Below are 57,671 nucleotides of genomic sequence, written 5' to 3' on the forward strand. Positions count from 1 at the left end.
CAATGATTGGAATTTCATCAATTAATCTGGGTATTAATTCACCGCCAACTTCACAGTTTTTTAATGAACTGCTTTTGACCAATATATCGCCCTGAGGCTCTTCATCATCATTTGTAAGGGTAACACTAAAATCAGCATCCATTTCTCTTAAAACGTCAATGATACCCGTTCTGGTTTCATTTAATCCGACATCTTTCAGAATCAGGCTGCTATTGGAAGTAATTGCTGCTGCTGTAAGAAAAAAAGCAGCTGAAGAAATGTCACCTGGCACACGGACATCCTTTGCTTTGAATGGCTGGTTTCCGCGAACTTTGATACTTGTTCCTTCCCTGACAATTTCTCCGCCGAAATGTCTGATCATCTTCTCAGTGTGATCTCTTGTTTTTTCTGGTTCAACAATGACTGTTTCTTCTTCAGACTGCAGGCCTGCCAGAATAAGTGCAGATTTTAACTGGGCGCTTGCAACAGGCAGGGTATAGTGAAAAGATTTCAGTTTCCCGCCTCTGACTGATAATGGTGTCAGATTACCATCATCTCTGCCATCAATTGTTGCACCCATTTCTTTCAGTGGAACTGTTACACGGTTCATCGGGCGTTTAGCAATCGATTCGTCACCCGTAATAACCGAGTGAAATGGCTGTCCCGCTAGAACGCCCAGGAGAAGTCTGGTGGTTGTGCCTGAATTACCCGTGTCTAAAATCTCCCGGGGTTCTTTTAGACCCTTGAATCCTCTTCCTTCGATGAGAATCTCATCATCTTTTTCTGTAATGGTTACGCCCATTTTTCTGAAGCAGTCAATTGTACTGAGACAGTCATCACCTTTAAGAAATCCTGTCACTTTTGTAACGCCTTCAGAGATTGCACCGAACATAATAGACCTGTGTGAGATTGATTTATCTCCGGGCACTTTTATTTCTCCCTGAATAGAAGGGTTTTCAAATTGAAGCATCTTCATCATAAAAACTCCTCTTTATGTTTTTAGACTGTAAACACATCATAGTCTGTCACAGAAGAAATACAGTTAGCACCCCGCTTACGATCTTCTTCAGTCTGAAAACTGATCGTCAGGACCCCGTATATATCTTCTCTTGTTTCCATAATTCTTAAGTTCACGATACTGATCTCTTCTTTAGCGAGAAGACCTGTAATTTCTGAGATGACCCCCGGATAGTCAGGTACATCCACAAACAGATCATAAAAAGACGGAATTGCACCCTTTTGAAGGATCGGCATCGCATCCCTGAATTTTTTGGCCTCAGAAAAATAATGATAAATATCATCAGCATTGTTGGCTTCTAGCATATTAATCACGCGGTCCATTTCCTGCTGCCATTCTATTAACAAATCTTTTAAAGTATCGATGTTATGGAGTGTAATATCTCTCCACATTGACGGATTAGAAGAAGCGATCCTTGAAATATCCCTGAATCCGCCAGCTGCCAGACTGGAAACCAGCGGCTGCTTTTCATAATTCTGCTTCACCTGATGTACGAGTGAGGATGCAATAATATGAGGGAAATGGCTGACCATTCCGGTAATATGATCATGCTCTTCAGGTTTAACTTCAAGAAATTTCGCCTTGCTCCCTCTAAGCCAGTTTTTTAATGTCTCAACTGACTTTTCGTCGGCAGAATCACCTGGTGTTAAAAGATAAAATGCATTCTCAAATAAAAATGCTTTTGCAGCAGACACGCCACTTTTATGTGAGCCCGCCATCGGATGTCCACCGATAAATGTGATTCCTTTTTCAGTTAGAATCCTGCTGGCTGACATAATATTTTTTTTGGTGCTGCCAACATCTGTAACAATTACATCTGGTTTCAGGTTAAAAGCAGCGATTGATTTCATCAGATTTTCAGTTTCATTAACCGGTGTACAGATGATAATCAGATCAGCCTGCTCAGCATCCTCTCTCAATGACGAAGAAGTACGATTAACGGCATTCAGTGCTTTAGCGAGTTTAACTTCTTCAGCTTTAAGGTCGTAGCCTGTCACCTTTGCCTCAGGGTATTCTTTAAGAATCGACAGTCCAATCGATCCACCGATCAGTCCGAGACCGATAATAAATACATTTCCATTCATAGCTTCACAACCTTTATTGCGAAATGATCTCCTCAATTGCTTTAAGGGTTTTATCTACCTGCTCTTCAGTTCCAATTGTAATCCTTAAGCTCTGAGGATATCCGAGTGCATGTCCGCTTCTGGCAATAATTCCTTTATTCATTAAGGCCTCAAACATCTCATTGGCATCTTTATTAAAATGAACAAGAATAAAGTTCCCCTGCGTCGGAAAATAGTTAAGTTTATGTTCACTACAGAAGCGTTCAAATTTTTCAATTCCAATTCTGTTTTGTTCTTTACAGTATTGAATGAATTCCTGATCTTTCATTGCTGCTGCTGCTGCGAGTTGAGCCAGTGAATTCGTATTAAATGGCTCCCTGACCGGTTCAAGCGCCTGGATTAATTCAGGCTGTGCAATTCCATAGCCTACTCTTAATCCTGCAAGCCCATATGCTTTGGAAAAGGTTCTCGTCACAATGAGATTCGGGTACTGCTTAATTAACTCAAGTGCATCATAATAATCAGCAGCAGTGACATATTCAAAATATGCCTCGTCAAGTACAATGACCACATCAGCCGGGATTCTATCTAAAAATCCTCTGAGTTTCTGGTCACTGATACTTATCCCGGTCGGATTATTTGGACTGCACACCCATATAACTGCTGTGTCACTGTTAACTGCCTGAGCCATTTTCTCAAGGTCATGTATGCCATCAACAAGTGGTACTTCAGTGACTTCAGCGCCTTCAATGACTGCATTATGCCTATATTGCGGGAAAGTCGGTACAGCCATCACAGTGTTTTTCGAAGCGTCAAGCATCGCTCTTGATATAATCTGGATGATCTCATCTGATCCATTTCCTAACATAAAATGATCACCCGGAAGCTGATAAAATTCTGTCAGTGCTTGTCTCAGTATCGAACCTCCGCCATCTGGATAAATCGCATAATTCATCGCATGCGCTGTAAGCTCTTCTCCTACCTTGGCTGAACATCCAAAAGGGTTTTCATTAGAAGCCAGTTTGATAATCTCATTCAGACCGAGTTCTTTTTTCACTTCATCTACCGTTTTACCCGGTTTATATGGCGTTAGTTTTTTCACTTGATCTTTAATGTACATTATGAATCCGCCTTTCTTTGCGCGCCCACCAGATCTGGTCGCAGCTTTACAGCTTCATGGTGGTAAATATGCTGTATGTCTTTTTGTTTCTTTTGGGTATTTACATGGACCATTACTCTGATGCAATAAGGCAGCGCATCTTTTACAGGGATTTCTCTCATACACATAACCGGTACGTATTCCCATCCGTCAATTTTTCTTAAAGCTTTTGCAGGAAATACCGAACTGATATCTTCTGTTGCAGAGATAAACACTGAAGCAGTTTCTTCAGGATCAATACTATTTTTTTCAATCATATCTTTTAAAAGCATAAGCGTCGCCTCTACAATTGCATCCTGTTGATCTCGATCAACCGTCGTTGCGCCTCTAATACCACGGATCACTGTATTTCCTCCTTTCGCTTTAGTAACTGATGAATGTATTCAAGTTCTGAAGATTCAATATTCACTAATTCCGGTTGTCCAACCGCCTTAAGTAATACAAACCGGATATTACGATTAAGGTTTTTCTTATCTTTTTTCATAAGATGGTGCAGTTCTTCAAATGGGGCATTTATAGAAATTTCATACCCTAAAGATTTAACCCACTTAATAAACTGTTCAATCGGAAAATCGAGTCCTGTTTTCTCTATACTTAATAAAGAAGCATAAATCATCCCGATCATTACGCATTCACCGTGAAGCTTTTCACCAAAACCGGACCAGGCCTCAACAGCATGTCCATACGTATGCCCAAAGTTGAGAAATGCTCTGATATTCTGCTCACGCTCATCCCGGCTCACAATTTCGCCTTTAATCTGAATCCCTTTTTTTAATGCATATTGCAAAAAGGATGGCTCAAGTTTTTCCAGGCTTGATACACCAGTCAACAGTTCTTCCAGGAATTCAGGATCTGCAATTAACGCATGCTTGATGACTTCTGCAAAACCGGACCTGATTTCTCTTAAAGGTAAGGTCTTAAGAAACAGACTGTCATAAATAACCGCTGAGGGCTGATGAAATGCTCCGGTCATATTTTTACCCAGTGGATGGTTAATCGCTGTTTTACCCCCAACTGCACTGTCATGAGCAAGAATTGTAGTAGGTACCTGAATATACCTGATACCTCTCATATATGTTGCTGCAGTGAACCCTGCAAGGTCTCCTGTTGCGCCGCCGCCACAGGCAATAATAAGCGAGTGTCTGTCAAGACCCGCCTCAAGAGCCTCTCCCATCGCCTGTTCATAAACTGAAAACGTTTTTGCTTTCTCACCCTGCGGGAGAATAAACAGTGAATCATACTGAATGTGCTGTTTAATTGTCTGTTGATGCAGCTGATAAACTTTTTCGTCAATTAATAGTAAAACAGAAGTGACTGCAGGCTTTAGTTCTCTCACAGTCTGTGAGATCTCAGATAAAGCCTTTTCTCCAATTATGACCGGATATGACGCTCCTGCATGAATCGTTAAATATTCCATCTCAATAGTCCTTTGTGTAGGCTCTATGTTCTTCAACAGACTTCTTCAGATGGTCAAATCGATCACTGTCAAATTGCTCACAGATCGCTTTTGCAACCTCCCATGCCACAACAGCCTCTGCTACAACTGCTGCTGCAGGAACGGCACAGCTATCTGAACGTTCGATGCTGGCGCTGAAAGCTTCTTTCGTGTCAATATCTACACTCTCAAGCGGTTTATATAACGTAGGGATCGGTTTCATTACCCCTTTGACGACAATCGGCATACCTGTAGTCATTCCGCCTTCAAAACCACCGAGACGATTTGATTTTCTGTAATAGCCTTTATCCTCAGACCAGACGATTTCATCATGTACCTGACTACCAGGAAGTCTGGCCATATCAAATCCAAGCCCAAATTCAACACCTTTAAATGCATTGATACTCATGACAGCTGCTGCAATTTTTGAATCCAGCTTTTTATCATAGTGAACGTAACTGCCTAAACCGGCAGGCACATTTTCAATCACAACTTCTACGACGCCTCCGATTGAGTCACCATTTTTTTTCGCCTGATCTATTGCAGCTTTCATTTCTTCTGATGCTTCAGGATCAATACATCTAACTTCACTCAGCTCGGATCTTTCTCTTATTTCTGAAGCTGAAAGCGGCTGCTCTTTTGCTATTACCCCACCAATTTCCTTCACATGGCAGGCAACATTAATACCTAGGTCTTTCAATAATTTTTGTGCAAGTGCACCTGCTGCAACCCTGACAGTGGTCTCTCTGGCAGAAGACCGTTCAAGCACATTACGCATATCTCTGTGGCCATATTTAATTCCACCGTTCAAGTCTGCGTGACCAGGTCTTGGTCTGGTGATTTTACGTCGTACTTCTTTTTCTTCATCATCTGTAATAGGCTCTGCACCCATAATTTTAGTCCAGTGTGTCCAGTCTTTATTTTCAACTGCCAGAGCGATTGGAGAACCAAGTGTCTTACCGTGCCTTACACCGCTTAAGATCTGTGCACGGTCCGTTTCTATCTGCATTCTTCTCCCGCGGCCATACCCTTTTTGTCTTCTTGCAAGATGCTCATTTATATCAGATGCTTCCAGATTAAGCCCTGCCGGAAGACCTTCAATGATTGTTGTCAGCTGCGGGCCATGTGATTCACCCGCCGTTAAGTATCTCATCATAACGCTTTCCCCCTTCAACTCGCTAAAGTGATATTTGTACAGTCTAACATATTTTTTATCGTGTATGTAGTGAAATTATCCGGCAAATTCAAATTTTCCGGTAAAAAAACGTATCAGCTGATTCAAAACCATATTTGCCTGGATTGAATATCTGTTCAGTACTCCCGACAAACAGAACACCCCCCGGTCTTAAGGCTTTACTGAATTTATGATAAAGCTCTTCTTTAGCTTCTTCCGTAAAATAAATCATGACATTCCGGCAGACGATTAAGTCAAAGCCGCCATCAAAACGATCATTGAGAAGATTTTGCTGTTTGAATTGCACCAGTTCTTTAATATGATCTGTTACCTGATAGTAGACACCCTGTTTGGTAAAGTGTTTATGTTTAACTTCAAGTGGCACTTCTGCAAGTGCTCTTTCAGTGTATAATCCGATTTTTGCTTTTTCTAACGCAATTCTATCGAGGTCAGTAGCCAGTATTTTTGCGTAACTCCCCTTAGGAAAAGTATTTAACACCATTGCAAGTGAGTAAGGCTCTTCCCCGGTTGAACAGGCAGCGCTCCACACTTTAAGCGGCTGATGATTTTTAAGAAGTACAGGCAGTATTTTTTCCTCCAACACGGCCCAGCGCTTTTGATTTCTGTAAAATTCCGATACGTTAATCGTCATTCGGTCAAGAAATTCATCGAGTAATGTCTTTTCAGATGTCAGGGCTGATGAAAAATCGAGAAATGATTTGTACCCCTTTTTTTCGTAAAGAGACGTAAGCCTTCTTTTCATTTGCGCTTCTTTGTAAAGACTGAGATCAATCCCCGTTTTACCTTTAATATAAGTTATAAATCCTGCATAATCATTTGACATCAGATACACCTCATTTAGTTAAAGCTATTATAAGCTAATATAGTAAAACATCAAAAAAAATGCTATAAAAAAAAGCACCCGCTAAGGCGCTTTTTGTTTTTAATATACCCACTCATCACTTGATTTCTTATATTCAAGTGCCGCACTTTCACCGAAGAAAAGGTTCATTTCCCGTTCTGCACTTTCCAATGAGTCAGAACCATGAATGATATTCTTTCCAACAGTCAGACCAAAATCGCCGCGGATTGTTCCAAGATCAGCTTCACTTGGTTTTGTTGCACCCATCATGTGGCGGGCAGTTTTCACAACGTCTTCCCCTTCCCAAATCATTGCAAAAACCGGACCGGAAGTAATGAAATCTACCAGTTCACCAAAGAAAGGCTTGTCGGCATGCTCGCCGTAATGTTTCTTCGCTAGGTCATCTGAAATAACCATCAGTTTACCAGCTGCTAATTTAAAACCTTTTCTTTCAAATCGGCTGATCACTTCACCAATTAACCCTCTTTGTACACCGTCTGGCTTAACCATTAAAAATGTCTTTTCCATTCTCTATTCCCCCAACTATGTATGTCGGTCTAAAGAAGACCCTATCAAAGATTATCACTCATTTCATTTTTTGGCAACGTTTTCATTACATATTAATACTTTCTTTTACCAATAAAAATCGCAATATCTCTCAGGGATTTTTTAGCTTTGGAAGCCGGAAGTGCATCAAGCTGCTCGAGTGCTTTGACAAGATAGCGCTGGCTGATAACAGTGGATCTTTTTATCGCATCCGTTTTCAGAATGCTGTCTATAATTACTTGGAGATCCTCTTTTGGCATGTCCTCATGGATCTTTCTGATTCGATGTCCAAGTTCCTGATCTTCCATTGCGAAAAACACAGGAAGTGTAATATTCCCCTGAAGCAGATCACCGCCAGCAGGCTTCCCGAGTTCTTTCTCTGTCCCGGTAAAGTCAAGAATATCATCAGTAATCTGATAAGCCATCCCTACATAATAACCAAACCGGTATAACCTTCTCTGTGCTTCGGGACTGGCTTCTCCCGCTACAGCACCAAGCTGGCAGCTGACTGCAATTAAAAGAGCAGTTTTTCTTTTAATTCTTCTGAAGTAATCTTTTAAGCTCTGATTAAATCTGTATTTATCCTCAATCTGAGCAATTTCGCCAAGGCAAAGCTCTACGATTGCATCGGAAAGAATCCGGTGTGCAGTAGTATCCTCAATCACTGTCATATAATTTAAAGCTCTGGCAAACATATAATCCCCTGTATACATCGCCACCTGATTATTCCATTCAGCCTGAATCGTTGTTCTGCCTCTGCGCATTTCAGAGTTATCAATGACATCATCATGAACTAATGAGGCCATGTGAATCAGCTCAAGCGCTACTGCAGCATTTTTAACTCTGTGAATATCATAATGTCCTGTCTTGGCGGATAACAGTACAAAAACAGGTCGGATACGCTTTCCTCCGGCCTGAAGTAGATGAAGTGATGCATTTTTTAATAATGCAGTTTCTGAATTAATTGCTTTGCCAAGCTCTTTTTCTATTTCTTCGATATCCGCTTTTAGAAACGAATACAGCATTGTTAATTTCATTTAACTTCCACCTAATCTACATGTTGAGCTTTTTTATAGCCGATATGCATGGCAGCCGCTCCACCACTGAAAGGTTTGTAATGTACGCTGGTAAAACCGGCTTCTTCAAACATTCCTGCTAATTCTTTTGCACCGGGAAAATCCTTTGCGGATTCCTGCAGCCATGAATATTCATTATAGCTCTTAGCAAGAAGCTTTCCGAATACCGGCATCACATATTTGAAATACACGTAAAAAATCTGTCTGAATCCAGGAAGTGTGGGCTGTGATGTTTCAAGACAAACAGCCATTCCACCCGGCTTCAGGACGCGATTCATTTCTTTTAATACCTGTAAATAATCAGGTACATTCCTGAGACCAAATCCAATCGTGACGTAATCAAATGAATGATCCTCATAAGGCAGAGACATCGCATTCCCGTGAACGAGTTGAATCTGAGGAAAGTCTTTTACTTTTTCATGACCGGTCTTTAGCATGTTTTTACTGAAGTCAAGTCCAATTACCTCTCCTTCAGTCCCTGTTGCCTCAGCTAATGCAATAGTCCAGTCAGCAGTACCACAGCATACATCGAGCGCTTTAGCTCCGGGTGCCACCTGCATTTTATCCATTGTGTATTTTCTCCAGCGCACGTGCTGCTGAAAGCTGATGATTGAGTTCATTTGATCATAGCGGCCATGAATTTTTTCAAACACGCCGTGGACTTTCTGTTCTTTTTCCGTCTGCATAATTACCCTTCCTCTGCATACATAATCAATCTTTCATAAAAAGAGCTGAAGATCGACAGGTTCTTTGCTGATGTAGGAAGGTTCAGTTCCTTCACCTGAAATTCAATCTCTTCAGAAATCTTTTTAACAATACTTTTATATGCCCGTGTATAATCTGATGTTTTAATGTGATGTTTACCATGTTTGAAAAAATAAAATAAACTTGAAAAATGTCCTTCTGAAAAGGCTGTTTTTTCTCTTTTCAGACGCTGAATCAGCAGTAATTTTTCTGCAAGCGGGACCATTTCATGAAAGCCCAAATGCTTAAAGAGTCCGGTAATAATCGATGATTCAATTTTTGTAAGGCTATGCAGGAACTCACTTTCCGTTAATGAATGCCCAGAAGAAATCTCGATTTTATGCTCGTTAATCTCCTCGATTGCATGTGCAATTTTTCTGATCAGCTCGATATCAGGAATATCTGAGAGGATTTTATAGTAAAGCCCGCTATAGTAATCCCCAGCGAGAACTGTCAACTGTTTGATTCGATGGGATTCATTGTTTGACGACACTTTTTCATGAGTATCCAGTGCCTGTTGAATTAGTATCGCTGTAGCCACATAGGACTGGTCAAGCTTTGTATATTTATTTTTCAGGTAAAAGGGGAGTAAAAGCAGTGACAACCTTTCCAGGTCAATCTCAGGCTGTCCGATTGCTGCATGAAGATAGGGATGATGAATTTGGTCGGATATGTGTTGCACTGTATCATTCATCCAGCGCTCAGATTGTTTAAAGCTCATCGTTTTCTCCCCATTTCATTAGTTCATATGTAAAAAGACTTATCCAATAGTGAATATGATATTCAGTGTTGGATGCGGATCATTTAAATTGAGCCAAATCTATAAATCCCTACCATTATAGCATACCAATTGCAGGAGTTGTGAAGTCAAAAGAAGCCAGCACTTGCTGGCTTCAGTCATTTACATTATTTTTTCGTTTTTTCATCACTCAGCACTTCACCGTGCGCAGTCAATATAGAGGCTTTTCCGCGTACTTTAACGGCTGATGTATGTTCAGTAAACTGAGCGATCATGACTTCACCTTTGTCCAGCTTTTCAGAGTGATGGAACTTTGTATCCGTGCCGCGCGTCAATCCAATTACATTCACGCCATCTTCCAGCGCTTTAATACTGATAAAATTACTCTGGTCACTCAAAGAAATTCACTCCTTTATTAATCCATCTTAAGAAGAGTCATTACTTCATTTCTTAGTACAGCATCTTCTTCGTATATACCACGTGCAGCAGTTGTAACTGTTTTCGCACCAGGTTTTTTAACACCGCGCATTGTCATGCACATATGCTCAGCTTCAACAATTACATATGCTCCATGTGGTGCAAGCATTTCCATAATCGCATCAGCTACTGTAGATGTAATTCTCTCCTGAAGCTGAGGTCTTCTTGCAGTTGTCTCAACTGCTCTTGCTAATTTACTCAGCCCTGTAACTTTACCATTCTTAGGAAGGTAAGCGACATGCACTTTCCCATAGAACGGCACCAGGTGATGTTCACACATTGAATGAAAAGGAATATCTTTTACAAACACCAATTCTTCATGGTCTTCGTTAAATACTGTTTTAAAATACTCTTTAGGGTCACTATGAAGACCTGAGAACATTTCTTCATACATTTTCGCAACTCTTTTCGGTGTGTCAAGAAGGCCTTCTCTTGAAGGATCTTCACCTACTGCTTCTAATAGCATCGTAATTGCTTTTTGTATTTTCTCCCGGTCTACCCGGCCATTATTCTCTTCTGTTAAAGTTGTCAACTGTTCAGTTGTATGGTCCATTGTCCAATCCTCCTACACTGCTATATTTCACTTCATATTAGCATAATGGACGAAAAAGGCGCAAAGCCAACTGCTCAGATAATGTGCGATCATTTTTACGTCATATAAAAAACCGCACGAAATGTGCGGTTTTCTCGCTAAAGATATGTATTATTTAACAGCATCTTTTAGCGCTTTACCTGGTTTGAAAGCAGGCACCTTGCTTGCTGAGATTTCGATTTCTTCTCCAGTCTGCGGGTTACGGCCTTTACGGGCAGCACGTTCGCGTACTTCGAAGTTACCAAAACCAATCAGTTGTACCTTATCACCTTTAGCAAGTGCATCTTGTACTGTATCGAATACTGCATCAACTGCTTTAGTTGCGTCTTTCTTAGAAAGCTCAGCAGACTCAGCAACTGCATTAATTAGTTCAGTCTTGTTCACGTCATTCACCTCCTCCCAAAAAGTATGGGCAAGTCTCTGTTACATTGTGAACATTGAAAAGCATCTTCCCGATTTTAAATAATCGTTAAAAAGCCTATAGAATCAATGTTTTAGATCAATTCTGTTAAAAGATTATCACATTAAAAATACATTAGCAAGAATAATACGATAATTATTGGCAATCTCTTCTTATTATCTCCTTTTATAGGAGAAATAAACCTCTTTTCGCGACTAAATCGCATTATATAAAGGGTTGTAGCACTGCAATCAAATAAAAAATGACGATTGATTCATTTTCATTGAATATGCATCATAGCATACTAATCCATGTTTGACTAATTACAGCACAAAAAGCAGCCTTTAAAGCAGGCTGCCTGGAGTAAGTACTTTTAAAGGATAATAGCAATCATTCCACCCGATCCTTCGTTGATCACTCTTTCAAGCGTTTCTTTAAGTTTATATCTGGCGTTCTCAGGCATGATCGCAAGCTTTGCCTGAATACCTTCTCTGACAATTGAACTCAGACTCCTGCCGAATATATCGGAGCTCCAGATTGATAACGGGTCATCCTCAAAGTCCTGCATTAAGTAATGGACCAGCTCTTCACTCTGTTTCTCAGTACCAATAATTGGGGAGAATTCCGATTCAACATCAACCTTAATCATATGGATTGATGGAGCCACTGCTTTTAATCTGACGCCATACCTTGCACCCTGGCGGATAATTTCCGGCTCATCAAGGCTCATATCTGACAATACAGGTGCAGCAATCCCATACCCTGTCTGCCTCACCATTTTCAGGGCATCAGAGAACTGATCATATTCTTTTTTAGCTTCTGTATATTCTTTAATTAATGATAAAAAATGATCTTTACCAGTAACCCTTTGACCGATCAGTTCTTCGATTACCTGGTCATATAATTCTTCTGGTGCATGAAGATCAATATTGGCAACACCCCCGCCCATATCCATTCCAGCAAGCTGAGCAGCGTCAACATGATCAAACTCTTCAAATTGTCTGACCACTCTGTCAACATCACGTATTCTGCGGATATCATGAATTACATCACCTATAGCTGTTTCAAAATGAGATCTGAGCCAATGATCCTGATCCAGTACCATGACCCATCCAGGCAGCTGTACATTAACCTCAAGGACAGGAAATTCGTATAACGCTTCTTTCAATACCATCATGACGTCTGCTTCCCGCATGCTTTCAACACTCATCGCAACAACAGGCACATCGTATTTAAGCTGTAATTCTTTTCTTAACGTTTCAGTCTGCTCCTGATGCGGTCTCGCACTGTTAAGAACCATAATAAATGGCTTTCCAACTTCCTTTAACTCTGCAATAATTTTTTCTTCAGTTTCTTCATAGCTTTCCCTTGGTATTTCACCAATCGTACCATCAGTTGATATCATTACACCGATCGTTGAGTGATCCTGTATGACTTTCCTTGTCCCAGCCTCTGCAGCTTCATCAAACGGGATTGGTTCATCATACCATGGTGTGTGAACCATTCTGGGACCATATTCATCTTCATGCCCTTTTGCTCCCGGTATCGTATAACCTACACAATCAACCATTCTGACATTCACTTCAAGGCCTTCTGACACAGTAATTTTTACTGCCTGATTAGGTATGAACTTAGGTTCTGTCGTCATAATCGTCCGGCCGGCTGCACTTTGAGGAAGTTCGTCCTGGGCACGTTCTTTTTCTGCAGGATTTTTCATATGGGGTATGACAGCAAGCTCCATCATTTTTTTTATAAAAGTTGACTTTCCGGTTCTGACCGGACCAACTACACCAATGTAAATATCCCCTCCCGTTCTCTCTGCAATATGTTCGAATACGTTTTGTTTTTCCATCTGCAAGCCCCCCTGTTTCAGCATCACGCAATTATATTCTATGAGGACATGCTGCAAAAAGAACAAAAAAAACCGGCTCTTTTAATAACTGATATGCTCCCTTCAAAGTAGACAGAGAAATAATAAAAATTCTCTACTACTATGAAGGGGGCATTTTTATGTCTAAACGAGTAACTAATCATATGTTAGATGAAAGATTGAAAGTGGTGTTATGTGTCTTAGATGAGAAGAAGCCGACGAATGTGGTCTCTAAGGAATTCAGTGTTGCCCAGACGACCATCCGAGAGTGGGTCCGTAGATATCAATCTGATGGAATCGACGGATTAAAGGAATCGAAGACCTGGAAAGAGTACTCCCAAGAATTGAAACGACAGGCAGTGGACTATTATCTGGCGGGTCACGGTAGCCTCAGTGAGACCTGTGCTCGTTTCAACATCTCAACCTCCTCTGTTTTACGAAGGTGGATAAAGCGTTACACTAGTGGAAAAGATATAAAATCCACTAGTAAAGGAAGTAGAGAGATGAACAGAGGACGAAAGACGACATTTGAGGAACGGATAGAGATCGTCCAATTCGCAATCGCCCACGACCTTGACTATCACGGGGCTGCGGAGAGATATCAGGTTTCGTATCAACAGGTCTATGGATGGGTACGGAAATATCAGGCTGACGGAGAGACGGCACTTCACGATCGCCGCGGGAAATCCCTGGAGTCTAAGCCGGACCTGACAGAAGTAGAGAAACTGAAGCTCCGCATCAAAGAACTGGACCATCGCAATCAATACCTTGAGGCGGAGAACGGCCTCTTAAAAAAGCTGAAGGAGATCGAAAGGAGGGACAGAATGCGCGAATAGGCAGTCATCTACATCGGTTCCAGGCGATCCATGATTACCATGAGGAGACGAAGACACCGATTCAACTGCTTTGCCAGCTGGTCGGCGTGTCGCGATCCGGTTACTACAAATGGCTGAACCATACACCGACTGACCAAGAGGAAGAAAATGAATGGCTACTCGGGGAGATCAAGAAGATGTTCAACAAACATCAAGGGATCCTAGGCTACCGACGGATCACCTTGTTCATCAACCGTCAGTTCAAGAAGCAGTACAATCGCAAACGGATCCGTCGTCTGATGATCAAGCTCGACCTGAAATCCTTTATCCGCCGGTCGAACGGCTACTGTACGAAGACCAGCTACGTCAACATCGAGGACAACATCTTGAATCGCGCGTTCACAGCGAGCCAGCCCAATCAGAAATGGGTGACGGACATCACACACCTCCATTACGGTCTTGGGCACAAGGCTTATTTAAGTGTGATCAAGGACTTGTACGACGGGTCTGTCGTAGCCTATAAGATCGGTCACTTCAACAACAACCCTTTGGTGATGGATACGCTGAAGGCGGCCATCGAAGCGAACCCAGACGCAATGCCTCTACTCCATAGTGACCGAGGGTCGCAGTATACATCGAAAGAATATCGCTACATCACGACAGAGGCAGGGATCACGCGGAGTATGTCCCGTGTCGGGAAGTGTATCGACAACGCGCCGATAGAGAGCTTCTTCGGTCACTTCAAATGCGAGAAATATGCATTGAAACCGTACAAGAGCTATGAAGAATTAGTCAACGACATCGATCAATATATGCGATTTTACAACGAGGGACGTTATCAAGAAAAATTAAACAACCTGGCACCGATGGAGTATCGATACCAGGCCGTAGCGTAGTTCTAACCTTTTTTCTTTTTTACTGTCTACTTGACAGGGCGCAGTTCAAACCGGTTTCTTCTCTTCCGTATTTAATTTCCCCATCTTCCCCTACAAAATATGGAACGCTGTATGCAGGTACTACTCTCGAATCCTCGAGCAAAATCGAACGGAGATCCTCTTCATTTTGAAAAGCAGAAAGGTCCTGGTCCTGTGTAAGCTGATATAGATCAGTCATATAGTCCAGATATATCGTCCCATCACCACCTGCCACAAACGGCAGCTCGTTTCCTGTATATGGACTGACAGCAGTCGGATCTTCATCAAATCCAAGCTTAGAGTAATCAATTGAATACATATTATCTCCAACCTGTTCCTTAAACGGAATACCTCTGTTAGCCTGAACTCTGATCTGGATTGTTCTAATCGTTTCTGCTACTCTCAGGTCAAATACATATACAGTCGGATCTTCTTCCACATTTAACAGCGTATATTGAAAGACTCCGCCGTTTTCGAACGCATTTCCCGGGAGCTCAGCCATAAATCTTGGCTTCAGCATTGAAAAGTCGATCTGATACTTTCTGTAAATTGGTGTATCATTGTCAACTGTCTTTATCGGGAGCAGTCCACCAGTACTTTCCTGGTATTGGTCCACAGCAGACTGCACACTCTCAATCTGCTCTTTATAAGCAATTTCATTTCCTGCTCTTTCCTGAGAAGGAAACATACATCCACTCAGGATAACTGACAGTACTGCAGCTAGAACAATCAGGCGTTTATTCATATAACTCTCCCCCTGATCAGGCTTCCATCGTCGGACCGCTTAAAACGACCCAAAGCATAATTAAACCTGCTAATATCATGAAAATATAGGCTGCAAAAGCAGTGATAAACTTTAAAACCTTGTTTGATATTTTATATCGGCTGAAATAAATAATAATAATTGCTAAAAACATAAACCCCATTGAACCAAATGAAATCCACATCTTCGTTAATGCATCCACTAAAGCTCACCCTTTCACAAAACGTGCCGTTATATTATAGCATATTAAGTAGATAAACTTGATTTATGGTCTGGAAGAGTCAGAAAAAGTTCATTCTTTCTGTCAGAATGATTTTTCCGCATTGAAAAAACCGGGATTAATTCCCGGTTTTATCGTCCTGATCTTCAAGTATGTTAACCAGATCTTCCATTTCATGCGTTTTTACACGTGCCATCAGCTGGTCAACCGCTTCTTTAGGGTGAACACCTTCAAACAATACATGATAAAGAGCAGTTGTGATCGGCATTGAGACCTCATATTTATCAGCAAGCTGGAAAGCCGCCTTTGTCGTTCTGACGCCTTCTACAACCATTTCCATACTATCAAGCACTTCATCAAGCTTATGTCCCTTGCCGAGCATATTACCTGCTCTCCAGTTTCTTGAATGGACGCTTGTACAGGTTACAATCAGGTCGCCTACTCCGGTCAGGCCTGAAAATGTGAGTGGATTAGCACCCATTTTCGTACCCAGTCTCGCAATTTCAGCTAGCCCCCGGGTAATCAGAGCAGCTTTGGCATTATCTCCGTAACCAAGTCCATCTGTTATACCTGCAGCCAGTGCAATAATATTTTTTAGTGCACCGCCGACCTCAACACCTTTCACATCATTGTTTGTATAGACCCTGAAATGCTGATTCATAAATGCATCCTGAACTTTTTCAGCTGCTTCGATCTGATGTGATGCTGCTGTAACAGTTGTAGGGTGCCTTTTGACAACTTCTTCAGCATGACTAGGCCCGGATAGAACAACAAGATTTGACATCGTTTCAGGACTGAGTGTCTCTTCCAGTATTTCAGATATTCTCATATGTGAATCTGGTTCGATCCCTTTACTGACGTGTACCACAATTGCAGGCTTATCAGCTACACGGTTCACTTTTTCAGCTACTTCACGTGTAGCTTTTGCAGGAACCGCAAAAACTATCATATCTGCAGATGAAACAGCTTCCTTAACATCAGAATAAGCTCTGATCAGTTCCGGCAATTCAGTGTCAGGAAGATACTTATCATTCATGTGCGTCTGATTGATTTTTTCGGCCTGGGCTTCTGTATGAGTCCAGAGATTTACCTGATGGTTATTATCAGCTAATACTAGTGCCAGAGCGGTTCCCCAGCTACCGGCTCCAAGTACTGCGATTTGAAGATTTGCCAACTAAAACCCTCCTTTGTCTTACTTTCTCGCTCTTGCAATCAGTCTGATCGGCGTGCCTTCGAAACCGAATGCCTCTCTGATACGATTTTCAAGAAATCTTTCATATGAGAAGTGCATCAGTTCAGGCTCATTAACAAATATCACAAAAGTTGGCGGTTTAACAGCTACCTGTGTCGCATAGAAAATCTTCAATCTTCTGCCGTTTTCAGTCGGCGTAGGATTCATGGCGACTGCATCCATCACAACTTCATTCAGAATACTGGACTGTACTCTCATTGAATGGTTTTCACTAGCCATATTAATAACCGGAAGCAGTGTATGGATCCGCTTCTTCGTTAATGCTGAAACGAAAACAACCGGTGCGTAATCAAGAAATTGGAAATGTGCTCTGATCGTTTTCTCAAACTTTTCCATTGTTTTTTCATCTTTTTCTACAGCATCCCACTTATTCACAACAATAATGACAGCTCTGCCTGCCTGGTGTGCGTAACCTGCAATTTTTTTATCCTGATCGATGATACCTTCTTCTCCATCAATCAGAACAAGCACAACGTCTGAACGCTCGATTGCACGCAGTGCACGAAGAACACTGTATTTTTCAGTGGACTCATAGACTTTTCCTTTTTTACGCATACCAGCAGTATCAATAATGACATATTCCTGACCGTCATATTTATAAGGGGTATCAACAGCGTCTCTGGTTGTTCCGGCTACATTACTGACAATTACCCGTTCTTCTCCAAGAAGTGCATTAACCAGTGATGATTTCCCTACGTTTGGTCTGCCGATTAAAGAGAATTTTACAACCTCTTCTCCATAATCTGCTATTTCACGCTTATCAAAATGTTCAGCAGCAGCATCAAGAAGATCACCAAGTCCCAGTCCATGTGATCCTGAGATCGGATAAGGTTCCCCAAAACCGAGTGAATAGAAATCATAAATCTGATCTCTCATTTCAGGGTTGTCCACTTTATTGACTGCAAGAACTACAGGTTTATTTGATTTATATAAAATTTTTGCAACATGTTCATCAGCTGAAGTGACACCTTCACGACCATTTGTCATAAAAATAATAACATCAGCTTCATCAATGGCAATTTCAGCCTGTTGTCTGATCTGTTCTAAAAATGGCTCATCACCGATATCAATACCGCCTGTATCAATAATATTAAAATCATGGTTCAGCCATTCAGCTGAACTGTAAATACGATCTCTTGTTACACCAGGAGTATCTTCCACAATTGATACTCTTTCTCCTACAACTCTGTTAAAAATAGTAGATTTCCCTACATTTGGGCGACCAACTATCGCAACGACCGGCTTTGCTTTTGCCATGACGTTCACCCTTTCTACACACTTCATTTAAAGTGTACTATCAATTTATTCGTTCTATACAGCCAAATCATTGTATCAGTAATTAATTTAATGCACAATGACTGACCATACAAGTAAAAGCTGATTTCTTTTTAAGGAAATCAGCTTTTATTGTAAAGAGCAGAAGAATAACAATTCAGGATCTCCTGCTCATCAGTTCCGGAGAAAAGCCTCTGACGCTCAGCCAGTGGTATAAGTCACCTTTTAAAATCACAGGTACATGATGAAGATCTGCAATGTTTTTACAACCGAGTGCAGTCATCATCATGACCAGATCATCCTGAAAATATTTTATTTCTTCGATTAACTGACCTTCACCCTGTTCAGTTAATATTCTTAAAAAAGATCCTGCAATGCCAGCAGCAGATGCACCCAGAATCAGGCTTTTTAGCAAATCTGAACTTTTATGTATGCCTCCAGAAGCCAGTACATCCTTTGAAGTGGCATGGACAGTCTCAACAATTGACGCGGCAGTTGGAATTCCCCACTCATTAAAAAAAAGTTTCTTTCTTTCCTGCCTGTTATTTTCAATGCTGGAGAAATTAGTTCCGCCATATCCCCCTGCGTCAATTGCAGCAATGGACGTCTGATCAAGCTTCACTGCAGCTTCCCTGCTGATTCCAAAACCTGTTTCTTTTACAATGACCGGAATTGTTAAGTCATCAGCAATTCGGGCAATCCTCTCAAGAGCACCGTTAAACGCACGATCACCTTCAGGCATTGCCAGCTCCTGAATCACATTCAAATGAATTTGAAGGGCATCAGCTTCGATCATTTCAGCTGCTTCAAGCGCCTGTGATACAGTAGCCTCACTGCCTATATTGCCGAATATCAGTCCTTCAGGATTTTCTTTTCTGACAACCTCATAGGTGTGCCGCTCCTGTTTATCTTTAATCGCAGACATTTGGGAACCTACAGATAATGCGATTCCCGTTTCTTTTGCAGCTCTTGCCAGTGAAGCATTTATTTCTGATGTTTCATCTCCACCTCCGCCAGTCATCGCATTGATGAAAAAAGGCGAACTTAGTAAAAGTCCGCCTACTTCAGAGTGAAGAGAAACATCATCGACTGAGCTGTCCGGAAGGCTCTGATGAACAATAACAACTTCATCAAAACCGGTTTTTCCAGATTGCCTGTCAGATAAAGCATATTCAATATGGTCCAGTTTTCTTTTCGCTCTGCTCACATTTATTCACCTAATTACTTATCATTATTTAAATCTTTTAGTTTGTCCCCTATCATTTCACCAAGCTGGAAACCTGAAGATTCTTCAGGCATTTCATAGCTTTGTGATGATGACCCTTTATCTTCTTTCAACTCTTTAATCGAAAGTGATAGCCTTTGATCATTAACGTTCACATCCAGTACTTTTACCTGGACTTCTTCACCTTCATTCAATACTTCATGAGGCGTACCGATATGCTGATGTGAAATTTGTGAAATGTGAACCAGACCTTCAACGCCAGGGAATACTTCCACGAAAGCTCCATAAGATACGAGGCGTCTTACTTTGCCATCGAGTACAGCTCCTCTTGGGGCTTTTTCTTCAATGTCTGACCAAGGTCCTGGTAAAGTTTCTTTAATTGATAACGAGATTCTTTCATTATCACGATCAACAGAAAGTACTTTGACTTGGACTTGTTGACCTTCCTCTACAACATCGGACGGTTTTTCAACGTGCTGATGAGACAGCTGTGAAATATGAACCAGTCCATCTACACCGCCAATATCAACAAATGCTCCAAAGTCAGTAATACGCTGGACTGTACCGTCCAGAACATCATCAGCCTGGATCTTTTCAAGCAGTTCTTTCTTTTTCTCAGCCTTTTCTCCCTCAATTACAGCCCGGTGAGAAAGAATCAGTCTGTTCTTCTCTTCGTCAAGTTCAACGATTTTAAAAGTAAGAGATTTCCCTCTGTAATCTTCAAAATCTTCTACATAGTAATCCTCAACAAGAGAAGCAGGTACGAAGCCTCTTACACCCAGATCAACGACAAGACCGCCTTTTACAACGTCTTTGACCTCAGCTTCAAACACTTCTTCCGTTTCATATCTGCGCTTCATTTCTTCCCACGCTTTTTCCGCTTCAACTTTACGCTTAGAGAGCACGAGCAGCTCTTCTTCGACCTTAGTGACGACCAGGTCCAGCTCGTCCCCTTCATTTACAACGTCAGAGGCTTTTTCTACATGGAGGCTCGAAAGTTCCGAGATCGGAATTATACCGTCAATCTTGCTGTCTTTTACATCCACAAGAACCTGTTTTTCCTCCACCTTGGTTACAGTACCGATAACCCGATCTCCTACCTCTAATGAGTTTACTTCGATGTTGTTCATATCCTCTGTCATATGTACTCCTCCTTAATCCAAGACTGCTGAAATTGTATTAAATGTGAAAAAATTCACAGTTTAATGTTAAATTCAGAATATACTACTAACTTCTAATAAATAGCCCTGTTTGTCAAGCGAGAACTTTTATCGATGATTGTCGGAAAGTGTTTTGATCTCATTCATGATCATGTCGGTTACTTCAGTAGCAGATGCTTTTCTTTCTTTTAATTCAGCCATATCAATCGGTTTACCATAAACCACCTTAAGGCGTCTGGAAAATTTATACGGACCGATTATCGCACAAGGGACGACTGCAGCATCAGATCTTAATGCAAAAAATCCCGCACCTGCCAGTCCTTTACCAATCTGACCATCCTTACTTCTGGTGCCTTCTGGAAATAATCCGACAACATGTCCATCTTTTAATTGTTTCAGCCCTCTTCGCAGTGCTTCACGATCACTCATCCCTCTCTTAACCGGAAATGCATTCAGGTTAGGCAGCAGCTTTTTCAGAATTGGCATATTAAAAAGCTCTTCCTTTGCCATAAATGAAACTGGACGTGGTGAGGTAATACCTACAACAGGAGGGTCGAGTACATTAATGTGGTTTGCACATATTAATACGCCTCCACGTTCCGGTATATGTTCTTTACCCACTGTGCGTATTCTGTAAGCAGGCGTGAGTACAGATTTTACTAATCCTTTTGCAAAAGAGTATAAATTCATAATGTTGCCCCCCGATCAGCAGCTAACTCAGTTACTTTGTTTACTACTTCTGAAATTGACATATGCGTTGTATCAAGCTCGATTGCATCTTCTGCTTTTACTAACGGGGATACAGCTCTTGTTGAATCAATATGATCACGCTTTTCTATCTCGGCTTTAAGCTCATGAAGATCTGATATGATGCCCTGTTTCTGGTGTTCTTCAAAGCGTCTTCTTGCACGCTCCTCAGCTGTAGCTGACATAAATATTTTCAATTCAGCATCGGGAATAACAGCTGTGCCGATATCACGGCCGTCCATCACGATGCCGCCATTTTTTACAAGCTCCTGCTGCCTTCGGACCATTTCACTTCTGACAAGCTTATGAAGCGAAACATCAGAAACATTCTGCGTGACATTTTGCTGTCTGATTTCTGAAGTGACTTCCTCATTATCTAAATAAACAAGCTGCCCCTCTTTACCTGGTTTTAGCTCTATTACTGTATTCAATAAAAGGTTATATAATTCCTGCTCATTTTTAGGATCAATCTGATTTTTTAAAGCTTTATAAGTAAGAGTGCGATACATTGCACCTGAATCTATATAGATGAAACCTAATTTTTCAGCTATTTTTTTTGCTGCTGTACTTTTGCCGGCAGCGGCCGGTCCGTCAAGTGCAATTCGAATGTTCTTAGTATTATTCACTGGCGATTCTCCTCAATCTAATATAATCTCAATTATTGTATCATAACATGGTCCACAAAATAGTAATCAAAAACGCGCCTGCTTAAGTAAAAGCAGGCGCGTCACGTTTATTTTTCCTTCATTTTCAACTGGCATTCAAACGTATACCTGAGTAGAAGCTGTCTTTCAAGTGCGGTCAGATTGCTGAACTTAAGCATACCGATCTGAACACGGTTTACAACTTTGGTGCGCGTAATTTCACCAGCTGCTTTTAAATACTGGGTTTCACCATTTCTCATAGGAAGCACCATAAATAGCCCTACTGTATCTCCCGAATGAAAATCCATACCATCTTTTAAGATAAAAGATAGCCCACCGGCACTTATGTCTTCAGTCACAGTATTGAATTTAGCCATTTCAGTTTTCACTGATACATCTATTGAGGTGTTCACCCTGACAAACTGTCTGCGCTGTACTTTAATTAAATCCTTTTCGTCTGGCTGATCCAGTAAAATCATAGGGATGTTTAGATTTTTTCGGCCTTTCACTTCTGTTACAAAAGAAAAAGCATTATTATTTTCAGTTGTATAGCTTATTCTTAATTGCATTCCATCAATTAAAAATACAGTTTTGTTCGTTGTCATATTTATTGGATAATCAATAAACAGCTTACCTCCACTAATTTCAACCAGTCTGCTTTTATACTTGTCATGGCTTGAAGCATGCATTGGTTCAATCGTTAGAACTGTTCCTATTTTCATCTGATACACCCACCTATACTCGGCTATATAGGTATTATCGCACAGAAAAAAACTTTTTCAATTCCTTTTTTCAGTAAATCCTTTATAGCTTTTCTACTTTTTCTTCCTGACCGCTTTCTGCGTTTATATAGATCCGGAATGTTTCGTCATTCGTTATACCAGTGAACTCATAACACAATACATGCTCATCAAGCTCATTTCTGATCAGTGTCATTCTGGTCTCGGCATTTTCGAATTCTGAATGCAGCAGTGAAAGTGCTTCATTCTCTGTTAACTTAATCTCAGGAAGCTCAATCTCCCCGTGACCTGCCCAGTAATCATAACCGGTAAACCCGAGAATTTCTCCATTATCAAGTGCAACCTTAATATAGACTGAATCATCCAGCACCCAAATGTCACTGTCTTCCAGATACCTTGAGAATGTGAGAGAAGCACTGTGATCAGTTTGATGCCCTTTTTCAAGTTTCAAATCATTCAGGTCATTTTGCTCGAGAAACTTTTCAGCTTCAGCAACTGCTTCATTGAGGCTGAGATTCGCTTCAGAAATTTCTCTATCCTTAATCATATAAAGCGGATACCCACCCTTAACAGAGAGGTCCATTGAAAATGATTCTTCGTTGTCTGTAACAGATATAAATGGATAAGTCGATCCTTTAAGGCTTTTTGAAACATCAGCATTTTCGAGCTGCTTACCGGAAAACTTCTCAGCAATACTTAATGCATCATCTGGTTGTAATTCATCTCCCGTCAGATGCTGAAGCTGTTTTCTTCGCTGTGAAGCTGTTTCCTGCTCTGTTGGTGCAAAAGTTTCAGATGCATACCCTTTTACGGCTCCATCAACTTTAGCAAATCCATCAACAACCGGCTGTGCTTTCGCATCACCAGTGGCCATGAGTTGCTCCAGATCAAGCCAGCTGAGTTCTTCTTCCAGAATTCTGTTCTGAATCGATCTCAGCTCATTTTGTATCTCTGCTGATTGGTCGTACAATTGTTCAAGCTTTTTGTATTCATCGTCTGTCAATGGTTCTGAAGAAAGGTCCCGCACTGAAGTCAGATAGCTGAACTCGCCAATCTTCATCAGAAACTTTTCCATTTCACTATAAGGCAGTACACCTAATGGCAGCTGGCCAATATCTGAGTGAATCATCGAAGTTAATCTCCAGACTTCTGTGAGTGCCGGGGTTAATGTTCTGCCCCCGTTCATTGCTAAAGTTGATCCGATTTCATCATGCAGAAGGTCCATTTGAAAAGTCATTTCATGAAAGGCACGCTGGTATTGATTTTCCATATGATTTTGCAGTGCATTTGCCTGACCTTTCTGATAAGCTGCGAAGGCAGCTGCAGAAAAGGCACATAAAAATAACACAATTAAAATTGTTTTTTTCCAGTTCATTTTTCATTCTCCTCATTTATAGGCAGAAAATATGTTCACCAATCTTTTTGATTTGTGGTCTGGTCCAGATCCATTCGCTGGTAGCAGTAACCGGATTAAAATAATATAATGCATTTTCAGACGGATCCCACCCGTTTATTGCATCCATTACAGCTCTTCTTGCCTGATCATTTGGTGTCAGCCAGATTTGGCCATCAGCTACAGCAGTAAATGCAAGAGGTTCAAAAATAACGCCGGATGCGGTATTAGGAAACGCTTCATCTTCAATTCTGTTCAAAATAACTGCAGCTACAGCAACTTGTCCTTCATAAGGCTCTCCCCTTGCTTCACCGTAAACTGCATTAGCCATTAATTTAATATCATTTTCAGAATAACCGTTTGGTAATTTCAGTTTTTTGGATACCGTTTCTGTCTTAACCTGATTCTTTAAAGGAGTTCCGCCATAATGTGTAAATTTCACTCCCTTATTTAGGTTTTCCCTTACAAACGACTCATTGTATTCACTGGCATTAATTAATTTCTGTCTCGTTTCAGGACCTGCAAGTCCGTCTATTTCCATACCGTAATCAGACTGGAAATTTCTCAAAGCCCAGTAAGTGCCCCATCCAAAATCTCCATCAATCTGACCTTTGTAATAGCCGATATACTGAAGTCTTGACTGCAATTCAATCACGTCATCCCCAAAAGCGCCTTTTTGAATCACCTGACCACTGAATGCATCAGTTACTGATACACTGCTGAAAAAAATTGAAAAAGCCAACAAAACCATACAAAAGTTTTTCTGCATACAGATTCCTCCTATCAAACTGATACTAATAATCTGAACCAATTCATCTATTCTATACAATTCAATTTCTGAAAAATGAGCATAGACCTTTTTAGAAAAGGCAAATTAAAAAAGCATGCAGCCGCATGCTTTTCATGTCAGTTTTGTTTTATGGTGATAATCTGTCAGGATATGAGCTTTTTTAACTTTCCACAAACCCAGCCACCAAAGAAATAGCATGAAGGGAACCATATAGTAGATCCAGTTCCTGCTGCTGATCAGAATAAAGTCATAAGTGGTATGAAGCAATATGGGCAATATAAGAGAAATAAGTATAAAAAGCTTTTTATTTAAGTGAAATTTTGCTTTTCCTATGTAATAACCCATTACGACACCGAAAAGTGCGTGACTGGATACAGGAAGAAGTGCTCTCCCGATCGCAGCCTCTAGTCCGTATACTGCGAGGTATAATACGTTTTCAAGAGTGGCAAATCCAAGTGAAACAGCTGCCCCATAAACAATACCGTCATAAGGTTCGTCGAATTCTACAAGATGAAAAATAAAAAAATATAATATAAACCACTTGAAAAATTCTTCTAATAATCCATATGCCAGGAAAGATTGTATTAGCGTATTTGAAAAATCGGTTTCGACCTCAATCACATATTGTAAAAACATTACCGGAAATGTGACTGCAACCCCTAAAATAAAGGCTCTAAACACAACCCTGACAGGTTCTGAGTCATATTGATCTCTTAAATAAAAATAACTTAGAAGAGCAAGTCCCGGTGCTATCGCAGCTGAAATTAGAGCGATCATGCTGTTGCCTCTTTTCAATCCGTTTTTCTCATCGTATCATGGAAAAGAATTCATTTACACAAATAACTTTTTGGGAGGGAGAAAATGTCGAAAAAAACATTATTACTCATACATACAGGCGGCACGATCTCAATGTCCGAAGACGAATCAGGCGCTGTTAAAACAGAAGGGAACAACCCCCTGTTAAGACATACTCAGAATCTGAATGATTATGCTGACTTTATTGTTGAAGCACCGTTCACACTGCCTTCACCTCATATCACACCGGATCATATGCTTGAATTAAAAAAACTGATTGAAAAGTATTATCTTGAGCACGGTATTCATGGCGCTGTTATTACGCACGGAACTGATACATTAGAGGAAACAGCATACTTTTTGGACCTGACACTCAGACTGTCTATTCCAATCGTTGTGACAGGTGCTATGAGGTCTTCAAATGAGATTGGGTCAGATGGTCTTTACAATCTGATTAGTGCTGTCAGAGTTGCTACAAGTGATGAAGCCTTTGGTAAAGGGGTTCTAGTCGTGTTAAACGATGAAATTCATACTGCTGTCAATGTTACTAAAACCCACTCTAGCAACGTATCCACCTTCCAGAGTCCCCAATATGGCCCGATCGGAATTGTTACAAAGGGTGGTGTGCTGTTTCACCATACACCCAAATTAGATATAAAGTACTCAATTTCTGCGCTCAGTAAAAATGTAGCAATCATCAAAGCCTATGCCGGAATGGATTCAAGGTTGCTCAGTGCACTGGCAGATCTGAAGTTTGATGGTGTCATTATAGAAGCACTTGGTCAGGGGAACCTGCCGCCGGGGACAGTTAGTGGCATTGAGGACCTGATTAGCAAAAACATCCCTGTCGTACTCGTTTCCAGATGTTTTAACGGTATTACTCAGGATGTATATGGTTATGAGGGCGGGGGCAGACAGCTGAAGCAAAAAGGCGTTATATTTTCTAACGGGCTGAACGGTCAAAAGGCAAGACTGAAACTGATGATTGGACTTTCACAGTCTGACGATCCGGATTATATCGCATCCATGTTTAAATAATTGAATTATATTAAAAAGGAAGCTGCTTAGCTTCCTTTTTTAATCATTGCGTCTGCTATTTGATTTCCGTGAAATCTGCCATTTTCAATAAAAATTTCATTTGCATTGTTACCGGCTGCGATAACGCCTGCTATATAGATCCCTTCAACGTTTGTTTCCATGGTTTCAGGGTTAAACAGCGGCCTCCCTGTATCATAATCAATATCCACACCCATCGCTTCAATAAATGAATGGTCCGGGTGATAGCCGATCATAGCGAATACAATATCATTTTTTATTGAAATCTCCTTAAAGCCATCAGAATAAATTAATTCCTGATGTGAAATTTCCTTTATTTCTGCATTGAAGATCATCTTAACAACGCCGTTTTTTACCAGCGCTTCAAATTCAGGAAGAATCCATGGTTTAATACTTTGTGAATATTCACTGCCTCTATAGAGTACTGTTACTCTTGCGCCAGCTTTTTGAAGTTCAATCGCTGCATCAACTGCTGAGTTTTTACCGCCAATGACAGCCACATCCAGATCAAAATAAGGGTGCGCTTCTTTAAAATAGTGATGAACTTTTTCAAGTTCTGCTCCCTGACAGGTTAGCTTATTCGGATGATCATAATAACCGGTCGCTACGATTACCTGATCTGCTGAATAAAGATCTTTATCAGTCTGAATTAAAAATAAGTCATCCTGCTTCGTCACATTCTCCACTTTTTCAAAACGGTTAATTCTCAAATCATGCCTTAAGGCCACTTCTCTATAATAAACGAGCGCCTGATTTCTCTTCGGCTTATGCTGTTCAATGATAAATGGCACATTGCCTATTTCCAGCTTTTCACTTGAAGAGAAAAAAGTCTGATGGATCGGATAGTGGTAGATGGCATTCACAATATTCCCTTTTTCTATAATAAGCGGATTGATTCCTTTATTTTTAAGTTCGATCGCCGCTGACAATCCACATGGACCACCGCCGATTACGATAACCTGTTCATTCTTCACTTCATTCACTCCTCAGTGCAAACCGGTGTGTTCCGGGTATTTAAAAAACTCCTATCTAATCATAATAGGAGTTTTTGCATTCTGATACAATTAATTTGCTGACATATTTAATGCTTTACTGATCCAGTCTTCCCAATCTTCCTTATTCAGCCCGACGAGATTTTTTTCATAACCTTTCTTTTCATCATCATTCATCATGTTAACTGCATGTCCGCCAAGGCCAATTGCCAGATCCTTATACTCAGCTTCTAGATCAATAATTAGATCCTTTGCACGGGATAAATTGTCTTTTAACGTGCATGACATAAAAAGAAATTTCGGTTCAACTGTGTCAAGGACAGTTTGAATGTCTCCTTCTTTTATGCTGGATCCAAGATATATCACATTAAAACCTTTTCTACGGATATAAAGTGTAAATATCAGTAGCCCCAGTTCGTGCCACTCTCCCGGAGAACATACCGCTACCACTTTTGGTAAGAAGTTATTCTGAGGAAAAGAATGCATCAGAATTCCGATTCTCGATCTTAATATTGATGTAGCAAAATGCTCATGAGCTGTAGTAATCCTGCCTTCTTCCCATAACACACCGATTTTGATTAATATGCTGCCGAGTATATCAACCAGTACTTTATCCACAGTGTATAAAGAAAAAGCCTCATTGATCAGATCATGCGCTCTGCTTTCATCAAATTTCATTAAAGCATATAATAAATCTTCTCTAAGTACTGTCAGCTGATTTTCATTTTGATCGCCTGATATGATCTGGTCATGCTCCTGTTCAGAAAGTGCCACAGCCTGACTAATTGTAAAGCCTGCATTTACTTTTGAAACCAGCCATTTAAGCTTTCTGATATGTTCATCAGTATATAACCTGTGCCCGGAATCATTTCGTACGGGGGCAATCATCTGGTATCTTCTTTCCCATGCTCTGAGCGTACCTGGTTGAACCCCAAGCATATTAGAGACAGCTTTTATATTGTATTTTCCTTCATCAGCTTTCATGGCCAACCTCCTGCTCAACACTGTTTGATACCTAATTATATATTCATTATACAAAGATGTAAAACTTGTATAGGTTTTATATAACTTTTTAGGAGATCGTAAGCAGATGAACTTCAGACTTTGCTCCAAGTCTCATTGGGATCAGCGTCGTTCCATATCCGTTACTGATTAACTGTGTATATTGCTGATGTTTAATAAGCCTGCCTTTTTGGTAAGGGCCAAACCCCATCACCCTGATTTGACCTCCATGGGTATGACCGCAAAGGATGACCCGTACCTGATTTGCATGCTTAACGTCACTTAACTTTCTCGTAACTCTCGGATCGTGACTCAGGAGGATCACATCCTTCTCACCAACATTACTTAATGCCTTTAAGAGATCATCTTTTTGATAATTGATATCTCCTATTCCTGCAATGGCAATCTGATCGTTAATTATATCGGATTCGTTTTCTAATACCGTTATTCCTTCAGCTTCAATAATTTCAGTCAGTTTTCTTTTATTTACTTCTTCATCATTATTACCAAATACAAAATAGGCTTTCCCTGCTTTTGCAATCAGTGATGCATTATACTGAACTCTCTCGTAGGGCACACCCTTTTCTGTCATATCCCCTCCAATCAGAATCAGATCCGCTCCAGGCAGTGAACGAAACCATTTTTCAGGGATTTTACGCCGGTGTATATCCGAAATAAACAGTACTTTTAATGGTGGAAATGTTGAGGCGTCATTTAATTTAATGTGATGGGTGATCAGGTTGTTTTCAAATGCTCTTTTTATCATCAATAACCCTATAGAGAGGCAAAAGACAATGCCTGCATATAAATATTTCATTTTTTCCTCCTGAATAAGCCGATATTATCACCAAACAATGATTTATTATATATGATTCAAGCTCAACTGAATATGTTTTAACCTGAAAACCTTTTAATCAAAGTTATGTAAAAGATGATTTTGTTTCTGCACATCTGGTGATTGAAGCGTAAAGGGGGGACTCAGTGACAGGAAGGGACGAGTGAGGCCTATGCGGGCTCACCGTCCGGTCATGGAATGCGTCCCCCCTCTCGCTTCAATCAACAGTCAACTTTAACAAAGTCGTAATTAAAAAAATCATTTCCCCATGAGCCGGAGAAATGATTTTAGTGCTAGTCTTCCTTAATATCCAGTATTCTGAATCCGGATTTTTCAAGTTTCTTGAGAAATTTATCAAGATTATCTTTCTTTTCAATTTTCAGTACGATTCTTCTGACAAGCTTATCAGTTTCGTCAAATGTAACAAGAGAGATAACAGATTCATGAAATTGCTGAATAATTTCTGCCAGACGTGAAATTCTGCCCTCTGTCTCAACAGAAGTGAATGCAATCCGGACGCCTTCTTTATGCATGCCAAATGCACTCCGGAATTGATTAAACACGTCATACCTTGTCACAATTCCCATAAACCTTCTTTTAGTATCTACGACTGACATCAGAGGAAAGTCATTTAACTGGTAAAGTGTTGTCTCAAAAATTTCATCCCCCTGCAAATAGTTATCCTGGTGTGTAATAATATCTCCTGCATTCCTGGATGCATAGAAATCTTCCTTGGAAAGACCGGATTTAAAGAAATCCTGATAAATGTGATATCGTGTCGTTACACCTTCATATGTATCGCCATTTAAAACAGGCAGCGCATCCACTTCTTTTTCTTCGAGCAGGTTTATTACGTTTTCAATAGATTCATCAGATTGTACTGTATAACATTTCATCGCCGGAACCATCGCACTTTTAACGAACATTTTATTCACCCCAATTGATTAATAACAGCAAAGCTGTTTGTAAAATCATTCTATAAAGAACAACTAAATCCCTTTATCCTTTTATGGGAGTTGTAAAACCTGCCCAACATAAATTTCATTGTCACCAAGATTATTCAGCTGTCTTAGCTGCTCAACCCCATCAGGTCCAAGGTCGTAATTAACTGAAATTCTATATAATGTTTCATTTGCCTGTACGGTATGGGTTGAACCAGATGGCTGCTCTGTTTCCGACGGTGTTTCTTCAGCAGGCTGTTCTGCCGGTTCTTCTGCAGGCTCTTCCGGTGCTTGAGCCTCCTCAGCAGGCGCCTCCTCCTGAATATCCTCAGCAGGCTTCTCTTCAGGGACTTCTTCTGATTCATCTTCATCATTTGTTACACCTGCTAAAACAGGTTCAGCTTTATCACTTAAAGCTGTTTCTCTATTTTTTTCAATTTGAAATTCATTGGAATTCTCAAGCGTGGCATTAGTAATGCCTGAATCACTGTTTGAAAAGAAAAAGATCGAAACTATAACAACTGTCAAAGGCAGGAGTACAAATGATGCCAGCAGTAACCCAATTAGAGGAAATGGTTTTTTGCTGGATTTTTTTTCTTCTCTTTTTTTCCCATGCAGTTCAAGTCTGGATTTCACATCATCCTGATTTTCCTGCTCGCTGCTGGCAGCTAATAATTCTTTGCGGTCTTTTTCAGCGCGGTCTCTGTAAGGATCTCTTTTCATATTAAACCCCTTCTTTATTGGAATAATGAATATAAATACCTAATATATAGTCTATTATAAAGTGAATAATGAAAACTGACCATAGACTTTCGGTATATTCATACACATATCCCAAAAGAAAACTTAAAATAGTAACATTTATCAGCAGATAAAAGTTTTTCAGGTATCTGAAATGTACTGCGATAAAAAGGATATTTGCCGGAATGAAACCAATATGGGTTTGTAAAACACCACGAAATAACAACTCTTCACTGAAAGCAATGAGTATGGTGATGATTAATATTTGCATAGGGTTCAGACATGTAAAAAGGCGTTCATTAATTCCCCCGTCATCAAACGCTCTTTTTGGCAGAACTCTCATCAGCAGCAGGTCTGCCACAACACAGATCAATCCAATTAATACACCTATCAATAACACCTGTACACTTATAGTAAATATATCAGTAAATTGATTGATATTATTAAACAATAAGAGAGCCAGCAATGATGCAACAAATATTATCAATATCTGAGTATAAATCACAGCCTGTTTTAGCACATGACATGGGTAAACTTTATAACTGTCCATTTAATCTCCTACCAAAAGAAGGTTTAATCTATCTTTCCAATGAATGATTTTTGGTTTTTCAGGTCTGCTGATGATCTTGGTCTCTTCCAGCCCGCAACGGTCACAGCACTGGTTCTGCTTTTCTTTCATCTCCTCGCCAAAGAAGTGAAGCAAAGTTTCCCTTCTGCATCCTTTTGTATCGATATAACTTTTTAGATCAAGCACCTGCCTGCGTTTTTTCTGCAGCCTGCTTTCAAGCAGTTGATCCATTTCATATGCCCAGGAGTGAGCGTTCTTATGCTCAGCATAATATAGTAGCACTCTCAATTGTGTATCTGATAACATCAGTTCCTGCTGAATTGTCTCAGGCGGTTTCCCTGCAGAGTACAAGTGATGAAAAGTCTCGATTTGAAATAATGCCGGCTTTTCAATCTCTGCAAGCTGTAAGGGAATTGCTGCATCATTGTTGCTATAAAGCAAAACAGCACGCGCCTGCTCACAATCCCTGCCAGCTCGTCCAATTTCCTGAAGAAAATTCTCGATCGATGAGGGCATGTGAAAATGAATAACCGTCCTGATGTTCTCTTTATTAATACCCATTCCAAATGCATTCGTAGCAAAAATCCAGTCCAGCTGACCTGTTATAAACTGTTGTTGTATCAAAATTCTCTGTTCGGTTTCAATGTCACCATGATATACAGCAGATCTTACAGCATGAGATGCTGCTCTGGCCTGCAGCTCCTCAGCTTTCTTTTTACTTGAGAAAAAAACAATACCAGGCGCCTGATTAGAGGAGATTTCATCAATGAGCTTTCGTTCCTTTTCCAATGAATCCTCAAGTTGTTTTACTTCAAGTGCTATGTTTGGACGATTAACCGAAAAAACCCATTCTTTCCAATCATTCAGCTCAAGCTTCAAAGCGATATCCTGTCTGATTTCATCGGTGGCTGTTGCAGTTAACGCGAGCGTGCACGGATTACCAAGTGCTCTTTTAAATGAACCCAGCTTCAAATAATCCGGTCTGAAGTCAGGACCCCACTGGGAAATACAGTGTGCTTCATCAATCACCAGTAGACCTATTCCGATTTCTTTCAGCTTGTTCAGTACTTCAGCTGATGAGAGCATTTCCGGAGATAAAAAAATAAATCGGTATGACGCAAGGTGACGGATTAAATGCTTTTTTTCGTTAAAGTTTAAAAATGAATTGATCGCTGCTGCTCTCTTTTCTCCCCTTAATTTAATCTGATCAACCTGGTCCTGCATTAAAGATAATAGAGGGGAAATAATTAATACCCTTTCATTGTTTACATAAGAAGGATATTGGTAACAAAGACTTTTCCCTGTACCGGTGGGGAGCATCGCGATCGTATCCTGTTTTTTCAATATTGTTCTGATGATCTCTTTTTGTCCTGCTCTGAATGTGTGATACCCAAACTTTTCTTTAAGTAATTCTTCCAAATGAGTTCACCTCTTTCTGCTTTTGCCAGCACCAGTCTGATTTGAAAATAATCAGCCTCAGGGACATGTTCTTTTATGTACTTCAAACGGTTACTTCTCCCCTTAAATGTTCTGATTTCTTCAGCTAATTGTTCTGTGACAAATGAATGGATTGAAAATTGCTGATCGAGCAGTGCGATCTCCAGTATATGATCCTCTATTGTACTTCTTTTTAATCTTCTGACTGAGGCAATCTGATCGATCGATAGATTTCTTTTAACATATTGATAAGTTTCTTCAGTAGATCTAGTAAACGGGATAGACTTTATTTCCTGTGTATCCATCATTTCAGATAGTAGCGGAAAGCAGGTTTTGTCATCATCAATCACTCTAAACATATAGTGCAGCTCATTAATAAATCTAGTGAATATTTCATCCGGTCCGCAGTTTAATTGATCTGCGAGCTGACGGTTGGTTTGTCCAATCTGATTGTATCCGGAAAGCTGCTGAACAATCAGGTCTGGAGAATCAGGAAAGTCATCCCTTTCAAAAAGTACCGTTAATTCTTTGTTCAGCTGTGAAGTATAGTCCTTTAACCGGTTCCGGTTTTCGCTGATCATTTTTTTAACCCACTGCTGCACATAGAAATCCCGGGTGACAGGAATAAACTGATGCTGCGAATAAATCAGATTTGACCCGGTCTGGACGGAAAGTGTGAGTCTTTTCCAGAAGAGGTGTGTGACCTGATGGTATTTCCACCCGTTCAAATACACAGGGAAAGGATGAACGGAGAAGAATTCAGCCAGTTCTATTCGTCCTTTCGCAGTGAGTCTGAACTTTAATTCTTCTTGCTCATCAATCATGCCATGATGCTTTAAAAACTCAATTCTCTGATCATAATATGATCTTTTCATAGATCGATATAATTGAAATAGTGGGGAGATGCCATATAACTGTGCATCCTGTATCGTTTGTGAGGTTTTTTTGCCCTTAAGAAGATGATAGATTGAGGATTGTGTTCTTTCACCATTAATAATATCAAGACCTGCCAGCACAATTGCATCCAGATAATTCATAAGAATGCTCCTTCATATTAGTCGTAAATATATTTTAACACTCCCCTTGAAGGTTCAACAGTTTTCTTTCTTTTCAAGATGGGTATTATGAAATTAAGTAACCTTCAGTATTGAAAATCAATACACGTACGAGTAAAATAAGGAATGGACATTTTTAATTAATTTAAATGCTTGAACAAGGAGGTAATCCAATTGGCTAAATATACGATCGTAGATAAAGATACATGTATTGCATGCGGTGCCTGTGGCGCTGCAGCTCCTGACATTTATGATTATGACGATGAGGGCATCGCATTTGTTGTTCTTGATGACAATGAAGGAACAGTAGAGGTGCCGGAAGTACTTTACGATGACATGCTTGATGCATTCGAAGGCTGCCCGACTGATTCAATTAAAGTAGCTGATGAGCCGTTTGATGGCGATGCATTAAAATACGAATAAAAAAAGCTCCCGCGGGAGCTTTTTTTATTGCAGAAATGCTGTGTTTCCACCAATTGGAACATTTACCGGCTCATCGAAGCTGTATCCTGCGAGAAACTCATCTTCCAGACCATTAAAGCGCACTGAACTGATAGCAAAAGATTCAGCAGTCAGCAAAATTGATTCGATCAGCTGTCTTCTCTCAATCTCTGTAGTTTCAGTAAAATCTCCTTCAAATGATACCGTCATATCTGAGCCATTCACTTCATAATTGATATCCACGTTTTCCGGAACCGGAGATGCATATTGATCGTTTGGCACTTGTTCTTCTATTGCATTCAGTGCTTCCTGAACTGAGCTGAATTGATCATAGCTTTTAGCATAAAAGTAACTGCCATCTTCATTTTCATAAATGTAGAATCCTTTATTATCGTGATTCAGATCATAAGATTCTACACGTCCGAATTCACCTATTTCTGCAGGTTCATTATTTTCATCAATGATGCTGAACTGATCATAGAATGATCCGAAAGTTTCCTTTAATACATCAATTAATAAGGCTGCGGATGCGCCTTGTGTTTTCTCATCCAGGTTATCGATTAAACCAGACACATTGCCTTCTTCTACACTTAAGTTTTGACTGATCGGGTGATAATCCATAAATCCAAAAGATGCTTCATCTATTTTGTCTGCCCACTCCTGATACAGTGAAAGTGGTGTTTGATCCGCTTCACTCTGTGGGACTACAAATGTAAAAGGAATCACAAATGCATCTCTGGTCACGAGGCCTGCTTCAAAATACATGTTATTACCGAGGTCCTCCTCAAACAGTATTCCTTTTTCACTTTCCTCTTCAATTGTCACTGTTTCTAATTCTTCTTCCTCTTCTGCAGCAGGCTCTTCTGAAGATTCTTCACTATTTTCCGCCACCTCATCAGCATCAGATGACTCATACATTTCAACATTCTGTTCTTCAGATGAATCCTGACTTGCTTCTTCACTTGTCTCTACCTCAGCTGATTCTTCTTCTGCGACAGGAAGGGCTGTGTCTGAAGCCTGCTGATCAGAGGAGGCGTCCTCATTAAACAAACCAGGAGCAAGAATTGCCATTAAAGCGACAGCAGCGGTCCCTGCTGCAACGGGCATCCAGTGAAACGGCTTAATTTTTCTATTTCGCAGTTTCACATGCTGATACACTTCTTCCGGATCAATCCGGCTATTGATTTCAGGAAATTTTTTCAGTTCGTTTTCTATTTCCTCTTCAGTCCACTTGCGTTTGGTCATTGAACTCCCTCCTCCTCATCTGACATCAGTTCCTTCAGCTTTTTAATTGCCCTGTGCTGAGTCGTTTTTACTTTTCCTTCTGTCCATCCCAGCACCTCTGCAGTTTCACTAATATTCAAATCCTGTATATACCGTGTAATGATCACCATTTTCTGGTCGGTTGTGCAATGGTCAAGGCAGGCATAAAGCTTTTTCACCTGCTCACTTTGCTCAAGCATTTCATCAGGCAGCGGCTCGCCTCCTGATATTTCCCGCTCTCCCCAGTCAAAGTGATCCATTACTCTTTTTCTTATTGTTTTTTGCTTTCTGAAATAATCGATTGTCACGTTTTTAGCAATAGAGAATAACCAGGTTTTTTCCGAACTCTTTCCTTCAAAACGGTGATAGGAATTCATCACTTTAATAAACACTTCCTGAAGTAAATCTTCAGCAGTGTCTCTGTTCTTAACCATATATATTAAGAATTGAAAAACATCCTGCTGATACTCTGTATACAGCCTCTTTAAAACGGAGTCCATGAACCGTCTCCTCCCCGTTCATACCATTAGTCGTAAGCAATGAAAAAAAGTTTCTTTCTTAAGCACATTTTAAATATTAACCCTACTTCGTGTTGTTTTTCACATTCCCATTTTACATGACCGGTCATTTGATATAAACATTGAATTAAATAAAGTAAAACAAAAAGCAGACGCATACGCCCATAAATGAGTAAACAGAGGATAGATTACTCATTTGCAGGCATAGCAGTCTGCCTTTTAGTGCTTATAATAAAGTCAGCAGGGAAGATAAAAAGAGAATATTGTCCCCTCTTCCACTTTACTTTCAGCTTTAATCTTACCTTTATGGGCCTGAATCAGATTTTTAACTATCGCAAGACCCAAACCTGTACCAGCTCTTCCTCTGGTTCTTGCTTTATCGGCTTTATAAAACCGTTCAAAAATAAATGGCAGGTCATCTTCAGGAATACCAACGCCATTATCGATCACATCAAAACGGATAAGTTGATGTTCTTTCTGCGTTTTTATTGTTATTTTCCCATCTGCCCTCGTATGTCTGATTGCGTTATCCAGAAGATTTGTCAGCACCTGCTCTATTCTGTCAGGATCAATACTGATCGCAGTCGTATCATCGAGTTCAGTCTGATAGGACATCGTAATATCTTCGTCACTGAGTCCAAGCTTAAACTTTGATAAGACCCTGGAGGAGAATTCGTTCACGATAACTTCCTCTTTATTCAGAACAATATGTCCAGCTTCCATTCTTGCAAGATCAAGCAGTTCATTGACGAGTCTGCCCATTCTTAAAGATTCATCATAGATGACTTTTGCAATATCTTTTCTTTCCTCGTCACTTTGAGGGATATCATCGATGATGGCTTCGCTGTATCCCTGCAGCATTGAAATTGGCGTTCGTAATTCATGGGACACATTTGCGATAAAATCTTTTCTGAGTGTTTCAAGCTTTCTTTCCTCTGTCATGTCTCTGAGAACCACTACTGCTCCCCTTACTGTCTGACCGCTATAAAGCGGACTGATAATCGCAGCATAGGAACGTCCGTTTACTTCAAGCTCGCCTACCTGTTCCTCATTCGTTTTCATCACTTTTGTAATCAGAGATTCAAGCGTTGGCGGCAGTGCAAGCTTTGTGTATCCTTCCTGCTCATCATACCAGTTCTGCAGAAAGCGCTCAGCAGGGGGATTTGAGACAAGAACTGTACAATCTTTATTAAAAGTTATGACCCCATCTGCCATTGAGCTGAGTACACTTGAAAGCTGCTCCTTCTCCTGACTGAGCGCATCAAGATGATGTTTCAGCTGTCTGCCCATCTGATTAAAAGCTGTCGCCAATTCACCGATTTCATCATTCGAGAGAATTGGTACTTTAGTGTCAAACTTACCTCTTGCCACTTCAAAAGCACCTTCTCTCATTTTTCTGAGTGGAGCTGTGATTCTTGTTGACAGGAAAAATGCAAAAATCGTCGTAAGTATGATTGCGATTGCTGCTGCAAGAATGATCAATCTCGTTGTCTGTTCAGTTGTTTGCTGAATTGCTTCTAAAGATTGATAAACATATACGGCACCAGTGGTTTCCCCATCATCACTGCTGACAGGTGCACCGACGACCATTATATTGTTATAACGGTTATCAAAGTCGTCACCTGATGGAAATTCATGCTGTACAACTGTTCCATCTGAATAGATTCTTTCCATTGAATTACTGCGGTTTATTGCCTGCAGCGTATCCTGGAATGATAATTCATCGGAATAAAAAACCACTTCTTCATTGATCTCGACAACTGAGTGTACGGGATCATCAAGTATTTCAGCTACGATCTGAATACTCATATCAAGATCATCGTGTTCTTCTAAAACACTTGCTGATTTTTGCGCTTCATATCTTAAAGACTCTTCCACTTCTTCTACATGGTAGTTCTGAAAAAACTCCAGCAGCAGAATTGTAAGGATGAATAAAACAAAGGAGACAAGCAGCAGAATTGTCATCCACAGCTTGCCTACTACGCTTCTCCAGATTCTCATTCGTCAACCTCGAACTTATATCCTACTCCCCATACCGTTACAATCATTTTCCCGGCCTTTTCAGATACCCTGTTCAGCTTCTCACGCAATCTTTTCACGTGTGTATCAACCGTTCTGAGGTCACCGAAGAACTCATAGTGCCATACTTCTTTTAACAGCTGTTCTCTGTCATATACTTTATCCGGGCTTTTAGCTAAAAATAACAGTAGCTCATATTCTTTCGGTGTTAATGTTACCTCGTGCCCATCTGCAGTAACACGATGGGCATCATTGTCTATTACCAGATGGTTATAGCCGATCATATCTTTTGCTTTTGTATCTGTATTGACAAAACTGCTTGTTGCAGTTCTTCTCAAAAGTGCTTTCACACGGAGGACAACCTCACGCGGACTGAATGGTTTGACGATATAATCGTCCGTTCCCACTTCAAATCCCTGTACGCGGTTTGCTTCTTCACCTTTAGCAGTAAGCATAATCACAGGAGTGGTTTTTGTTTCACGAAGCTCTTTACACACTTCAATTCCATCTTTTCCTGGCATCATTAAATCGAGTAAAATACAGTCAAAATCTTCTTCAAGGGCTTTTTTAAGTGCTTTTTCACCGTCTTCAGCCTCTTCTATGGTGTATCCCTCACGCTCCAGATACATTTTTAACAGCCTGCGGATTCTTTCTTCATCATCAACTACAAGAATATGACCAAGTTCATTCATTGAAAATCCCCCTCATCAGATATGTATTTAAAAGAAGCCCTCACTTACACGTGAGGGCATTGATTAAGCGTAAGAGTGTAGTCCTGCAATAATCAGGTTAACTGCTATCAGGTTAAACATAATAATAGCAAATCCAATTACTGCTAGCCAGGCTGAACGGTTTCCTTCCCATCCTCTCGATAGTCTGAGGTGAAGGAATGCTGCGTAAAACAGCCAGGTAATAAGCGCCCATACTTCTTTCGGGTCCCATCCCCAGAAGCGCGTCCAGGCAATCTGTGCCCAGATCATCGCGAATACAAGTCCGCCGAGTGTGAATACCGGAAATCCGATTAACACTGAACGGTAGCCGATCTCATCAAGCATATCCAGATTGGCTTTTCTGACAAGCGGCTGAAATAAAGCCGCCACTTTCTTTCTTGTAATTAATCTGATTAATAAGTATAAAATTGCACCAATTCCAACTGACCAAATCACTGTATTCAGTCTCGGTGCATTTACTAATGGATGCATTTCAAGACCTGATGAAAATGCTCCCTCTGTCAGCAGTTCACCTTCATTAGGCGTCACAAGTGCAGGCATCGCATATTGTACAACTGTTTCTTCTTCATCTGCATTAACAAAAGTAAATTCTGATTCATAGCCCGCAATTGAAAAAGTAGTTGCACTGATAATGAATCCGACAACAAGAATGATACTGAACATAATGGCTTCAAGCCAAAATACCTGCTTACCTCCTTTTGAAAGATCAATGTCTTTCAAAAGAAAGATTAATCCTGCTACAAAGCTGATTGCAAGAATCGCTTCACCCGCTGCAACGGTAGATACGTGAATGGCTAGCCAGTCACTCTGCAGAGCAGGAATAAGCGGTGATATATCTCTTGGAAACATACTTGAATATGCAATGATCAGCAATGCGATCGGCAGTGCAAATACACCAAGCACATGAAGTCTGTAAATAAAATAAATAATGATAAATGACGCTACAAGCATCATTGCAAAAAATGTAATAAACTCAAACAGATTACTAACCGGCGCATGTCCTGAAGCAATCCATCTTGTGATGAAATACCCTAACTGTGCTGCAAAACCAATGATTGTAATCGTAATACCAATCGTGGCCCATCTGTTCTTTCCAATCTGATTTGTATGTTTTTTAGATTTAATGGATCCTGCAAAAAATACAGTAGCTACTAGGTATAATAGAAATGCTGTATAAAGCAGGGTACTACTTATGCTGGCGAGTTGTGCCACTTCCTTCTTCCTCCTTCGCATTGCTGTTGGATTCTTTCAGTTCCTGATGATCTTCAGGCTGATCGAGTCCCGCATATTCGAATGCCGGAGCAATGTCTTTTTTCAATCCGTACCAGTTTTTATTTGTGTGTCCTGCTGCATAAAGAATTCCATCAGACCCCTGCTTGATCCAGATTCTTCTGTGATTCCAGTATGCACCCACTACTACGCCGAACATAAAAATAGCGCCGCCAAGGGCCAGTATCCACAAGGTTAAATCCTTTCTTACAGTTAAGCCGGAAAGATCTCTTGTTTCAATTCCATTAAAACTGATCTCATATTCATTTTCACCCAGAGGTTCAAGGTTCTGCTGAATCGCTACAAATGCCACTTCACCATCAGGATGTTCAGGTGAGATCATATTAAATAGAAAAGCAGGATTATTTGGCAGAGGTGAAGCAGACTGCGGTTCACCATCTTCAAACCCGCTGAAATCAGGATAATAGCCGGTTAATTCTACAGAATAACCATCGTCTAATTCATATACGCCCGATGTTTCAGGGTCAAACAGATTAACGGTGAATTCACCGGCAGATTCGCCAGTTTCTTTATTGTCCATAGTAAAAGACATTTTATAAAGTTCATTTTCAATGTAGTCAGTTTGATAAAGAGCAAACTGATCAAACTTCATTGGTATATTTACCTGTATAGCATGGTGCTGTACTTCTGTCAGCTCATCCTGTGAACCTGCTACTGAATTTTCATCTCTTTTAAATAGAATTGCATCTGTCTGGAAATTTTTCGCGATAGCACCAGTTCTCTGAATCGTCTGGTCAAAAACTTCAGAATCACCCTCCTGGTACGTTTCAAGGGTAAAACCCTCATTTTTCAGAAAGTATTCCTGTCCGGTACCTGGAATTGATCTTGTTTCGCCTTCACGGATCCATAAAATTTCATCCACATACATCCCTGGAACAAATCTCAGCATCGCACCAATTAAGAAGATAATCAGACCGGTATGATTAATATAGGGACCCCATCTTGAAAATTGATTTTTTTCTGCAAGAAGATGTCCATTTTCCTGCCTGACTTTATAGCGTCTTTTTTTCAGACCTTCATTCAATTTATTCAGCACTTCAGAAGAAGCTTTTCCTTCATAGGATGAATAAATACGCTGCCTTTTAAGAAAAGAATCGTGTCTTTCCACTCTTTGTTTTTTCAATGCCTTATAAAGCGGCACTCCACGATCAAGACTTGCGATTATAATAGAAGTACCTATTGCCGCTACCAATAGCATAAACCACCATGAACCATATAGATCATGAAAGCCAAGCACGTAATATATTTTACCAGGAAGGCCGTACCTGCTTTCATAATACTCTACTGCAGGTACATTCTGCGGAATGAAAAACTCCTGCGGAAAAATCGTACCGATCGCTGAAGCTACGAGCGTCATCACGATCAAGGATACGCCAACTTTTACAGAAGAAAAGAAGTTCCAGATCTTATCGATAATTGAAGCATGATAGGTCTGTGATCTTCTGGCCATCCCTTCATAACGCATGACGTCATGTGTTTTTCTTTTTGCAGCCGCCTCAGTCAGCGTACGCCCACAGGCCTGACATAATTCAGAGCCTTCGGGATTTTCGTGACCGCATTGACAAATTATTTTACTCATTCAGAAGACTCCTGACTATCAGGTTTAATCATTTCCATGTAGGACTTAACGTCTTCTTCAGTCATTTCACCTTTAATTACTTTTACAATTTCACCTTCCGGATTAACTAACAGTGTAGTCGGAAGCGGTCCGATTGAGTATGCATCCATGACATCCTTGTTAACGTCTCTTACTACAGGAAAAGTCAGACCGTATTCATCTGCGAAATTAGAGACTTTATAATGAGACTCACCTACGTTAACAGCAAGAACTTCAATCCCTTGGTCCTGATAAACCTCGTATTGATTTTGCATATAAGGGAACTCTTTCTCACATGGTTTACACCAGGTTCCCCAGAAATTTAAGAAAACACCCTGACCTTTATATTCAGAAAGCTGATGTGATTCTCCATTCAGATCTTCAAGCTTGAAGTCAGGTGCCTGATCACCCGCTCCCACTAGCAGTCTTTCATCTCCTGCTACACTGGAGTAGATAGTGTATGATATTGCTGCCAGCAGCACCGCAAGAATAGAGACGCGCATAATCAGCCTCTGCTTTTTCTTCTTACTCACTTTTGCTACCCCCTTTTAATGCGTAAATCCATAAAGTTTCATTGTCATTATAGCATTCACAGGAATAGGACTAGCGCACAGTATTTGAATGAACTGTGAAACTTATCAGTTGTTCTGGCCATTTTCAGCGAGTGCTCTGAGCTGTTTTACTTCATGTGGAGACAGCTCTCTTGATTCACCTGCGTTCAACCCTGATAAATGAAGAAAACCGTATCTTTCTCTTTTAAGCTTCTGCACAGGGTGACCGGCAGCCTCAAGCATTCTTCTCACCTGTCTGTTACGCCCTTCATGAATGGTGATTTCAATAATCGTTTTATCCTTCTGTTTATCAGCTGAAATCACTTTAGCTCTCGCAGGAGCGGTCATTCCATCTTCGAGCTTGATCCCTTTTTCAAGCTTTTTAAGTGTCTCTCTCTTAACAAGCCCTTTTACTCTGGCGATATAGGTTTTAGGCACTTCATATTTAGGGTGAGTAAGCAGATTAGCAAACTCGCCGTCATTCGTTAACAGCAGTAATCCTGAAGTATCATAATCCAGCCGTCCAACCGGGTAGATTCTTTCTTGAACATATTCAAAATAATCCGTTACAACTTTACGGTTTTTATCATCACTAACAGCTGAGATCACACCGGTCGGTTTATAAAATAAATAATAAACCTTGTTTTCACGCTCGATCTTTACACCTTCCACTTCAATTTTATCTGAAGGCGTTACTTTAATGCCCAGTTCTGTTACGGTTTTACCATTCACTTTAACTTTTCCTCCGGCAATCAGTTCTTCTGCTTTTCTGCGAGAAGCTACACCTGCGTGCGCAATCACTTTTTGTAATCTTTCCATCTTTTACACCTCTTCATTTGTTCTGCTTCTTACAGCATTATGTCACATCTACCCCTAAAAGCAAATCAGTACATAACAAAACCTTGTTTTCCTGTTGGAACTGACGTTTTATTCAGATATAATTAGCACTATTGAGGAATCTCAGCAAGAATGCTTTAAGAAAATGGTGAGGATATGGAATATACAGTTAAAGTCGATGCTTTTGAAGGTCCCCTGGATCTCCTTTTGCATCTGATACAAGGTCTTGAAATTGATATTTATGATATCCCGATGGCTGAAATAGCTGAGCAGTACACGCTTTACATCAAAGCAATGAGTGTACTCGAACTGAATACAGCCAGTGAGTATCTTGTAATGGCAGCAACACTAATGTCCATTAAAAGCCGAATGCTCCTTCCTAAACAGGAAGAACATTGGGAAGAGGATCAGCAATTTGAAGAAGATCCGCGCGAAGAGCTTGTCGAAAAGCTGATTGAATATCGAAAATACAAAAAAGCTGCCACTGAACTAAAGGAAAAAGAAAATGATAGAAATATGCATTACACTAAACCACCTGAAGACCTCAGCAGTTATTCTCAGCCAATCGAGTCAGGTGAGAAAACTCAGATTGATCTTGCAGAACTGATCGGAGCGTTCAACAAACTGATGCGACGGAAAAAAATTAAAAAACCAATGTCTACAAGAATCACAAGACAGGAGATTTCAATTGAAACAAGGATGACTGAAATCCTGGAAACAATTCGTGCCCATGCTGCACCCAGACCTTTTTCGGCACTTTTTCCTGTTGCTGAAAAACCGCATATGGTTGTATCGTTTTTAGCAGTACTTGAACTTGTAAAAAGACAGGAAATTCATATTAATCAGGATCATAATTTTTCGGAAATTATGGTTGAAAGTACTGAAGGAGTGTCATTAGTTGGCCAGTCATAATCACAAAGCAATTACAGAAGCACTTTTATTCACAGCAGGAGATGCCGGGTTATCTAATGACCAGATCGCAAATGCACTTCACATTTCCCCTTCTGAAGCCGAAGAGCTGATGAAGGAAATGCAGGATCGCTATCAGCATGAAGAATCAAGAGGGATCGAGATCGCTATTTATGCAGAAAAATATCAATTCGTTACAAAAAAAGATTTATCGGATTATATTAAGCTTTTAGCTGATTCACCTTCACCTTCTTCTCTTACTCAGGCAGGGCTTGAAACCCTTGCAATCATTGCATACAAGCAGCCAGTTACACGCGTTCAGATTGAAGAAGTCAGAGGGGTTAAAACGGATGGGCCGGTTCATACACTGCTAGCAAGAGGATTAATTAAAGAGGTTGGAAGAAACGAAGGTGCCGGCAGGGCAATTCTGTATGGTACCACAGAAGAGTTTTTGGATTATCTCGGATTAAAAGATCTGTCAGAACTCCCCCCTCTTCCGGAAGATATCGAAGAAGATGAGAAAGAAGATAGTGATCTGTTTTTTGAATCATTAAAAAATGGACTCTCAGTGAATGAATGACACATGCCAACGCATGTGTTTTTTCTTTTGCAAAGGTCTAATTTTTCGTAACTTCTCATAAAGATACATGTGAAAGGTGGTGTATCCGATTAAAAAAATCGTCATTGTTTCGTTACTCTTTTTCTTACTTTATAAGCCTGCTTATGCGATTGATGTTTCTGCGCACTCCTCAGTAATGATTGAAGCAGAAAGCGGAAGGGTCATATTTAATAAAAATGAACATGAACAAATGAAAATAGCAAGTATCACAAAAATCATGACCGCTCATTTAGCAATTAAGTATGGTGACTTAACCGACAAAGTTAAAATATCCAGTGAAGCATCTTCTACCGAGGGGTCCAGTTTATATTTAAAGGCTGGACAATCCGTCTTACTCGAAGATCTTGTTTATGGACTCTTGCTCAGATCAGGCAATGATGCTGCAGTGGCTATCGCTGAGCATATCAGTGGTTCAGTTTCAGCGTTTTCTGACCTGATGAATAAAGAGGCTAAAGAATTTAAAATGAAAAACAGTCACTTTACAAATCCTCATGGCCTGGATACAGATGATCAGCACCTCTCAACAGCTTTTGATATGGCAATTCTGACTCAGCAGGCAATGCAGGATCAAACATTTCAAAAAATTTTCTCAACTGCACAGTATACTCCATCTTTTAAAGATGCTTATCCCTGGACAAATAAACACAAACTTGTGACCGGACTTTATCCATATGCAAATGGAGGGAAAACTGGATTTACAAAAAAGGCAGGCAGAACTCTTGTAACAACTGCGAAAAAAGAAGATCTCACTTTTATCGTTGTCACAATTAACGGACCTGATGACTGGAATGACCATATGTCACTTTTTGAACACGGATTCGGTCAATACGAAATGACTGAACTGATTACCCGCGGTGCTCTCCCTGTCCTGCCGGGTATGCCTGAGAATATACAATACATATCAAACGTTGAACAGAAAATTCCTTTAACAAAAAAAGAACAAAAACGGATTGTTTATCAGATGGTCCAGGGTAAGAATGCAAAGCTTATCGTCTATGTAAATGGAGAAAAAATCAGCAGTATTCCAATCGAAGAAAAAAAGGTTGATCCACCTGCACTTTATGAAAACCTGATCAGGAAAATGAAGGAGCTTTTTAAATGGTAAATTTAATCTGGATCTTCATGCTAGCCTCAGGACTGATTTATAGTATTTTTAATGGAACGATTGATGAAGTGAACAAAGGTTTATTTGAATCGGCAGGTCAGGCTGTTGAACTGGTCATAGGGTTTGCTGCGGTTTTTACGCTCTGGCTGGGGATGATGGAGATCGCCAAGCGCTCGGGGCTGCTGAATGTTATTACCAGACTGTGCTATCCGTTCATCAGGAGGCTGTTTCCTGACCTGCCAAAGAATCATCCCGCTGCCGGATACATCATGACAAACTTCTCAGCGAATTTTTTTGGTCTTGGAAATGCAGCCACTCCATTTGGTGTGAAGGCCATGAAAGAATTGCAGACGATGAATCCCACCCCTGAAAAAGCGAGTAGATCCATGGTCACTTTTTTATGTCTGAATACAGCTGCAATTACATTTTTCCCCGCTACAATTGTGTCAATGCGCCTATCTGAAGGTGCTGCCGATCCAATGGATATCGTGATTCCTGCGTTTTTAGCCACAATCTGTTCATGTTCTGCTGCAATGATGTATGACAGAATCAGCTGGAAGATTGCTTCAGGGAAGCATCATGATTGAGTTTATTTTTTTTACAAAACTGATCCTGCCTTTATTAATTCTTACGATTCTGCTGGCTGCTCTGATTACCAGAACAGATGCGTACAGTGCTTTTGTAAGTGGTGGAAAAGAAGGATTACAAATGGCTGCTGAACTGCTGCCTTTTCTGGTCGGGATGATGGCTGCAATCAGTGTTTTAAGATCCTCCGGGTTATTACTTTTTATTACGGATTTAATCGCACCATTATTTGTTTATTTCAGTGTGCCGGCAGAACTTTTCCCCCTGTTTCTGACACGTCCAATATCAGGGACTGCTGCTCTCAGTATTACAGCCGATCTGACTCATACTTTCGGTCCTGAGCACATGATTTCAAGGCTCGCTGCTGTAATCCAGGGCAGTACTGATACGACTTTATATATATTAACTGTTTATTTTGGTGCTATAGGTATAAAGAAAATGGGCAGGGCACTTGCAGTTGGATTACTCGCAGATCTAACTGGGATGATTCTTGCTGTCATCATTACTGTGTGGTATTTTCAAAACATTTGGAGCTGAGTAAGCAATGTGATAGACTAAATCAAAAATTGGAGGTGACTGTCGTCCATTATCCTGACGCATATATTCAGTTTTTAGTTCACTTTCATGGAGACCGTGATTACTTTGAATGTCATGAAATCCTTGAAGAATATTGGAAGGAACATACTAACAGAGGGAAAAATTCAGTATGGGTCGGACTGATACAGCTTGCAGTTGCGCTATATCATCACCGCCGCGGAAATTTTAAGGGTGCTGCAACAATGATTAAGCAATCTAAACAAAAGATTACTGTATTCACTCCTGAATGCAATAACCTGGCACTTGATACCAGAAGCTTATTGGAATTAATCAGTGAAATCGAAGGTGCTGTCCTGATTGGGTCACCCTACCAGAGCGTCACCCTGCCTTTAACTGACCCTTCTTTAATTAATCTCTGTCAGCAGAAATGCAGACGAAATGGATTTACCTGGGGTAGCGAAAGCAATCTCGCAAATGCTGATTTAATAAATCGTCATATGTTACGTGATCGGTCTGAGGTTATATCGTTAAGAAAGCGCGCCCTGCTTAACCGGTCAAAGCTGAATGCAGTATCAAAGGATCCTGAATAAAAAATGAAACCGCAGCTTTTAATCGGCTGCGGTTTCATTATCTTCACATTTTTGAAGGAATCCTTCTGTATAAGAAGTACTTACCAATTCTTTTTCTGTATACATATCCTTGAGTGTTGCAACAATACGCTGTCCTACTCCCTCGTTTCGGTGAGACGGATTCACTGAAATATGGCGTAGCGTAATCTGATTTTCTTCGATTTCCACCCCTGCCAGGCCAATGATATCTTCTTCCTTCCACAAAAACAACTGATAGTTCTTTTCTTCCTCATACTGCTTCATCGACTGCTGTAACTGCTTAATGTCTTTTTCTGTCGGCATAAAAGACATCAGGCCCATCGCAATTTTCTCAAAGGATTTTTTATAACGAATTAACATACAGTACTCCTCACCAAGCGTAATCGTAATCTGCTGAAATATATCAGCAGGTGATCCAGTAAAATTTGCACAGCTCTTACACCGTAACATATCATACTAAATGTATCAGAACTTTTCAATTTTGTCCTTATACAATAAAAATCCAGTAAATAATACCCCAGATCACGGCAAGTATCAGTAAGACAATAAATGTAATTGCATTTTGTTTTTTCATTATTTTATATCCGCTCCTGAAAAAGTCAGCGGCAGGTCGTGTCTAATGAGATCCTCAAAATTCTCGCGTTCAATTACAAGTTCTGCATGACCATTTTCAACAAATACAACTGCCGGACGCGGAAGACGGTTATAATTGTTTGCCATCGCATAGCCATAAGCACCTGTGCAAAATACTGCAAGTATATCTCCCGGCTGATGAGTGGTAATAGGCAGATCCCAAATGAGCATATCTCCTGACTCACAGCACTTTCCGGCTATAGAGACGACTGAATCTGTATTATCTTCCGGACGGTTTGCGATGACTGCTTCATATCTTGCATTATATAAAGCTGGTCTTATGTTATCACTCATCCCGCCATCCACTGCAAGATAGTTTCTTACCTCAGGAACATGCTTGGATGAACCTACTTTATATAAAGTAGTACCTGCATCTCCTGTTAACGATCTGCCTGGTTCAATCCAGATCTCAGGCATTGAAAGCTGATGATCTGCCATTAGTGACTTTACTTTTGTGATAATGTCTTCCACATATTTACCTGGAGCGAGCGGTTCATCTTCTTTTGTATATCTTATGCCAAACCCGCCACCGAGGTTTAATACTTCAGCTTTAAAATTTAAAGACGCGCTCCAGTCTGCCATCTTTTCAATCATCTTTTCAGCAGCCATGATAAAGCCGGTTGTCTCAAAAATTTGCGATCCAATATGGCAATGTAAACCAAGCACATTAAAGTGATGATCCTGAAGAACAATTTTCAGTGCTTCCTCAGCCTGTCCATTCTGAAGGTCAAAACCAAATTTTGAATCTTCCTGACCTGTCAGAATATAATCATGCGTATGTGCTTCAATACCGGGCGTTACACGGAGTAAAATGGAAGCAGTTTTGTCTTTTTCTTCACAAATACCGGATAAAAGCTCAATCTCATAGAAATTATCAACAACAAAGCAGCCTATATTGGCATCCAGTGCCATAGCAATTTCTTCAGGGCTCTTATTATTACCATGAAAATGAATTTTTTCAGGGGCAAATCCTGCTTTTAGCGCTGTATACAATTCACCGCCTGAAACGACATCAAGACTTAAGCCTTCCTGAGCAATCAGCTGAATCATTGCGATTGATGAGAAAGCTTTACTCGCATATGCTACCTGAGATGAAACACCAAGTTTTTCAAAAGTGTCTTTAAAGCCGCGGGCACGTTCCCTGATCAGCTGAGTATCATAAACATACAGCGGAGTACCAAATTCATTTGCAAGTTCAATTGTATCTACCCCGCCAATCGTTAGATGACCTTTTTCATTAATTGATGATGTACCATAATAATACATGTTACGATCCCTTCTTTACTGCAGAATATCATTAATAGATAGTAAGTACATTACCACAGTAAAGCGTTTTAATGCAATTGATTAATGAGAGCGCCTTTGTCTGACACGATCCTCCGCCTTGACGATCATCGGTCTGATCACAGTACCTGTAATCGGAGCCCTTGCGACGATCTGTAATAGTGCGAGTGGTCTGAAGGGTAGTAATGGCCATAAATATGGCACAGTAAAGACACGCATCTGTGCCAGAAAAACAATTAAAACCGTAATGCCAATAATAAAACCTGTTGTATGGAAAAATGCGGTAAGGATTAAAAGAAATATACGTGCAAATTTATTTGCAATACTAAGCTCATAGCTTGGCGTTGCAAAAGTTCCAATCGCTGCGACTGATACATATAAAATAACTTCCGGCACGAACAATCCAACGTCTATCGCAATTTGCCCAATCAGTACAGCTGCAATTAATCCCATCGCTGTTGAAAGCGGTGTAGGTGTGTGAATGGCAGCCATTCTTAAAAATTCTATTCCGATATCGGCTAATAATAGCTGAATGATCAATGGAATGGCTGCTTCCTCTTTCACGCCGATAAATGATAATGAATCCGGTTTTAAAGAAGGGTCAATTGCCATCAGATACCAGAGCGGAAGCAATACAATTGAAGCAGCAATGCCTGTAAATCTGATAAATCTGAGCATTGTTCCTGCTGCAGGTGACTGCCTGTATTCCTCAGCATGCTGTACATGATGAAAAAATGTTGAAGGTGCAATGATCACACTCGGGGACGTATCGATATAAATACATATATGCCCTTCTAACAGGTGTTCAGCAGCAATATCTGCTCTTTCTGTGAACCTAACAAGCGGATATGGATTAAACCCCTGTTTCACGATATATTCCTCAAGGGATTTATCTGTCATAATCAGGCCATCAGTATGAATCTGATTAATTTCCTGTCTGATAATATCAACAAGCTCTTTATTCGCAATACCCTCTATATAACCAATTGCGACGTCCATTTTTGATCGTTCACCAAGTTCAAGCATTTCAAACCTGATTCCCTTATCCCTGATCCTTCTTCTCGTTAGAGCTGTATTGACGATTATATTTTCAACAAACCCGTCCCTTGATCCGCGCACCACTTTCTCATTATCAGGTTCTTCCGGCTGCCTCCCGGGATAAGTTCTGACATCAATCAGAAAACATTCCTCTTCACCATCAATTTTTATCGCAATTAAGCCGGAAAAAACCTGTCTGATCAGTACGTCTTCCATATCAATTATTTCAACTGAATGATGGATAATCCTCTGGTCAACTAGTGCTTTGAAATTTTTTCTGCGGTCCATTTCATGTAACGCACTTAATTCATCAAGTATTTTCATTATATACCGGGTCTCACACAGGCCATTTACGGCATAAAGGTGTATATTTTGATCACCATAGTCTATTTTTCTGACAATAAAATCAAAACTCAAGCCTAAACCGGCTTCTTTGAGCCGGCTGTCTAATTCCCGATTTTTTTTAGGGAGTTTTTTCAATGTACTCAACCCTTCCATACCGGTAAAAAGATCAGCCAGTAAAAAAGTGAACCGGCTACTTTCCCCGCAATGATCGCTGTAATGATCAGTTCCAGACTTCCAGTCATTTTAAGCCTTCTTGTTATGAGAGGAATCACATTCAACACTTCCGTTAACGCAGCTGCCATCATTCCAATAAATACGCCTGATAATAATCCAAGTATCGGAACTGCTAATGAGACGTCTATACTAATTGGCAGGTACATTGCAGCTGTTCCTGAGAGTGCACCAATGATCAGTGACCATTCAATGCTTTTCAGCCTTACTTGCTGTGAAGTCATGATTACTACTCTTGGAAGTACACCCAGGACTGAAATAAATGCGACAAACCCACCACCAACTGCAAATCCTCCTGCAATTCCTATAAATGCAGTGATCAGATCTGTAACAATGGTCATTTCTTTTGATCAGTCGTTCTGACATAATCTTCTACAGATTTTTCATATTTATAGATTTCTATATCCAACGGACTCGGTTCATCATTGAACTGCTTTTTTAAAAGTCGATTAAAAAATACAAGCATCCCAAGTCCAATACCTGCTGAATAAGGAATATGAAACCAGTTCGGATGACTACCACCAAGCATATTTACGATAATCAGCTGAGTTTCTGCCATACTGACATCTTCGTGAAAATACATAATTGTGAGTGCTGAGCCTGTGAACAAGAGAAGCCACACAATACATAACAGAAGTGATGAAGAGCGCGTTGACTCAAGGCGTTCAATTACGGTATAAGAATTGCCTGTAATTGCTATATCCGAGTGTCCTGCTATGCGGAGAATGTCCGTACTTGAGATAATTGAATACCTGCCATCGATCTCATCGAGTACCAATCGTTCAGTTAACTCACTTTTTGCTCCTGAAGTTGTCCAGATATCAGCAATATCCCCAAGCCGGACCGGACCACCTTCAAGGGTAACTTTCGATTTCATCTCAATATAAGTCTTCACGCTCTTCACCCCCTTTACACAATGTGTTCTTCTTCAAGCCATTCTTTAATTGAGGATAGTACTTTCTTTTCAATACGTGAGACCTGAACCTGGGAAATACCAAGCTCTTTTGCTACCTCTGATTGTGTCCAGTCTTTAAAATACCTGAAGAAAATAATCATGCGGTCTCTATGATCCAGTGTCATCAGCGCCTCTTTAAGTGCAATATGGTTAAACCACTGATCGTCCTGTCCCGCAAGCTGATCTAAAAGCGTAATTGGATCTCCTTCACTTTCATATACTGTTTCATGAATAGATGAAGGAGCTTTTGAGGCTTCCTGGGCAAGAATAATGTCATCTACCGGCACTTCAAGGTAAGTGGCGATTTCAGAAAGTGAAGGGACTTTATTTAATACTGCTGATAAGTGTTCCCTGGCTTTTCTAACCTTATAGCCAAGCTCTTTAATTGATCTGCTCACTTTAACCGTGCCGTCATCCCTTAAAAACCTCTGAATTTCTCCAATGATCATCGGAACAGCATAAGTAGAAAATTTCACGTTATAGGACAGATCAAATTTATCTACTGCTTTTAGAAGTCCAATTGATCCGATCTGAAATAAATCATCGAGCTCATACCCCCGATGTTGAAATCGCTGAACAACCGACCAGACCAGCCGGACATTCTGTTCAACCATTTTATCCCGTGCCTCCTGGTCACCATTCTGACTCTGCCTGATCCACTCACGAACCTCTTCATGATTAATCGAATTTACACTCATCTGATGATCCTCTACATACAATTGGCTTTAACAGCGGATAGCTGCTTCACCATTTTGACAATCGTCCCCTGATCTTCAAATGAGTTTACTTCTACCTGATCCATAAAATGCTCCATAATTGTAAAGCCCATTCCTGATCTTTCCATATCAGGTCTTGAAGTATAGAGAGGCTGCATTGCCTCTGTCAGTTCACTGATCCCTTTACCATGGTCCTCTATTTCGATTGTCAGTATTCTGTTTTCCATCGACAATTTCATGCAGACTTCATGAAACCCCTCTTCGTTATACCCATGAATAATCGCATTCGTCACAGCTTCTGAAACAACTGTTTTAATATCACTTAATTCTCCCAATGTCGGGTCATACGGCGCAACAAATGATGCAGCAATCATTCTTGCAAGTGCTTCATTTTCACTGACTGAAGTAAAGTGGCAGACCAGTTTATTTTTCATTGGACAGCCTCCAATCTGGAAAGTGCTCTCTCCTCAGATATTTCCACCATCAGAATTTTATACATACCAGACATCTCAAACAGCCTTTTAACAGCTGGAGTAGCGGCACACAACACCATATTCCCTCCGATTTTTTGTAAATACTTATATCTCCCGAGTATCAGTCCAAGTCCTGAGCTGTCCATAAATTCCAGGTTTTTGAGGTTCAGAATAATGTGTCTGATCGAATCACTTTCCATTAAATCTGCAAGTTCTTTTCGAATAGGTCCTACTTCGTGATGGTCAAGCTCCCCACTCATTCTAAGCAGCAGTACACTTCCTTTGACTTCAGCTTCCACTTTGCACGCCATACCTACTCCTCCTTCTTCAGCTGATCATTTACAGCTGTAATCCGGTGTATTCACGATTGAAACCAGCTAATCCTGCAAGGTGACAATACTAGAAAAAAGAAGTAGTATTTCGACTTAATTAGCAAAAAATGATTTTTTCCATGTTCGTGTGAATAATGCTGACCATTTGGCTCGTTTGATGTCTTCTTTTGAGATCAGTGCACCTCTTGAGATCTCTTTCCCATTTTTATATACGCTTACATGACCGATCGCTTCTCCTTTCTTAAGCGGGGCCTTTACATTTTTTTTAATTGAAACTTTCCTTTGATAGTCAGCACTTTCATTCTTTTTCTCAATGACTTTTAAAGAATGGCTTAAAACAACGTCAATTTTTTCTGGGGAACCTTTATCTGCAGCAGCTTCAGCAATTGTTTCTCCCTGTTGATTAAATGTTTTAGTCACGTAATTTGTAAATCCGTAATTCAGCATTTCGGCTGACAGCTGATTTCTTTCTTTAGAAGACTCTGCACCGAAAATAACACTGATCAGACGCATATCTCCTCTTTTAGCAGTCGCGGTCAGACAATATTTGGCTTCACTTGTGTATCCGGTTTTTAATCCGTCAGCACCCGGATATGATTTGATCATTTTATTTGTATTAACGAGCCAAAAAGGGTCTGTGTCCTGTCTTAAATAATCGTCATATGTGCCAGTGAATTCTGTGATTTCCTCATACTTCAACAGCTCTTTAGCAAGTATAGCCATATCATGTGCAGAGCTTAAGTGTCCGTCTTCAGGAAGACCGGTTACGTTTTTAAAATGAGTATTCTTAAGATCGAGAAGACCGATTCTATCATTCATTTTTTCCACAAAAGCTTCTTCTGAACCTGAAATATGCTCTGCCATGGCAACTGACGCATCATTTGCTGAAGCAATTGAGATTGCCTTGACCATCTCTCTTACTGTCATTTTCTCGCCCTGCTTCAGATAAATTTGTGAACCACCCATACCTGCTGCTGTATCACTTGTAGTTACTTCGTCTTCCCACTTGAGCCTGCCCTGATCGATCTCTTCCATAATCAGCAGCAATGTACCGATCTTTGTCATTGAAGCTGGTGGAAGCTGGTCTTTACTGTTCTGTTCAAAAAGCACCACCCCTGAATCTGCATCTACTAAAATTCCTGACTTTACTTTGTCTAAATTCAGTTCAGCTGCACCGGCTTGTGAAAAAATGCAGAAAAACAAACTGAAGCAAAATAGATGTAATAGCTTCTTCAACTCACACACGCCCTTTAGAGGTTTTTATTATGATTGCTGATTAATGCTATTTTTATACATAAAAAAACCGCAGCAATTAAGCTGCGGTTCTAATGATTATGCCCCTGTTACCTGATCAACAATTAATGCCGGTGCGTGACCTTCTGCTGAGATTTCGATACTCTCATACAGTTTTGTTTTTACTTTCTCAACTTCTGTTAAATCATTTGCATAGATTGTAACGAGAGATTCTCCTTCTTTTACCTCATCCCCAACCTTCTTATTCAGCAGAAGTCCGACAGCTAGATCAATTTCACTTTCCTTAGTTGCTCTACCTGCACCAAGCCACATTGCGGCAGTTCCAACATTATCTGCAACGATACGGCTGACTTTACCACCCGCTTTCGCAGGAAGTTCAATTTTATGCTCTGCCTGAGGAAGCTTTGAAGGGTCATCTACAACAGATGCGTCACCACCCTGCCCGGACAGGAATGCCTTAAAGCGGTTAAGTGCTTCTCCGCTTTCAATTGCATCCTCAAGCATTTTTCTTGCTTCTTCATGCGATTCTGCCTTTTTCGATAATACAACCATGTGGCTTCCAAGCACTAAACAAAGCTCTGTCAGATCTTCAGGTCCTTCACCATTTAAAGTATCAATTGCTTCTTTTACCTCAAGTGCATTACCAATGGCAAAGCCGAGCGGCTGGCTCATATCAGAAATAACAGCCATTGTCTGTCGCCCAACATTATTGCCAATCTTAACCATTGCTTCAGCAAGCTCACGCGCCTGTGCTTCGTCCTTCATAAACGCACCTGCCCCGGTTTTTACGTCAAGCACAATTGCATCTGCACCTGCAGCAATTTTTTTACTCATAATTGACGATGCAATCAGTGGAATACTGTTTACAGTTGCTGTAACATCACGCAGTGCATAAAGCTTTTTATCCGCCGGTGTAAGGTTTCCGCTTTGTCCGATGACTGCAAGCTTCTCTTCATTCACAAGGCGCGTAAACTCATCACTCGATAATTCAACATGAAAGCCCGGTACTGCTTCAAGCTTGTCTATCGTCCCACCTGTGTGGCCGAGCCCGCGTCCGCTCATTTTAGCAACAGGTACGCCCGCAGCTGCAACCAGTGGTCCAAGAATTAATGTTGTCGTATCCCCAACGCCACCTGTTGAGTGCTTGTCTACTTTAATTCCTTCAATTGCTGATAAATCGATCTGATCGCCTGACTCCACCATCGCCATCGTGAGGTCAGCACGTTCTGACTGGGACATACCTTTAAAGTAAATCGCCATTAATAAAGCGCTTACCTGATAATCAGGAATTGTTTCATTTGTGTATCCTTCGATAACGAATTTAATTTCTTCAGTCGTGAGCTCTTCACCATTTCTTTTCTTTTCAATTACATCTACCATTCTCATTTTATGATGCCTCTTTTCAATGTTTATTGTATTGATTCAGGGCAGTTTAACTGCCCTGAATAAGTGAAATTTATTTCAGCAGCTCATTCAAAAAGCTTTTACCGAATTCAGGTGCCTTCACATTAAAGTTTTCTGCCACAGTTGCCCCGATATCTGCAAATGTTTCTCTTAGAGGAATTTCTCCACCTTTTTGAATTGCCGGAGAATAGACTAGAAGCGGAACATATTCACGTGTGTGATCTGTTCCGTGATGTACAGGATCATTACCGTGGTCAGCTGTAATAATCAGCAAATCATCATCTGTCATTTTATCAAAAACTTCTGTCAATCTCTCATCGTATTCTTCAAGCGCTTTCCCGTATCCTTCAGGATCTCGTCTATGTCCATACAGCGCATCAAAATCTACAAGGTTTAAAAAGCTCAGACCCGTAAAATCTTTATCAAATGTCTGAATGAATTTATCCATCCCATCCATATTATCTGTTGTACGGATTGATTCAGTTACACCTTCACCATTATAAATATCTGAAATTTTCCCGATCGCAATCACATCAAAATGGTCATCTTTCAATTCATTCATAACTGTACGATTAAATGGCGTCAATGCATAGTCATGTCTGTTAGATGTACGCTTGAAAGAACCCGGTTCTCCAACAAATGGTCTTGCGATAATGCGTCCTACAAGGTATTTTTCATCTAATGTAAGATCTCTTGCAATTTCACAGATCTTATACTGCTCTTCAATTGGAATAATATCTTCGTGTGCAGCGATCTGCAGCACCGGATCAGCGGAAGTATAGACAATTAAAGCACCAGTTTTCATATGTTCTTCGCCTAATTCATCTAAAATCGCTGTACCGCTTGCAGGTTTATTCCCAATCACCTTACGTCCTGTCTTTTCCTCAAGCGCCTGAATCAG

The 57,671-nt window shown here is 40.4% G+C and carries 63 protein-coding genes (2 of these 63 only partly in view); 9 read left to right on the forward strand and 54 right to left on the reverse strand.

Annotated features, from left to right (window positions below; all coding sequences use genetic code 11):
- The 15 genes from aroA to spoIVA all read right to left on the reverse strand — a co-directional run.
- Nucleotides 1–955 carry the 5' portion of a 3-phosphoshikimate 1-carboxyvinyltransferase gene (aroA, locus tag LG330_RS10265; RefSeq protein ID WP_404403504.1) on the reverse strand. Its footprint begins 326 nt before the window's first position, so only the first 955 of its 1,281 coding nucleotides appear in the window; the start codon lies at nucleotides 953–955; its stop codon lies beyond the left edge, outside the window.
- Nucleotides 956–978: 23 nt separating this feature from the next.
- On the reverse strand, nucleotides 979–2,082 hold the full coding sequence (locus LG330_RS10270; protein ID WP_404403506.1) for a prephenate dehydrogenase: 1,104 nt from the start codon (nucleotides 2,080–2,082) through the stop codon (nucleotides 979–981).
- A gap of 13 nt (nucleotides 2,083–2,095) precedes the next feature.
- The gene (gene hisC / locus LG330_RS10275) at nucleotides 2,096–3,181 is read right to left on the reverse strand and encodes a histidinol-phosphate transaminase (protein WP_404403508.1); all 1,086 of its coding nucleotides are present in this window, start codon (nucleotides 3,179–3,181) and stop codon (nucleotides 2,096–2,098) included.
- A complete protein-coding gene (gene aroH, locus LG330_RS10280; protein ID WP_404403510.1) occupies nucleotides 3,181–3,564 on the reverse strand; it encodes a chorismate mutase in 384 nt (127 codons plus the stop codon). The genes hisC and aroH overlap by 1 nt, the downstream gene beginning before the upstream one ends.
- A complete protein-coding gene (gene aroB / locus LG330_RS10285; protein ID WP_404403512.1) occupies nucleotides 3,561–4,637 on the reverse strand; it encodes a 3-dehydroquinate synthase in 1,077 nt (358 codons plus the stop codon). The genes aroH and aroB overlap by 4 nt, the downstream gene beginning before the upstream one ends.
- 1 nt (nucleotide 4,638) lies before the next feature.
- Nucleotides 4,639–5,808, reverse strand: a complete 1,170-nt coding sequence (aroC, locus tag LG330_RS10290) for a chorismate synthase (protein WP_404409563.1) — start codon at nucleotides 5,806–5,808, stop codon at nucleotides 4,639–4,641.
- Between the two features lie 91 nt (nucleotides 5,809–5,899).
- Nucleotides 5,900–6,673 carry a CheR family methyltransferase gene (locus LG330_RS10295; protein ID WP_404403514.1) on the reverse strand — a complete coding sequence of 258 codons (774 nt, stop codon included), beginning with the start codon at nucleotides 6,671–6,673 and terminating at the stop codon, nucleotides 5,900–5,902.
- Between the two features lie 99 nt (nucleotides 6,674–6,772).
- The gene (ndk, locus tag LG330_RS10300) at nucleotides 6,773–7,219 is read right to left on the reverse strand and encodes a nucleoside-diphosphate kinase (protein ID WP_404403516.1); all 447 of its coding nucleotides are present in this window, start codon (nucleotides 7,217–7,219) and stop codon (nucleotides 6,773–6,775) included.
- Between the two features lie 92 nt (nucleotides 7,220–7,311).
- The gene (gene hepT, locus LG330_RS10305; protein ID WP_404403518.1) at nucleotides 7,312–8,274 is read right to left on the reverse strand and encodes a heptaprenyl diphosphate synthase component II; all 963 of its coding nucleotides are present in this window, start codon (nucleotides 8,272–8,274) and stop codon (nucleotides 7,312–7,314) included.
- An 11-nt stretch (nucleotides 8,275–8,285) separates the two neighbouring features.
- Nucleotides 8,286–8,999, reverse strand: coding sequence for a demethylmenaquinone methyltransferase (locus LG330_RS10310; protein ID WP_404403521.1), 714 nt, complete (start codon nucleotides 8,997–8,999; stop codon nucleotides 8,286–8,288).
- 2 nt (nucleotides 9,000–9,001) lie between these two features.
- Nucleotides 9,002–9,778, reverse strand: coding sequence for a heptaprenyl diphosphate synthase component 1 (locus tag LG330_RS10315; RefSeq protein ID WP_404403523.1), 777 nt, complete (start codon nucleotides 9,776–9,778; stop codon nucleotides 9,002–9,004).
- A 185-nt stretch (nucleotides 9,779–9,963) separates the two neighbouring features.
- Nucleotides 9,964–10,200 (reverse strand): trp RNA-binding attenuation protein MtrB, encoded by a 237-nt coding sequence (gene mtrB, locus LG330_RS10320; RefSeq protein WP_404409564.1) that lies wholly within the window; start codon nucleotides 10,198–10,200, stop codon nucleotides 9,964–9,966.
- An 11-nt stretch (nucleotides 10,201–10,211) separates the two neighbouring features.
- Entirely contained in the window at nucleotides 10,212–10,826 is a 615-nt protein-coding gene (gene folE, locus LG330_RS10325; RefSeq protein WP_404403525.1) for a GTP cyclohydrolase I FolE, read from the reverse strand.
- A gap of 150 nt (nucleotides 10,827–10,976) precedes the next feature.
- Nucleotides 10,977–11,249 (reverse strand): HU family DNA-binding protein, encoded by a 273-nt coding sequence (locus LG330_RS10330; RefSeq protein WP_039809415.1) that lies wholly within the window; start codon nucleotides 11,247–11,249, stop codon nucleotides 10,977–10,979.
- Nucleotides 11,250–11,638: 389 nt separating this feature from the next.
- A complete protein-coding gene (gene spoIVA / locus LG330_RS10335) occupies nucleotides 11,639–13,117 on the reverse strand; it encodes a stage IV sporulation protein A (RefSeq protein ID WP_404403527.1) in 1,479 nt (492 codons plus the stop codon).
- Between the two features lie 158 nt (nucleotides 13,118–13,275).
- On the opposite strand from spoIVA, the gene LG330_RS10340 reads away from it, so the two are divergent.
- A protein-coding gene (locus tag LG330_RS10340) for an IS3 family transposase (protein WP_404403530.1) occupies nucleotides 13,276–14,846 on the forward strand; the annotation gives its coding sequence in 2 pieces (ribosomal slippage) (nucleotides 13,276–13,939 and nucleotides 13,939–14,846; 1,572 coding nt in all).
- A gap of 19 nt (nucleotides 14,847–14,865) precedes the next feature.
- On the opposite strand, the gene LG330_RS10345 is transcribed toward LG330_RS10340, so the two are convergent.
- The 12 genes from LG330_RS10345 to prsW form a co-directional block, all read right to left on the reverse strand.
- Nucleotides 14,866–15,609, reverse strand: coding sequence for a hypothetical protein (locus LG330_RS10345; RefSeq protein WP_404403532.1), 744 nt, complete (start codon nucleotides 15,607–15,609; stop codon nucleotides 14,866–14,868).
- Nucleotides 15,610–15,625: 16 nt separating this feature from the next.
- Nucleotides 15,626–15,811 carry a DUF2768 domain-containing protein gene (locus LG330_RS10350; protein ID WP_404409566.1) on the reverse strand — a complete coding sequence of 62 codons (186 nt, stop codon included), beginning with the start codon at nucleotides 15,809–15,811 and terminating at the stop codon, nucleotides 15,626–15,628.
- A gap of 154 nt (nucleotides 15,812–15,965) precedes the next feature.
- Nucleotides 15,966–17,021: an NAD(P)H-dependent glycerol-3-phosphate dehydrogenase gene (locus tag LG330_RS10355; RefSeq protein WP_404403534.1), complete on the reverse strand. Its 1,056-nt coding sequence runs from the start codon at nucleotides 17,019–17,021 to the stop codon at nucleotides 15,966–15,968.
- 18 nt (nucleotides 17,022–17,039) lie between these two features.
- Entirely contained in the window at nucleotides 17,040–18,356 is a 1,317-nt protein-coding gene (gene der, locus LG330_RS10360) for a ribosome biogenesis GTPase Der (protein WP_404403536.1), read from the reverse strand.
- 175 nt (nucleotides 18,357–18,531) lie between these two features.
- Nucleotides 18,532–19,581 (reverse strand): type 2 isopentenyl-diphosphate Delta-isomerase, encoded by a 1,050-nt coding sequence (gene fni, locus LG330_RS10365; RefSeq protein ID WP_404403538.1) that lies wholly within the window; start codon nucleotides 19,579–19,581, stop codon nucleotides 18,532–18,534.
- A 14-nt stretch (nucleotides 19,582–19,595) separates the two neighbouring features.
- Nucleotides 19,596–20,741, reverse strand: a complete 1,146-nt coding sequence (gene rpsA, locus LG330_RS10370; protein WP_404403540.1) for a 30S ribosomal protein S1 — start codon at nucleotides 20,739–20,741, stop codon at nucleotides 19,596–19,598.
- 126 nt (nucleotides 20,742–20,867) lie between these two features.
- Nucleotides 20,868–21,449, reverse strand: a complete 582-nt coding sequence (locus tag LG330_RS10375; protein ID WP_404403542.1) for a lysophospholipid acyltransferase family protein — start codon at nucleotides 21,447–21,449, stop codon at nucleotides 20,868–20,870.
- Nucleotides 21,446–22,132: a (d)CMP kinase gene (cmk, locus tag LG330_RS10380; RefSeq protein ID WP_404403544.1), complete on the reverse strand. Its 687-nt coding sequence runs from the start codon at nucleotides 22,130–22,132 to the stop codon at nucleotides 21,446–21,448. Before cmk ends, LG330_RS10375 begins: the two co-directional genes overlap by 4 nt.
- A gap of 107 nt (nucleotides 22,133–22,239) precedes the next feature.
- Nucleotides 22,240–22,872 (reverse strand): flagellar brake protein, encoded by a 633-nt coding sequence (locus LG330_RS10385; RefSeq protein WP_404403546.1) that lies wholly within the window; start codon nucleotides 22,870–22,872, stop codon nucleotides 22,240–22,242.
- A gap of 82 nt (nucleotides 22,873–22,954) precedes the next feature.
- The gene (ypeB, locus tag LG330_RS10390; protein ID WP_404403548.1) at nucleotides 22,955–24,265 is read right to left on the reverse strand and encodes a germination protein YpeB; all 1,311 of its coding nucleotides are present in this window, start codon (nucleotides 24,263–24,265) and stop codon (nucleotides 22,955–22,957) included.
- Between the two features lie 16 nt (nucleotides 24,266–24,281).
- Nucleotides 24,282–25,052: a spore cortex-lytic enzyme gene (gene sleB / locus LG330_RS10395; RefSeq protein ID WP_404403550.1), complete on the reverse strand. Its 771-nt coding sequence runs from the start codon at nucleotides 25,050–25,052 to the stop codon at nucleotides 24,282–24,284.
- A 132-nt stretch (nucleotides 25,053–25,184) separates the two neighbouring features.
- Entirely contained in the window at nucleotides 25,185–25,850 is a 666-nt protein-coding gene (prsW, locus tag LG330_RS10400; RefSeq protein ID WP_404403552.1) for a glutamic-type intramembrane protease PrsW, read from the reverse strand.
- 84 nt (nucleotides 25,851–25,934) lie between these two features.
- On the opposite strand from prsW, the gene LG330_RS10405 reads away from it, so the two are divergent.
- On the forward strand, nucleotides 25,935–26,906 hold the full coding sequence (locus LG330_RS10405; RefSeq protein ID WP_404403554.1) for an asparaginase: 972 nt from the start codon (nucleotides 25,935–25,937) through the stop codon (nucleotides 26,904–26,906).
- A gap of 26 nt (nucleotides 26,907–26,932) precedes the next feature.
- On the opposite strand, the gene LG330_RS10410 is transcribed toward LG330_RS10405, so the two are convergent.
- The 8 genes from LG330_RS10410 to LG330_RS10445 all read right to left on the reverse strand — a co-directional run bounded on the left by LG330_RS10410 (nucleotide 26,933) and on the right by LG330_RS10445 (nucleotide 34,477).
- Nucleotides 26,933–27,898 (reverse strand): YpdA family putative bacillithiol disulfide reductase, encoded by a 966-nt coding sequence (locus LG330_RS10410; RefSeq protein WP_404403556.1) that lies wholly within the window; start codon nucleotides 27,896–27,898, stop codon nucleotides 26,933–26,935.
- A 90-nt stretch (nucleotides 27,899–27,988) separates the two neighbouring features.
- A complete protein-coding gene (locus LG330_RS10415) occupies nucleotides 27,989–28,900 on the reverse strand; it encodes a B12-binding domain-containing protein (protein WP_404403558.1) in 912 nt (303 codons plus the stop codon).
- A gap of 88 nt (nucleotides 28,901–28,988) precedes the next feature.
- The gene (locus tag LG330_RS10420) at nucleotides 28,989–29,735 is read right to left on the reverse strand and encodes a metallophosphoesterase (protein WP_404403560.1); all 747 of its coding nucleotides are present in this window, start codon (nucleotides 29,733–29,735) and stop codon (nucleotides 28,989–28,991) included.
- Nucleotides 29,736–30,046: 311 nt separating this feature from the next.
- Nucleotides 30,047–30,679 (reverse strand): CBS domain-containing protein, encoded by a 633-nt coding sequence (locus tag LG330_RS10425; RefSeq protein ID WP_404403562.1) that lies wholly within the window; start codon nucleotides 30,677–30,679, stop codon nucleotides 30,047–30,049.
- An 81-nt stretch (nucleotides 30,680–30,760) separates the two neighbouring features.
- On the reverse strand, nucleotides 30,761–31,417 hold the full coding sequence (locus LG330_RS10430; protein ID WP_404403564.1) for a LysM peptidoglycan-binding domain-containing protein: 657 nt from the start codon (nucleotides 31,415–31,417) through the stop codon (nucleotides 30,761–30,763).
- A 1-nt stretch (nucleotide 31,418) separates the two neighbouring features.
- On the reverse strand, nucleotides 31,419–31,985 hold the full coding sequence (locus LG330_RS10435) for a lysostaphin resistance A-like protein (protein ID WP_404403566.1): 567 nt from the start codon (nucleotides 31,983–31,985) through the stop codon (nucleotides 31,419–31,421).
- The gene (locus LG330_RS10440; protein WP_404403568.1) at nucleotides 31,986–33,422 is read right to left on the reverse strand and encodes a RecQ family ATP-dependent DNA helicase; all 1,437 of its coding nucleotides are present in this window, start codon (nucleotides 33,420–33,422) and stop codon (nucleotides 31,986–31,988) included. It lies immediately after the preceding gene.
- Nucleotides 33,344–34,477, reverse strand: coding sequence for a helix-turn-helix domain-containing protein (locus LG330_RS10445; protein ID WP_404403570.1), 1,134 nt, complete (start codon nucleotides 34,475–34,477; stop codon nucleotides 33,344–33,346). Before LG330_RS10445 ends, LG330_RS10440 begins: the two co-directional genes overlap by 79 nt.
- A gap of 192 nt (nucleotides 34,478–34,669) precedes the next feature.
- On the opposite strand from LG330_RS10445, the gene LG330_RS10450 reads away from it, so the two are divergent.
- Complete coding sequence (locus tag LG330_RS10450; protein WP_404403572.1) at nucleotides 34,670–34,918, forward strand: ferredoxin; 249 nt, start codon at nucleotides 34,670–34,672, stop codon at nucleotides 34,916–34,918.
- A 24-nt stretch (nucleotides 34,919–34,942) separates the two neighbouring features.
- Here LG330_RS10450 and LG330_RS10455 read toward each other — a convergent pair whose 3' ends face one another.
- From LG330_RS10455 to LG330_RS10490, 8 genes are all read right to left on the reverse strand, one after another.
- Entirely contained in the window at nucleotides 34,943–36,181 is a 1,239-nt protein-coding gene (locus LG330_RS10455) for a GerMN domain-containing protein (RefSeq protein WP_404403574.1), read from the reverse strand.
- Complete coding sequence (sigX, locus tag LG330_RS10460; protein ID WP_404403576.1) at nucleotides 36,178–36,699, reverse strand: RNA polymerase sigma factor SigX; 522 nt, start codon at nucleotides 36,697–36,699, stop codon at nucleotides 36,178–36,180. Before sigX ends, LG330_RS10455 begins: the two co-directional genes overlap by 4 nt.
- 255 nt (nucleotides 36,700–36,954) lie before the next feature.
- A complete protein-coding gene (locus LG330_RS10465) occupies nucleotides 36,955–38,718 on the reverse strand; it encodes an ATP-binding protein (RefSeq protein WP_404403578.1) in 1,764 nt (587 codons plus the stop codon).
- Nucleotides 38,715–39,428, reverse strand: a complete 714-nt coding sequence (locus LG330_RS10470; RefSeq protein WP_404403580.1) for a response regulator transcription factor — start codon at nucleotides 39,426–39,428, stop codon at nucleotides 38,715–38,717. The genes LG330_RS10465 and LG330_RS10470 overlap by 4 nt, the downstream gene beginning before the upstream one ends.
- A 63-nt stretch (nucleotides 39,429–39,491) precedes the next feature.
- Entirely contained in the window at nucleotides 39,492–40,679 is a 1,188-nt protein-coding gene (ccsB, locus tag LG330_RS10475) for a c-type cytochrome biogenesis protein CcsB (protein WP_404403582.1), read from the reverse strand.
- The gene (locus tag LG330_RS10480) at nucleotides 40,654–42,336 is read right to left on the reverse strand and encodes a cytochrome c biogenesis protein ResB (RefSeq protein WP_404403584.1); all 1,683 of its coding nucleotides are present in this window, start codon (nucleotides 42,334–42,336) and stop codon (nucleotides 40,654–40,656) included. Before LG330_RS10480 ends, ccsB begins: the two co-directional genes overlap by 26 nt.
- The gene (resA, locus tag LG330_RS10485; RefSeq protein WP_404403586.1) at nucleotides 42,333–42,887 is read right to left on the reverse strand and encodes a thiol-disulfide oxidoreductase ResA; all 555 of its coding nucleotides are present in this window, start codon (nucleotides 42,885–42,887) and stop codon (nucleotides 42,333–42,335) included. The genes LG330_RS10480 and resA overlap by 4 nt, the downstream gene beginning before the upstream one ends.
- Nucleotides 42,888–42,992: 105 nt before the next feature.
- The gene (locus LG330_RS10490) at nucleotides 42,993–43,724 is read right to left on the reverse strand and encodes a pseudouridine synthase (RefSeq protein WP_404403588.1); all 732 of its coding nucleotides are present in this window, start codon (nucleotides 43,722–43,724) and stop codon (nucleotides 42,993–42,995) included.
- A 174-nt stretch (nucleotides 43,725–43,898) separates the two neighbouring features.
- Here LG330_RS10490 and LG330_RS10495 point away from each other — a divergent pair, with 174 nt between their 5' ends.
- The 6 genes from LG330_RS10495 to LG330_RS10520 all read left to right on the forward strand — a co-directional run bounded on the left by LG330_RS10495 (nucleotide 43,899) and on the right by LG330_RS10520 (nucleotide 48,087).
- Entirely contained in the window at nucleotides 43,899–44,654 is a 756-nt protein-coding gene (locus LG330_RS10495) for a segregation/condensation protein A (RefSeq protein ID WP_404403590.1), read from the forward strand.
- Entirely contained in the window at nucleotides 44,641–45,231 is a 591-nt protein-coding gene (gene scpB / locus LG330_RS10500; protein ID WP_404403592.1) for an SMC-Scp complex subunit ScpB, read from the forward strand. Before LG330_RS10495 ends, scpB begins: the two co-directional genes overlap by 14 nt.
- Before the next feature lie 79 nt (nucleotides 45,232–45,310).
- A complete protein-coding gene (locus tag LG330_RS10505) occupies nucleotides 45,311–46,375 on the forward strand; it encodes a D-alanyl-D-alanine carboxypeptidase family protein (RefSeq protein WP_404403594.1) in 1,065 nt (354 codons plus the stop codon).
- Nucleotides 46,369–46,962, forward strand: a complete 594-nt coding sequence (locus LG330_RS10510; RefSeq protein ID WP_404403596.1) for a nucleoside recognition domain-containing protein — start codon at nucleotides 46,369–46,371, stop codon at nucleotides 46,960–46,962. Before LG330_RS10505 ends, LG330_RS10510 begins: the two co-directional genes overlap by 7 nt.
- Nucleotides 46,958–47,497, forward strand: coding sequence for a spore maturation protein (locus LG330_RS10515; protein WP_404409567.1), 540 nt, complete (start codon nucleotides 46,958–46,960; stop codon nucleotides 47,495–47,497). Before LG330_RS10510 ends, LG330_RS10515 begins: the two co-directional genes overlap by 5 nt.
- A 35-nt stretch (nucleotides 47,498–47,532) precedes the next feature.
- Nucleotides 47,533–48,087, forward strand: a complete 555-nt coding sequence (locus LG330_RS10520) for a DUF309 domain-containing protein (protein ID WP_404403598.1) — start codon at nucleotides 47,533–47,535, stop codon at nucleotides 48,085–48,087.
- Nucleotides 48,088–48,105: 18 nt separating this feature from the next.
- Here the strand turns inward: LG330_RS10520 and LG330_RS10525 are convergent, their stop codons facing one another.
- The 11 genes from LG330_RS10525 to deoB form a co-directional block, all read right to left on the reverse strand.
- The gene (locus LG330_RS10525; protein ID WP_404403600.1) at nucleotides 48,106–48,465 is read right to left on the reverse strand and encodes a GNAT family N-acetyltransferase; all 360 of its coding nucleotides are present in this window, start codon (nucleotides 48,463–48,465) and stop codon (nucleotides 48,106–48,108) included.
- A 213-nt stretch (nucleotides 48,466–48,678) separates the two neighbouring features.
- Nucleotides 48,679–50,004, reverse strand: a complete 1,326-nt coding sequence (lysA, locus tag LG330_RS10530; protein WP_404403602.1) for a diaminopimelate decarboxylase — start codon at nucleotides 50,002–50,004, stop codon at nucleotides 48,679–48,681.
- Between the two features lie 81 nt (nucleotides 50,005–50,085).
- On the reverse strand, nucleotides 50,086–51,558 hold the full coding sequence (locus LG330_RS10535; protein WP_404403604.1) for a spore germination protein: 1,473 nt from the start codon (nucleotides 51,556–51,558) through the stop codon (nucleotides 50,086–50,088).
- The gene (locus tag LG330_RS10540) at nucleotides 51,546–51,977 is read right to left on the reverse strand and encodes a stage V sporulation protein AB (RefSeq protein WP_404403606.1); all 432 of its coding nucleotides are present in this window, start codon (nucleotides 51,975–51,977) and stop codon (nucleotides 51,546–51,548) included. The genes LG330_RS10535 and LG330_RS10540 overlap by 13 nt, the downstream gene beginning before the upstream one ends.
- Nucleotides 51,974–52,531, reverse strand: a complete 558-nt coding sequence (locus LG330_RS10545; protein WP_404403608.1) for a stage V sporulation protein AA — start codon at nucleotides 52,529–52,531, stop codon at nucleotides 51,974–51,976. Before LG330_RS10545 ends, LG330_RS10540 begins: the two co-directional genes overlap by 4 nt.
- Nucleotides 52,532–52,545: 14 nt before the next feature.
- Entirely contained in the window at nucleotides 52,546–53,289 is a 744-nt protein-coding gene (sigF, locus tag LG330_RS10550; protein ID WP_404403610.1) for an RNA polymerase sporulation sigma factor SigF, read from the reverse strand.
- 11 nt (nucleotides 53,290–53,300) lie between these two features.
- Nucleotides 53,301–53,741, reverse strand: a complete 441-nt coding sequence (gene spoIIAB / locus LG330_RS10555; protein WP_404403612.1) for an anti-sigma F factor — start codon at nucleotides 53,739–53,741, stop codon at nucleotides 53,301–53,303.
- Nucleotides 53,738–54,091 (reverse strand): anti-sigma F factor antagonist, encoded by a 354-nt coding sequence (gene spoIIAA / locus LG330_RS10560; protein ID WP_404403614.1) that lies wholly within the window; start codon nucleotides 54,089–54,091, stop codon nucleotides 53,738–53,740. The genes spoIIAB and spoIIAA overlap by 4 nt, the downstream gene beginning before the upstream one ends.
- A gap of 114 nt (nucleotides 54,092–54,205) precedes the next feature.
- A complete protein-coding gene (locus LG330_RS10565) occupies nucleotides 54,206–55,357 on the reverse strand; it encodes a D-alanyl-D-alanine carboxypeptidase family protein (RefSeq protein WP_404403616.1) in 1,152 nt (383 codons plus the stop codon).
- Between the two features lie 87 nt (nucleotides 55,358–55,444).
- A complete protein-coding gene (locus tag LG330_RS10570) occupies nucleotides 55,445–56,752 on the reverse strand; it encodes a pyrimidine-nucleoside phosphorylase (protein ID WP_404403617.1) in 1,308 nt (435 codons plus the stop codon).
- Between the two features lie 70 nt (nucleotides 56,753–56,822).
- Nucleotides 56,823–57,671, reverse strand: partial view of a phosphopentomutase gene (deoB, locus tag LG330_RS10575; RefSeq protein WP_404403619.1) — the 3' portion only. 339 nt of this gene lie beyond the right edge of the window; 849 of the gene's 1,188 nt are visible here — the last part of the coding sequence; the start codon falls outside the window, past its right edge — the gene reads right to left on this strand; its stop codon occupies nucleotides 56,823–56,825.

Origin of the sequence: Jeotgalibacillus malaysiensis (genome assembly GCF_044789845.1) — a bacterium.
GTDB lineage: Bacteria > Bacillota > Bacilli > Bacillales > Jeotgalibacillaceae > Jeotgalibacillus > Jeotgalibacillus malaysiensis_A.

Excerpts from the sequence above, each read along its gene's own strand:
- LG330_RS10345 (WP_404403532.1), bottom strand. The coding sequence starts at position 15,609 with ATGAATAAACGCCTGATTGTTCTAGCTGCAGTACTGTCAGTTATCCTG.
- spoIVA (WP_404403527.1), bottom strand. The coding sequence starts at position 13,117 with ATGGAAAAACAAAACGTATTCGAACATATTGCAGAGAGAACGGGAGGG.
- hisC (WP_404403508.1), bottom strand. The coding sequence starts at position 3,181 with ATGTACATTAAAGATCAAGTGAAAAAACTAACGCCATATAAACCGGGT.
- spoIIAB (WP_404403612.1), bottom strand. The coding sequence starts at position 53,741 with ATGAAAAATAAACTGGTCTGCCACTTTACTTCAGTCAGTGAAAATGAA.
- LG330_RS10510 (WP_404403596.1), top strand. The coding sequence starts at position 46,369 with ATGGTAAATTTAATCTGGATCTTCATGCTAGCCTCAGGACTGATTTAT.
- aroC (WP_404409563.1), bottom strand. The coding sequence starts at position 5,808 with ATGAGATACTTAACGGCGGGTGAATCACATGGCCCGCAGCTGACAACA.
- LG330_RS10405 (WP_404403554.1), top strand. The coding sequence starts at position 25,935 with ATGTCGAAAAAAACATTATTACTCATACATACAGGCGGCACGATCTCA.
- prsW (WP_404403552.1), bottom strand. The coding sequence starts at position 25,850 with ATGATCGCTCTAATTTCAGCTGCGATAGCACCGGGACTTGCTCTTCTA.
- LG330_RS10415 (WP_404403558.1), bottom strand. The coding sequence starts at position 28,900 with ATGAAAGCTGATGAAGGAAAATACAATATAAAAGCTGTCTCTAATATG.
- LG330_RS10435 (WP_404403566.1), bottom strand. The coding sequence starts at position 31,985 with ATGGACAGTTATAAAGTTTACCCATGTCATGTGCTAAAACAGGCTGTG.
- sleB (WP_404403550.1), bottom strand. The coding sequence starts at position 25,052 with ATGCAGAAAAACTTTTGTATGGTTTTGTTGGCTTTTTCAATTTTTTTC.
- sigX (WP_404403576.1), bottom strand. The coding sequence starts at position 36,699 with ATGGACTCCGTTTTAAAGAGGCTGTATACAGAGTATCAGCAGGATGTT.
- folE (WP_404403525.1), bottom strand. The coding sequence starts at position 10,826 with ATGGACCATACAACTGAACAGTTGACAACTTTAACAGAAGAGAATAAT.
- LG330_RS10470 (WP_404403580.1), bottom strand. The coding sequence starts at position 39,428 with ATGAATGAACTTGGTCATATTCTTGTAGTTGATGATGAAGAAAGAATC.
- sigF (WP_404403610.1), bottom strand. The coding sequence starts at position 53,289 with ATGAGTGTAAATTCGATTAATCATGAAGAGGTTCGTGAGTGGATCAGG.
- LG330_RS10350 (WP_404409566.1), bottom strand. The coding sequence starts at position 15,811 with ATGTGGATTTCATTTGGTTCAATGGGGTTTATGTTTTTAGCAATTATT.
- LG330_RS10375 (WP_404403542.1), bottom strand. The coding sequence starts at position 21,449 with ATGAATTTATACTCTTTTGCAAAAGGATTAGTAAAATCTGTACTCACG.
- hepT (WP_404403518.1), bottom strand. The coding sequence starts at position 8,274 with ATGAAATTAACAATGCTGTATTCGTTTCTAAAAGCGGATATCGAAGAA.
- lysA (WP_404403602.1), bottom strand. The coding sequence starts at position 50,004 with ATGTATTATTATGGTACATCATCAATTAATGAAAAAGGTCATCTAACG.
- LG330_RS10490 (WP_404403588.1), bottom strand. The coding sequence starts at position 43,724 with ATGGAAAGATTACAAAAAGTGATTGCGCACGCAGGTGTAGCTTCTCGC.
- spoIIAA (WP_404403614.1), bottom strand. The coding sequence starts at position 54,091 with ATGGCGTGCAAAGTGGAAGCTGAAGTCAAAGGAAGTGTACTGCTGCTT.
- LG330_RS10570 (WP_404403617.1), bottom strand. The coding sequence starts at position 56,752 with ATGAGAATGGTAGATGTAATTGAAAAGAAAAGAAATGGTGAAGAGCTC.
- LG330_RS10525 (WP_404403600.1), bottom strand. The coding sequence starts at position 48,465 with ATGTTAATTCGTTATAAAAAATCCTTTGAGAAAATTGCGATGGGCCTG.
- LG330_RS10420 (WP_404403560.1), bottom strand. The coding sequence starts at position 29,735 with ATGAAATATTTATATGCAGGCATTGTCTTTTGCCTCTCTATAGGGTTA.
- LG330_RS10385 (WP_404403546.1), bottom strand. The coding sequence starts at position 22,872 with ATGAAAATAGGAACAGTTCTAACGATTGAACCAATGCATGCTTCAAGC.
- LG330_RS10295 (WP_404403514.1), bottom strand. The coding sequence starts at position 6,673 with ATGTCAAATGATTATGCAGGATTTATAACTTATATTAAAGGTAAAACG.
- ypeB (WP_404403548.1), bottom strand. The coding sequence starts at position 24,265 with ATGAACTGGAAAAAAACAATTTTAATTGTGTTATTTTTATGTGCCTTT.
- ndk (WP_404403516.1), bottom strand. The coding sequence starts at position 7,219 with ATGGAAAAGACATTTTTAATGGTTAAGCCAGACGGTGTACAAAGAGGG.
- LG330_RS10425 (WP_404403562.1), bottom strand. The coding sequence starts at position 30,679 with ATGTTCGTTAAAAGTGCGATGGTTCCGGCGATGAAATGTTATACAGTA.
- rpsA (WP_404403540.1), bottom strand. The coding sequence starts at position 20,741 with ATGACAGAGGATATGAACAACATCGAAGTAAACTCATTAGAGGTAGGA.
- LG330_RS10430 (WP_404403564.1), bottom strand. The coding sequence starts at position 31,417 with ATGAAAAGAGATCCTTACAGAGACCGCGCTGAAAAAGACCGCAAAGAA.
- LG330_RS10445 (WP_404403570.1), bottom strand. The coding sequence starts at position 34,477 with ATGAATTATCTGGATGCAATTGTGCTGGCAGGTCTTGATATTATTAAT.
- LG330_RS10480 (WP_404403584.1), bottom strand. The coding sequence starts at position 42,336 with ATGAGTAAAATAATTTGTCAATGCGGTCACGAAAATCCCGAAGGCTCT.
- LG330_RS10540 (WP_404403606.1), bottom strand. The coding sequence starts at position 51,977 with ATGACCATTGTTACAGATCTGATCACTGCATTTATAGGAATTGCAGGA.
- LG330_RS10535 (WP_404403604.1), bottom strand. The coding sequence starts at position 51,558 with ATGGAAGGGTTGAGTACATTGAAAAAACTCCCTAAAAAAAATCGGGAA.
- LG330_RS10270 (WP_404403506.1), bottom strand. The coding sequence starts at position 2,082 with ATGAATGGAAATGTATTTATTATCGGTCTCGGACTGATCGGTGGATCG.
- LG330_RS10495 (WP_404403590.1), top strand. The coding sequence starts at position 43,899 with ATGGAATATACAGTTAAAGTCGATGCTTTTGAAGGTCCCCTGGATCTC.
- LG330_RS10315 (WP_404403523.1), bottom strand. The coding sequence starts at position 9,778 with ATGAGCTTTAAACAATCTGAGCGCTGGATGAATGATACAGTGCAACAC.
- der (WP_404403536.1), bottom strand. The coding sequence starts at position 18,356 with ATGGCAAAAGCAAAGCCGGTCGTTGCGATAGTTGGTCGCCCAAATGTA.
- LG330_RS10310 (WP_404403521.1), bottom strand. The coding sequence starts at position 8,999 with ATGCAGACGGAAAAAGAACAGAAAGTCCACGGCGTGTTTGAAAAAATT.
- LG330_RS10465 (WP_404403578.1), bottom strand. The coding sequence starts at position 38,718 with ATGAGAATCTGGAGAAGCGTAGTAGGCAAGCTGTGGATGACAATTCTG.
- aroB (WP_404403512.1), bottom strand. The coding sequence starts at position 4,637 with ATGGAATATTTAACGATTCATGCAGGAGCGTCATATCCGGTCATAATT.
- LG330_RS10455 (WP_404403574.1), bottom strand. The coding sequence starts at position 36,181 with ATGACCAAACGCAAGTGGACTGAAGAGGAAATAGAAAACGAACTGAAA.